General features: G+C 74.2%; 51 protein-coding genes (1 of these 51 running past the window's edge). 20 read left to right on the top strand and 31 right to left on the bottom strand.

Annotated elements, in window-relative coordinates; all coding sequences use genetic code 11:
* Positions 1-746: the 3' portion of a CobW family GTP-binding protein gene (locus ACZ402_RS16375; protein ID WP_375824059.1), read on the top strand. It extends 469 nt beyond the left edge of the window; 746 of the gene's 1,215 nt are visible here — the last part of the coding sequence; the start codon falls outside the window, past its left edge; the stop codon is at positions 744-746.
* A gap of 359 nt (positions 747-1,105) precedes the next feature.
* On the opposite strand, the gene ACZ402_RS16370 is transcribed toward ACZ402_RS16375, so the two are convergent.
* Positions 1,106-5,599, bottom strand: coding sequence for a PQQ-dependent sugar dehydrogenase (locus ACZ402_RS16370; RefSeq protein WP_375824062.1), 4,494 nt, complete (start codon positions 5,597-5,599; stop codon positions 1,106-1,108).
* A 393-nt stretch (positions 5,600-5,992) separates the two neighbouring features.
* Between ACZ402_RS16370 and ACZ402_RS16365 the strand changes: the two genes are divergently transcribed.
* Both ACZ402_RS16365 and ACZ402_RS16360 read left to right on the top strand, forming a co-directional pair.
* The gene (locus ACZ402_RS16365) at positions 5,993-6,679 is read left to right on the top strand and encodes a helix-turn-helix transcriptional regulator (RefSeq protein WP_375824063.1); all 687 of its coding nucleotides are present in this window, start codon (positions 5,993-5,995) and stop codon (positions 6,677-6,679) included.
* 95 nt (positions 6,680-6,774) lie between these two features.
* Positions 6,775-7,470 (top strand): SDR family NAD(P)-dependent oxidoreductase, encoded by a 696-nt coding sequence (locus ACZ402_RS16360; protein WP_375824065.1) that lies wholly within the window; start codon positions 6,775-6,777, stop codon positions 7,468-7,470.
* 6 nt (positions 7,471-7,476) lie between these two features.
* Here the strand turns inward: ACZ402_RS16360 and ACZ402_RS16355 are convergent, their stop codons facing one another.
* On the bottom strand, positions 7,477-8,070 hold the full coding sequence (locus tag ACZ402_RS16355; RefSeq protein WP_375824066.1) for a TetR/AcrR family transcriptional regulator: 594 nt from the start codon (positions 8,068-8,070) through the stop codon (positions 7,477-7,479).
* An 80-nt stretch (positions 8,071-8,150) separates the two neighbouring features.
* Here ACZ402_RS16355 and ACZ402_RS16350 point away from each other — a divergent pair, with 80 nt between their 5' ends.
* On the top strand, positions 8,151-8,591 hold the full coding sequence (locus ACZ402_RS16350) for an anthrone oxygenase family protein (RefSeq protein ID WP_375824067.1): 441 nt from the start codon (positions 8,151-8,153) through the stop codon (positions 8,589-8,591).
* Between the two features lie 230 nt (positions 8,592-8,821).
* On the opposite strand, the gene ACZ402_RS16345 is transcribed toward ACZ402_RS16350, so the two are convergent.
* From ACZ402_RS16345 to ACZ402_RS16310, 8 genes are all read right to left on the bottom strand, one after another.
* Positions 8,822-9,442 carry a DUF1775 domain-containing protein gene (locus ACZ402_RS16345; protein WP_375824068.1) on the bottom strand — a complete coding sequence of 207 codons (621 nt, stop codon included), beginning with the start codon at positions 9,440-9,442 and terminating at the stop codon, positions 8,822-8,824.
* Positions 9,439-11,154, bottom strand: a complete 1,716-nt coding sequence (locus tag ACZ402_RS16340; RefSeq protein WP_375824069.1) for a copper resistance CopC/CopD family protein — start codon at positions 11,152-11,154, stop codon at positions 9,439-9,441. Before ACZ402_RS16340 ends, ACZ402_RS16345 begins: the two co-directional genes overlap by 4 nt.
* A gap of 3 nt (positions 11,155-11,157) precedes the next feature.
* Positions 11,158-11,895 carry a YcnI family copper-binding membrane protein gene (locus ACZ402_RS16335; protein ID WP_375824071.1) on the bottom strand — a complete coding sequence of 246 codons (738 nt, stop codon included), beginning with the start codon at positions 11,893-11,895 and terminating at the stop codon, positions 11,158-11,160.
* Between the two features lie 166 nt (positions 11,896-12,061).
* On the bottom strand, positions 12,062-12,598 hold the full coding sequence (locus ACZ402_RS16330) for a hypothetical protein (RefSeq protein ID WP_375824073.1): 537 nt from the start codon (positions 12,596-12,598) through the stop codon (positions 12,062-12,064).
* 88 nt (positions 12,599-12,686) lie between these two features.
* A complete protein-coding gene (locus ACZ402_RS16325) occupies positions 12,687-13,385 on the bottom strand; it encodes a copper resistance CopC family protein (RefSeq protein ID WP_375824074.1) in 699 nt (232 codons plus the stop codon).
* An 89-nt stretch (positions 13,386-13,474) separates the two neighbouring features.
* Positions 13,475-14,167 (bottom strand): hypothetical protein, encoded by a 693-nt coding sequence (locus ACZ402_RS16320; protein ID WP_375824075.1) that lies wholly within the window; start codon positions 14,165-14,167, stop codon positions 13,475-13,477.
* Between the two features lie 10 nt (positions 14,168-14,177).
* Entirely contained in the window at positions 14,178-14,873 is a 696-nt protein-coding gene (locus tag ACZ402_RS16315; protein WP_375824076.1) for a Pr6Pr family membrane protein, read from the bottom strand.
* Between the two features lie 206 nt (positions 14,874-15,079).
* On the bottom strand, positions 15,080-15,283 hold the full coding sequence (locus ACZ402_RS16310; protein WP_087472681.1) for a cold-shock protein: 204 nt from the start codon (positions 15,281-15,283) through the stop codon (positions 15,080-15,082).
* Positions 15,284-15,869: 586 nt separating this feature from the next.
* Here ACZ402_RS16310 and ACZ402_RS16305 point away from each other — a divergent pair.
* From ACZ402_RS16305 to ACZ402_RS16295, 3 genes are all read left to right on the top strand, one after another.
* Positions 15,870-17,144, top strand: a complete 1,275-nt coding sequence (locus ACZ402_RS16305) for an amidohydrolase (RefSeq protein ID WP_375824077.1) — start codon at positions 15,870-15,872, stop codon at positions 17,142-17,144.
* Positions 17,145-17,223: 79 nt separating this feature from the next.
* On the top strand, positions 17,224-18,738 hold the full coding sequence (gene gadC / locus ACZ402_RS16300; protein WP_375824078.1) for a glutamine/gamma-aminobutyrate antiporter GadC: 1,515 nt from the start codon (positions 17,224-17,226) through the stop codon (positions 18,736-18,738).
* A gap of 50 nt (positions 18,739-18,788) precedes the next feature.
* Positions 18,789-19,211 carry a hypothetical protein gene (locus ACZ402_RS16295; RefSeq protein ID WP_076403937.1) on the top strand — a complete coding sequence of 141 codons (423 nt, stop codon included), beginning with the start codon at positions 18,789-18,791 and terminating at the stop codon, positions 19,209-19,211.
* A 7-nt stretch (positions 19,212-19,218) separates the two neighbouring features.
* On the opposite strand, the gene ACZ402_RS16290 is transcribed toward ACZ402_RS16295, so the two are convergent.
* Genes ACZ402_RS16290 through ACZ402_RS16275 form a run of 4 tightly spaced genes read right to left on the bottom strand, consistent with a single transcriptional unit; the run spans position 19,219 to position 26,830 of the window.
* The gene (locus ACZ402_RS16290; protein WP_375824079.1) at positions 19,219-20,412 is read right to left on the bottom strand and encodes an alpha/beta hydrolase; all 1,194 of its coding nucleotides are present in this window, start codon (positions 20,410-20,412) and stop codon (positions 19,219-19,221) included.
* A 2-nt stretch (positions 20,413-20,414) separates the two neighbouring features.
* A complete protein-coding gene (gene lysX, locus ACZ402_RS16285; protein ID WP_375824080.1) occupies positions 20,415-23,756 on the bottom strand; it encodes a bifunctional lysylphosphatidylglycerol synthetase/lysine--tRNA ligase LysX in 3,342 nt (1,113 codons plus the stop codon).
* On the bottom strand, positions 23,753-25,396 hold the full coding sequence (locus tag ACZ402_RS16280; protein WP_375824081.1) for a glutamate/gamma-aminobutyrate antiporter GadC: 1,644 nt from the start codon (positions 25,394-25,396) through the stop codon (positions 23,753-23,755). The genes lysX and ACZ402_RS16280 overlap by 4 nt, the downstream gene beginning before the upstream one ends.
* 27 nt (positions 25,397-25,423) lie before the next feature.
* Complete coding sequence (locus tag ACZ402_RS16275; protein WP_085386818.1) at positions 25,424-26,830, bottom strand: glutamate decarboxylase; 1,407 nt, start codon at positions 26,828-26,830, stop codon at positions 25,424-25,426.
* Positions 26,831-27,006: 176 nt separating this feature from the next.
* On the opposite strand from ACZ402_RS16275, the gene ACZ402_RS16270 reads away from it, so the two are divergent.
* Together ACZ402_RS16270 and ACZ402_RS16265 are read left to right on the top strand one after the other, a co-directional pair.
* A complete protein-coding gene (locus ACZ402_RS16270) occupies positions 27,007-27,669 on the top strand; it encodes a TetR/AcrR family transcriptional regulator (RefSeq protein ID WP_375824082.1) in 663 nt (220 codons plus the stop codon).
* 125 nt (positions 27,670-27,794) lie between these two features.
* Positions 27,795-28,559, top strand: a complete 765-nt coding sequence (locus ACZ402_RS16265) for a glucose 1-dehydrogenase (protein ID WP_375824083.1) — start codon at positions 27,795-27,797, stop codon at positions 28,557-28,559.
* A gap of 99 nt (positions 28,560-28,658) precedes the next feature.
* Here ACZ402_RS16265 and ACZ402_RS16260 read toward each other — a convergent pair whose 3' ends face one another.
* Complete coding sequence (locus tag ACZ402_RS16260) at positions 28,659-29,042, bottom strand: TraR/DksA family transcriptional regulator (RefSeq protein ID WP_375824084.1); 384 nt, start codon at positions 29,040-29,042, stop codon at positions 28,659-28,661.
* A 177-nt stretch (positions 29,043-29,219) separates the two neighbouring features.
* Between ACZ402_RS16260 and ACZ402_RS16255 the strand changes: the two genes are divergently transcribed.
* The 6 genes from ACZ402_RS16255 (at position 29,220) to ACZ402_RS16230 (ending at position 33,847) form a co-directional block, all read left to right on the top strand.
* Positions 29,220-30,149, top strand: coding sequence for a quinone oxidoreductase family protein (locus tag ACZ402_RS16255; RefSeq protein ID WP_375824085.1), 930 nt, complete (start codon positions 29,220-29,222; stop codon positions 30,147-30,149).
* A 127-nt stretch (positions 30,150-30,276) separates the two neighbouring features.
* A complete protein-coding gene (locus ACZ402_RS16250; RefSeq protein WP_076403943.1) occupies positions 30,277-30,741 on the top strand; it encodes a hypothetical protein in 465 nt (154 codons plus the stop codon).
* A 154-nt stretch (positions 30,742-30,895) separates the two neighbouring features.
* Positions 30,896-31,375, top strand: coding sequence for an SRPBCC family protein (locus tag ACZ402_RS16245; protein ID WP_076403944.1), 480 nt, complete (start codon positions 30,896-30,898; stop codon positions 31,373-31,375).
* A 123-nt stretch (positions 31,376-31,498) separates the two neighbouring features.
* A complete protein-coding gene (locus ACZ402_RS16240; RefSeq protein ID WP_375824086.1) occupies positions 31,499-32,743 on the top strand; it encodes a sensor histidine kinase in 1,245 nt (414 codons plus the stop codon).
* Positions 32,740-33,405, top strand: a complete 666-nt coding sequence (locus ACZ402_RS16235) for a response regulator (protein ID WP_375824087.1) — start codon at positions 32,740-32,742, stop codon at positions 33,403-33,405. Before ACZ402_RS16240 ends, ACZ402_RS16235 begins: the two co-directional genes overlap by 4 nt.
* A gap of 133 nt (positions 33,406-33,538) precedes the next feature.
* Entirely contained in the window at positions 33,539-33,847 is a 309-nt protein-coding gene (locus ACZ402_RS16230; RefSeq protein WP_375824088.1) for an SHOCT domain-containing protein, read from the top strand.
* Between the two features lie 83 nt (positions 33,848-33,930).
* Here the strand turns inward: ACZ402_RS16230 and ACZ402_RS16225 are convergent, their stop codons facing one another.
* The 11 genes from ACZ402_RS16225 to ACZ402_RS16175 all read right to left on the bottom strand — a co-directional run bounded on the left by ACZ402_RS16225 (position 33,931) and on the right by ACZ402_RS16175 (position 46,977).
* Positions 33,931-35,409, bottom strand: a complete 1,479-nt coding sequence (locus tag ACZ402_RS16225) for a dicarboxylate/amino acid:cation symporter (RefSeq protein WP_375824134.1) — start codon at positions 35,407-35,409, stop codon at positions 33,931-33,933.
* Positions 35,410-35,687: 278 nt separating this feature from the next.
* Positions 35,688-35,840 carry a putative leader peptide gene (locus ACZ402_RS16220; RefSeq protein ID WP_375824089.1) on the bottom strand — a complete coding sequence of 51 codons (153 nt, stop codon included), beginning with the start codon at positions 35,838-35,840 and terminating at the stop codon, positions 35,688-35,690.
* A 133-nt stretch (positions 35,841-35,973) separates the two neighbouring features.
* Entirely contained in the window at positions 35,974-37,965 is a 1,992-nt protein-coding gene (locus ACZ402_RS16215; protein ID WP_375824090.1) for a penicillin-binding transpeptidase domain-containing protein, read from the bottom strand.
* A 141-nt stretch (positions 37,966-38,106) separates the two neighbouring features.
* Positions 38,107-38,802 (bottom strand): hypothetical protein, encoded by a 696-nt coding sequence (locus tag ACZ402_RS16210; RefSeq protein WP_375824091.1) that lies wholly within the window; start codon positions 38,800-38,802, stop codon positions 38,107-38,109.
* The gene (locus tag ACZ402_RS16205) at positions 38,799-40,298 is read right to left on the bottom strand and encodes a WXG100 family type VII secretion target (protein WP_375824092.1); all 1,500 of its coding nucleotides are present in this window, start codon (positions 40,296-40,298) and stop codon (positions 38,799-38,801) included. Before ACZ402_RS16205 ends, ACZ402_RS16210 begins: the two co-directional genes overlap by 4 nt.
* Positions 40,299-40,474: 176 nt before the next feature.
* Positions 40,475-40,765: a DUF1905 domain-containing protein gene (locus tag ACZ402_RS16200; RefSeq protein ID WP_375824093.1), complete on the bottom strand. Its 291-nt coding sequence runs from the start codon at positions 40,763-40,765 to the stop codon at positions 40,475-40,477.
* 83 nt (positions 40,766-40,848) lie between these two features.
* Entirely contained in the window at positions 40,849-42,075 is a 1,227-nt protein-coding gene (locus ACZ402_RS16195) for a MalY/PatB family protein (RefSeq protein ID WP_375824094.1), read from the bottom strand.
* A gap of 95 nt (positions 42,076-42,170) precedes the next feature.
* Positions 42,171-43,004, bottom strand: a complete 834-nt coding sequence (locus ACZ402_RS16190; RefSeq protein ID WP_375824095.1) for a hypothetical protein — start codon at positions 43,002-43,004, stop codon at positions 42,171-42,173.
* On the bottom strand, positions 43,001-44,842 hold the full coding sequence (locus ACZ402_RS16185) for a bifunctional lysylphosphatidylglycerol flippase/synthetase MprF (RefSeq protein ID WP_375824096.1): 1,842 nt from the start codon (positions 44,840-44,842) through the stop codon (positions 43,001-43,003). Before ACZ402_RS16185 ends, ACZ402_RS16190 begins: the two co-directional genes overlap by 4 nt.
* A gap of 128 nt (positions 44,843-44,970) precedes the next feature.
* Entirely contained in the window at positions 44,971-45,705 is a 735-nt protein-coding gene (locus ACZ402_RS16180; RefSeq protein WP_375824098.1) for a DedA family protein, read from the bottom strand.
* A 108-nt stretch (positions 45,706-45,813) separates the two neighbouring features.
* Positions 45,814-46,977 carry a serine hydrolase domain-containing protein gene (locus tag ACZ402_RS16175; RefSeq protein ID WP_375824099.1) on the bottom strand — a complete coding sequence of 388 codons (1,164 nt, stop codon included), beginning with the start codon at positions 46,975-46,977 and terminating at the stop codon, positions 45,814-45,816.
* Between the two features lie 99 nt (positions 46,978-47,076).
* On the opposite strand from ACZ402_RS16175, the gene ACZ402_RS16170 reads away from it, so the two are divergent.
* The gene (locus ACZ402_RS16170; RefSeq protein ID WP_375824101.1) at positions 47,077-48,093 is read left to right on the top strand and encodes an LLM class flavin-dependent oxidoreductase; all 1,017 of its coding nucleotides are present in this window, start codon (positions 47,077-47,079) and stop codon (positions 48,091-48,093) included.
* Here the strand turns inward: ACZ402_RS16170 and ACZ402_RS16165 are convergent.
* The 4 genes from ACZ402_RS16165 to ACZ402_RS16150 form a co-directional block, all read right to left on the bottom strand.
* Positions 48,087-49,727, bottom strand: coding sequence for a polyamine aminopropyltransferase (locus ACZ402_RS16165; RefSeq protein ID WP_375824102.1), 1,641 nt, complete (start codon positions 49,725-49,727; stop codon positions 48,087-48,089). The two genes, ACZ402_RS16170 and ACZ402_RS16165, sit on opposite strands and share 7 nt — an antisense overlap.
* Before the next feature lie 2 nt (positions 49,728-49,729).
* Entirely contained in the window at positions 49,730-49,963 is a 234-nt protein-coding gene (locus tag ACZ402_RS16160) for a DUF350 domain-containing protein (RefSeq protein ID WP_047231757.1), read from the bottom strand.
* 109 nt (positions 49,964-50,072) lie between these two features.
* Positions 50,073-50,828: a DUF4178 domain-containing protein gene (locus tag ACZ402_RS16155; RefSeq protein WP_375824104.1), complete on the bottom strand. Its 756-nt coding sequence runs from the start codon at positions 50,826-50,828 to the stop codon at positions 50,073-50,075.
* Positions 50,825-51,166 (bottom strand): S-adenosylmethionine decarboxylase family protein, encoded by a 342-nt coding sequence (locus ACZ402_RS16150; RefSeq protein ID WP_375824105.1) that lies wholly within the window; start codon positions 51,164-51,166, stop codon positions 50,825-50,827. The genes ACZ402_RS16155 and ACZ402_RS16150 overlap by 4 nt, the downstream gene beginning before the upstream one ends.
* 259 nt (positions 51,167-51,425) lie before the next feature.
* On the opposite strand from ACZ402_RS16150, the gene ACZ402_RS16145 reads away from it, so the two are divergent.
* The 4 genes from ACZ402_RS16145 (at position 51,426) to ACZ402_RS16130 (ending at position 53,173) form a co-directional block, all read left to right on the top strand.
* On the top strand, positions 51,426-51,773 hold the full coding sequence (locus ACZ402_RS16145) for a VOC family protein (RefSeq protein WP_375824107.1): 348 nt from the start codon (positions 51,426-51,428) through the stop codon (positions 51,771-51,773).
* Positions 51,774-51,897: 124 nt separating this feature from the next.
* Positions 51,898-52,248 carry an STAS domain-containing protein gene (locus ACZ402_RS16140; protein WP_375824108.1) on the top strand — a complete coding sequence of 117 codons (351 nt, stop codon included), beginning with the start codon at positions 51,898-51,900 and terminating at the stop codon, positions 52,246-52,248.
* 167 nt (positions 52,249-52,415) lie between these two features.
* Complete coding sequence (locus ACZ402_RS16135; protein WP_053369168.1) at positions 52,416-52,685, top strand: GlsB/YeaQ/YmgE family stress response membrane protein; 270 nt, start codon at positions 52,416-52,418, stop codon at positions 52,683-52,685.
* Between the two features lie 26 nt (positions 52,686-52,711).
* Positions 52,712-53,173 carry an ATP-binding protein gene (locus ACZ402_RS16130; RefSeq protein WP_375824110.1) on the top strand — a complete coding sequence of 154 codons (462 nt, stop codon included), beginning with the start codon at positions 52,712-52,714 and terminating at the stop codon, positions 53,171-53,173.
* Positions 53,174-53,264: 91 nt separating this feature from the next.
* Here ACZ402_RS16130 and ACZ402_RS16125 read toward each other — a convergent pair whose 3' ends face one another.
* On the bottom strand, positions 53,265-56,825 hold the full coding sequence (locus tag ACZ402_RS16125; protein ID WP_375824112.1) for a LamG-like jellyroll fold domain-containing protein: 3,561 nt from the start codon (positions 56,823-56,825) through the stop codon (positions 53,265-53,267).
* Positions 56,826-57,165 lie beyond the last annotated feature (340 nt).

Here is a 57,165-nt window from a genome sequence, read left to right as displayed (position 1 = left end):
AGCACGACCTGCTCGACGACGACCTCGTCTCCGAGCGCGGCGTCGGGCTGACGGAGGACGACCAGCGGGCGGTCGGCGAGGTGCTGGCCGCCCAGCTCGAGCACGCCGACCTCGTGGTGACGACCGGTGACGTCGCGGCCGCGACCACCGGGTCCGGGCTCGTCGACCGCCTCCGCGGCGTCGGCACCCGGCGGGTCGACGGGCTGCACGCGCTCGTGGCCGACGGCCTCGCCCGGCACACGCACGACCCCGCCGCCGGCGAGCGCCGCGCCCACCCCTTCGGCGTGCGGGGTCCGCTCCCCCGGCGCGACGAGCCGTCCGGCGACCGGAGCTGGACGATCGAGCTGTGGTCGGCCCGGCCGTTCGACCCCGAGCGACTGCTGCGCCGCATCGAGGACCTCGGCACCGGCCGCGTCCGGTCCCGCGGGGTGTTCCACGTGGCCAACCGGCCCGACTCGCTGTGCGCGTGGGACGGCGCAGGCGGCCAGCTCTGCATCGGCACCCTCGGCACGTGGGACGACGCGACGACGGCCGAGGGGCGGCGGGTCGAGCCGCACACGCGCGTCGTGATCGTCGGGGCGACGGCCGCGGGCGACGCGGACGACGACGGCGGTCGCCGCCGGCTCCTCGACGCCTTCCGCGACGTGCTGGCGACGCCCGACGAGCTCGCCGACGGCGGCCTGCGCTGGCTCGGCCGCACCGACGTCCTCGCGCCCTGGCTCGGCGCCCGCAGCGAGGCCGCGTGACCTTCAGCAGCTCGCGGTGATCGCTCGTGGCGTCACGCGGTGCGCGAGCGCTCGCGGCACCGGCACCGGGGCCGGGGCCGGGGTGGAACCCGTCAGACGACGGTCCACCGCCGGGTACCGGGGGTGGAACGCGTCGGACGACGCTCCACCCCCGTCCGTGAGCGGCACGGAGATCGACGTCGGGTCAGGTGCCGCACGGGCGAAAGGGAGGTTCTTGGTCGGGGGTGGTGTGTCCGCTGCCGGGCGGGCACACCACCCCAGGACGGTGGGGCGGCATCGGCCGCCGCCCCACGTGGCGCCCCGGTGACGCCGGGCGAGACGGTGTCGGACACCCGTCTCGCCCGGCGCTCGGGTTCAGATCAGCTGCACGAACGCGCGTCGTACGCGGCCGTGACCGTGTCCGTCGCTCCGTCCGGGTCGGTGACCGTGACGGTCACCTCACCAGCCTCGATCTCCGTGGCACGAGCGTTGAACGACTGGTAGGCGTTCTTGCCCGCGGCCACGTCCGCGAAGGTCTTGCTGCCGAACGGCGTCTCGATCGCGACGTCCAGCGCGGAGTCGTCCGCGTTGAGCGCACGGACCGCGAGGTAGACCTTGCCGGCCAGGCAGCGCGGCTCGACCGTCACGTCGACCTCGGGGGTGTCCGCACCGGCGGGGATGCCGGTGAGGTACTCGAAGCCCTCGACGGAGAACACGTCGTTCGCCGGCGAGCCGTCGTACTCCATGACGAAGTACGCCACGTCCGCGTCGAGACCGGCCCGCAGGATGTCCTGCAGCGGCATGTCGCCCTCACCGAGGTTGGTGAACGTCGGACGGCCACCCGCGTTGAGGTTGGTCGCGTCCTTGATGTGCAGGAGCTCGATGCGGTCCGCGTACTCGTCGATGAGCGCCGGCACGTCCACGCCGGCGTTCGCCGCCCAGGCCGTGTCCAGCTCGAAGGCGACGTACTCGGGGTTCGTCTCCGCCACGAGGATCTCCCACGCGGAGGTCAGCTCACCGTTGTACTCGTACTTGGTGTTGAACTCCTGGTCGTGGTTGTGACCGAACAGCTTGCCGGTGCCGTTGGCGACCGAACGCTCGCCGAGACGGTCCATGGCGTCGGCCGTGGCCAGCACGTTCTCCAGGCCCCCACCGATGCCGGGGGACGGGAAGCCGCCCGAGCCCACGTACTCCTGGCCCAGCGTCTTGACGTACGCGAGGGTCGCGTCGAAGGTGCCCTCGTTCACGTTGTAGTGCGAGGACGGGACACGGAGACCGGCCGCGTCGAACTGGGCACGAGCCTGCTCGGCCGTGAGGCCGGAGTAGTTCGACCCGAACGGCTCGACGTTCTGGAAGCCGATCTCGCCCAGGCGGTCGTAGACGCCCTCCCAGCCGATCTGGCGGCTCCACGAGCTGAGCGAGAACAGCTGCATCGAGACCTTCTCCACCGGGATGGTGACCGGCTCGGTCGGCTCGTCCGGGCCACCGGCCGGCAGGCCGGTCAGGTACTCGAACCCGGTCGTGGCGAAGTCCTCGCCCTGCGGTGCCTGGTCGTACTCCATGACGTAGTACACGACACCGGCCTCGGCCGCGGCGGACAGGATGCCCTGCAGCGGCACGTCCCCGTCACCGAGGTTCGTGAACTTGATGCTCCCGCCGAGTCCGGTCGCGTCCTTGATGTGCAGGAGCTCGATCCGGTCGCCGTACTGCTCGAGCAGCGCCGCGACGTCGACCCCGGCGTGCTCCGCCCAGGCCACGTCCACCTCGAAGGTCACGAACTCCGGGTTCGTCTCCGCCACGAGGATCTCCCAGGCGGACATCTCGACACCGTCGTGCATGTACTTCGTGGTGAACTCGCGGTCGTGGTTGTGGCCGAAGAACTTCTCGAACCCGGCGTCCACGGCCCGCTCACCGAGGCGGTTCATCGCCTCGGCCGTCGCCAGCGTGTTCTCGTACGTGCCGATCCCCGGCGAGGGGAAGCCACCCGAGCCCACGTACTGCTGCCCGACCTCGCCCACGTACTCGAGCGTGGTGTCGAAGTCCGCCTCGCCCACGTTGTAGTGCGACGACGGTGCCTTCAGGCCCGCCGCGTCAGCCTGGGCACGGAACTCCTCGCCCGTCAGGCCGGCGTAGTTGCCGCCGTACGGCTCGACGTTCTTGAGCCCGATCTCACCCAGACGGTCGAGCACGGCCTCCTGGCCGTCGGCCTGGACCCACGGGATCAGCGAGTAGAGCTGGATGGACACCTGGTCGGCCGGGACCACGACGGACTTCCCGAAGAACACGTTGTCGACGTCGACGCCGCCCGTGCTCGTCACGACGACCTTGCCCGAGCCCTCCGGCACGCTCGTGAGCGTCCGGGTGACGTCGGTCCAGCCCTCGCTGGCGAAGCGGAACTCGGCGAGCGACTCGTCGGTCGTGCCGTCGGCGCCCTCCCAGCCCAGCGTGACGGTGCCCTGACCGCGACCGAGGACGGTCACGCGGTTGATGGCGTCGCCCGACGGGGCGTGCTCGAAGGCCACGGGCTCGTAGGCGAACGAGTCACCCGCGTCGAGGGACGTGACGTAGCCACCGGCGTCGGCGGTCTCGTCGAGGACGACCTCGACACCCTCGGCCTCGTCGTACCACTCGGCCTGCTGCTCCTCGGGCTTGAAGATGCGCGTGAGCTCACCGGTCGTCGCAGGAACCTCACCCTGCGCCTTGTCCTTGTAGGTGACGACGAGCGTGCCGAAGATCTTCTCGCCCTCGCCGTGCTCCACGGCATCCGCGTTCGTCTGGATCGTGATGCCGCAGCCGTCCGCGGTCGCAGCGGCCGACCCGGTGACCTCCGGGTGGGCGTGGGTGTTGTGGCCCAGACCGAACGTGAACTTCACGTCGGTGCACACGACCTCGTCGCCGTCCTCGGCGTCGTGGACGGAGACGCCCAGCTCGAGCTTGTCGCCCCAGTTGAAGATCGCACCGTCCGCGACGTCGACGCTGATCTCGGGCGCCGTGTTGCCGACCGTGATCTGCTTCGTCGAGAGCGTGAACAGGCCCTCCGGGTCGGTGACCCGCAGGATGACGTCGAACTGCCCGAGCTCGGTGTACTCGTGCGTGACCCTCACACCGGTGGCGTCGGTCTGACCGTCACCGTCGAAGTCCCACTCGTAGGTGAGCTCCGCACCCTCGGGGTCGCTCGACCGCGAGGCGTCGAACGTGACCTCGAGCGGAGCCTCGCTGCTCGAGATCGCGCTCGCGGTGAAGGACGCCTGCGGGTGCTGGTTGCCCTCGCTGTAGGACACGCGGTACAGGCCCGCGTCCGGGTTCTGGCGGAAGAAGCCGTCACCGTACTCGAGGACGTACAGGTTGCCGTCGGGACCGAACTCGAAGTCCATGACGTTGTCCCAGATGGGCTGCGCGGCGCTCGTGAGGTGCGCGTTCGGCAGGAACTCCTCCACGGCGGTCACCACACCGTCGCTGGTCAGCTCGTCGAGCGTGAACGCGGCGACGTAGTCCTGGGAGAACTCCGCCATGAACGGCTTGCCGTCCCAGTACGCCGGGAACTTGCCGGGCGCGTCCGGGTAGTCGGCGGAACGGTAGACCGGGCCGCCCATGGGCGCCTGGCCACCGCCACCCCACTCGACCAGCGGGTCGAGCAGCTCCGGCTGGTCACCCGGGCGGTCGCCGTAGTAGACCTGCGGCGCGACGGCCGGCGGGAGGACGTCGAGGCCGGTGTTGAACGTCGAGTTGTTCTCGGCGCCGGCCTCGCAGTCGAAGAAGTCTCCCGGCGTCTGGGTCGCGTAGTCGTACTCGTTGTAGTTGGCGTTGGGACCGTGGCAGTAGGGCCAGCCACCGTTCATCGGCTCGGTCGTGAGGTTCCACTCCACGTACCCCATCGGGCCGCGGTTGGGGTCGGCGTTCGCGGCGTCGGGGCCGTAGTCGCCCCACACGAGCGCGCCCGACTCGGCGTCGTAGTCGATGCGGAACGGGTTCCGCAGACCCATGACGTACTGCTCCTCGCGGACGAGGTCACGAACGTCGTCGTACTGCGGGTCGTCGAAGAGGTTCCCCTCGGGGATCGTGTACGTGCTCCCCGGACCGACCTCCGTGCCGGCGGCAAGGTCCTCGATCGGGTTGATCCGCAGGATCGCACCGCGCAGGTCGTTCGTGTTGCCCGCGCCGCGGCGGTCGTCGAAGCCGGGGTTCATCCCCGGGGTGTTGTTGTTCGGCGCGTACCCGGCCGCACCCGGCGCGCTCGCCGGCGTGTTGTCACCGGTGGAGAGGAAGAGGTTCCCCTCCTCGTCCCACGCCATGTCCGCACCGACGTGGCAGCACTGCCCGCGCTGCGCGTCGACCTTGATGATCTCGCGCTCGGTGGACAGGTCGATCGCGGCGGTCGCCGGGTCCCAGGTGAACCGCGACAGCACGTTGTAACCCAGCCACTGGTCCCAGTAGGAGTCGTCCGCGCCGGCCGGCAGCGAGTTCGGCGCGCTGCCGTTCGGCGTCGTCTCCGGGTAGTCGACCCCGGAGGGCGACGTGCCCGACATCACCCGGGGCGCGTACACCATGTAGACGAAGTGGTTCTCCTCGAAGTTCGGGTCCAGGGAGATCCCCTGCAGACCGTCCTCCGAGTTCTTGTAGACGTCGAGCTGCGCGATCTGGCTCGTCAGACCCGACATGGGGTCGGTGAGACGCACGACGCCGTCACGGGCCGTGTGCAGGACGCGCGAGTCGGGGAGCACGGCCAGGTCGATCGGCTCGCCGGTGTCCTTGCTGAGCAGGATCTTCTCGTAGTTGTTCCAGTCGAGGGCCGCCTCCGCGGCCGCGGGTGCCTCGGCACCCTCCTCGTGCCCCGGGTGGGCGGACGCCCCTCCGATCGTCAGCGGTACCAGCACCGCAGCAGTCGCCGCCGCGGCGGCGTATCGAGACCACCATCGGTGGCTTAGGGAAGCTCTGTGCACAACGTCCTCCTTGAGGCGTTCGGGGAACCAGGCAGCCGCCGCGCCGGGGAGCAAGGCGCGGGGTCTCCACCCCCCACTCCGCTGTGGTTCCCGCCCAGCAGGCGGGACGAGCACTCGACGCTGAGGCTGCGCGTGCGACGGACCGGGGGTCCCCGGTGCCGACCGACAAAACCCGACCGTATCTTCGACTTTGACTTTTGTCGATACCCAGCCGGAAGTCACGTGTTCAACAACCAAGTTGCGTTAGCACTCCATGCAAAAAGAGGAGGTCGGGATCGTCGCCAGGACGCCCGCGCGGACCATCCTCGGCAGGCCTACCTTCGTCCCATGGATGCCCGGACCCAGGTGCGCGAGTTCCTCGTCGCGCGACGCGAGAGGATCAGCCCGCAGGAGGTGGGGATCGCCGTCGGCCCGGGCCGCAAGGTCCGCGGCCTGCGCCGCAGCGAGGTGGCGGCGCTCGCCGGCGTGAGCGTCGAGCACTACACGCGGATCGAGCGCGGCGCCATCGCGCGCGTCTCGCCGCAGGTGCTCGACGCGATCGCCCGCGCGCTGCGGCTCGGCGAGGCCGAGCGCGCGCACCTGTCGAACCTCGCGGAGATCGTCGCGCACGCCGGAGGGACGGACCGGCGCACGAGCACCCGGCGGACGGAGGCCGCGCGCGACCCGCACAGCGCCGACCTGCACGAGACGGTCGAGGAGCCGCTCTCCCACAGCGCCGAGTTCGAGACCCGGTGGCGGGCGGGCGAGGTCCATCGGCACGGCACCGGGACCAAGACGTTCCGCCATCCCGTCGTCGGGGAGCTGGCCGTCGCCTACGAGGCCCTCGCCCTGGAGTCCGCGCCTGGCCTCACGCTCACGCTCTACACCGCCGAGCCCGGGACGGTCTCGGCGCGTCGGATGGCGCGGCTCGCAGAGCTCACCGGGGTGGGCCGGCCGACCACGTCGGGGGTCACCGAGACACCGTCGACCGCGATGCGGTCCGTCGCCGTCTCACCGGACGGTCGGGGGCCCTGACAGGGTCTCCCAGCCCTCCTCTCCACCTGTCTACCGTCCGGTACGCGCTCGACGGCCAGGACGCCGCGCGCGGTGTCGACAGCGAGGGAGACAGGATGACGACCGTGGCGGTCGTCGGGACGAGCGCGGAACGCGGCGCGGCGATCGCGCGGCGGTTCGGGGCCGCGGGTCACGACGTCGCGTTCGTCTCCCGCTCCCTGGACCGCCTCGGGCCGGTCGTCTGCGCGCTGCGCGGCGAGGGGGTCCGGGCGCGGGTCTACGCCGCGGACGCGCACGACGCCGACGCGCTGGTCCTCGCGCTCGACCGCACCGCGCAGGACCTGTCGGCGATCGAGGTCCTCGTCTACGACCCACCGTCCGCGCCCGGTGCGCGCCAGCACGTCCTCGAGACGTCGCCCGAGGAGATCCAGGACGCGGTCGAGCGGGCCGTGGTCGGCCTCGCCACCGCGGTCGAGTACGTGGTCGGCGGGCAGCGCGTCCTCGGCCGGGGATCCGTCCTCGGCATCACCGACGACGCGCTCGCCCGCGGCCCGTTCGCGGCCGGGGCATCGGTCGCGGCCGCCGCCGTGACCGCGTACCTGGGCATGCTCCGGGACGCGCTCGCACCGGACGGGATCCAGGTCGCCCGGCTCGTCTCCGCCGGCGCCGACGAGCACGGCGGCCCGAGCCTCGACCCGGCGGGGTGCGCGGAGCTCCTCTGGCACCTGCACACCCACCCGGCGCAGTGGACCGCGTCCGTGGCGGCCGCGTCCGACCCTCCTCGTCGGGTGCCGGGCGGACGGGCGTCGTGACGCGGGTCAGCCGACGACGCGGCGCACCAGCTCGTCGACGCGCCGCTCGTAGTTGTCGGCGGAGAACCTGCCCGCGCGCTGCAGCGTCGCGACGCCGTGCACCGCACCCCACACGACCTCGGCGGCCGTGCCCAGGTCCGACGGCGGCCGGTCGAGCGCGAGGAGCGCGCCGACGATGGCGTCGAACCCCTCGCGCATCGCGCGCGGCGTCTCCTCCGAGGCGAACGGGGCCGCGATCGGCAGGTGGAACATCGCCTCGTACGTCGCCGGGTGGTGCGCGGCGAAGTCGAGGTAGGCGACGACCAGCGCGCGGACCCGGTCCTCGCCGCTCACGTCCGCGCCGGGCGCCGGGCGGGTCGCGGACAGCGTGGCGGCGAGCTCCTCGAAGCCGACGAGCGCCACCGCGGTGACGATCTGGGACCGGCCCTCCGGGAAGTGCCCGTAGAGGACGGGCTGGCTGTAGCCGATCGCGTCGGCGAGCCGGCGGGTGGTGACCGCCTCCCATCCCTGCTCCTCGGCGAGGGCGCGCGCGGCCGCGACGATCTGCGCCTCCCGCTCCTCGAGGAGCCGTGCCTTGCGGGCTGCTGCCGGTGTGCTCATGCCGGCAAGTCTAGCGTCGCTAGATTGCCTGTGCTAGTTTTCCTAGCGTTGCTAGATCCTACCGACCGAAGGAGCCGGACATGCAGTGGTTGCCGATCGTCGCAGTGGTGGTCGTGGGGCTGATGGTGGGGGTCGAGGTGTCGGTCGCGTTCGTCATCAACCCGATCGTCGACCGGCTGCCGGGGAACGCGGGCCTGCTCGCCCGGGCCGACGGCGGCCGGATGCTCGGGCGGGCGATGCCGTTCTGGTACTTCGGGTCGCTCCTGCTCACCGCGGCCACCGCCCTCGTGCTGCCGGCCGGCGCATGGGCGGCCTGGACCGCCGCCGCGGTCCTGGCGCTGAGCATCGTCCTGACCGTCACCGTGCTGGTGCCCATCAACAACCGCGGGAAGACGTGGACCCCCGAGACCGCGCCCGCCGACTGGCGCGAGCAGATGGGTCGCTGGGACCGGTACCACCTGGTCCGCATCGCGCTGCTCGTCGCCGCGTTCGCGCTGCTGACCGTCGCGGTCGCCGCCTGACGTCGCGCCGGGGCCCGCACACAGAGGAACCGGTGGCGATCCGCCGCGAGAGCTCCCCCCAGCGAAGCTCTCGTCGCGGACCGCCACCGGTCCAGGTGTCGCCGCGTGACCCGTCGCGGCGACGTCCCCCACCAGTGCAAGAGGCGGCGGGCGCATGTTCGGGACGTTCACGAACAGTGATCTGGATCACACTACGACGGCCGCGGTCCCGACGCCCGCGCAGCGACCTCTCAGGTGGCCCGCAGCCGACGCCGGGCCGACCAGCCGCCTGCCACCCCGACCCCGACGGCTCCCACCACGACGGCCGCGACGAGGGGCGCCGTCGGCGTCGGCGAAGCTCCGGCGGCGACGGGCGCGGGGGCGAGCGACGCCGCGGTCGCGACGAACGTCGGCGCGGGTCGGGCGCCGGACGGGTCGGTGTCCGTCCACGCGTACGACTCCCCCGACGGGCACTCCTGCACGGCGGGGAACACGAACGCCTGCCCGACCTCCCCCGTGACCCGGACGTCGAGCGTGTAGGCCGCACGCTCGCCGTCGGGCACGGGCTCCCCGGACCATGCCACCGCGTCGTCGGTCACCTCCGAGGTCCATCCGTCCGGCTGGCCCGCGGCGAGCGCCTCGACGCCCTCGGGGAGCGTGACGCGCAACGCGTCGGTGGGCTCGCCGTCGCACCCGTGGTCGAACGTGAACGTGAGCGTCGACGTGCCGTCGCCGTGGGGTTCCACGGTCTCGATGAGCACGTGCGCACCCGCCGGGCCGGCGGTCAGCACGGCGAGCGTGCCGGCGCCGACCGCGGCGAGGACGACGCGTGACCCGCGCCGCCCGGGGCGTGACCGCTGGGGACCGGTCATGAGGACACCTCCACGGGGATCTCGACGATCGGGTTCTCGTACTTGGACGTCCGGACGCTCACGTGCACGGTCCAGTCGCCCGCCATCGGCAGGTCGAGCGTCGCCTCGTACGCGCCCGTCCCGGTCTGCGTGAGGGGCCGGGTGAACGGGCCGAGCGCGGGGTCGGCGAGCGTCGTCGACAGCTCGGGCACAGCGGCGGGCTCCAAGGGCTTCCCGTCGGCGTCGAGCAGCTCGATCTCGAGCGCGTTGACGCCGACCCGGCCGGGAGTGATCCGCGCGCGCAGCGTCCCGTCGCCGAGCTCCTCGACCACCTCGACTGCCGGGGTCGTCGCTTCCTCGGCCGACGGACCGGTCGTCGCGACCGGGCTGCGCGAGACGAGCACGCCCGTCACCGCGAGCACGAGCGCGAGCAGCAGGGCCTCGACGGCGACCGTCCGACCGAGCCGACGGCGCGCGGTCACGCCGGCCGCACCGGCACCGCGCCCGCCCGGACCGTCGTCGCCCGCGACCGCCGGGACGAGCCGGTACCGGTTCCAGGCCGCGATGCCGACGAGGCACAGCGCCACGCCGACCTTGACGAGCAGGGTCTGGCCGTACGTCGTCGACACGAGCGCGTCGAAGGTCCCGAGGATGCGCCACCCGAGGACCGTCCCGGTGACGGCGAGCGCGAGGACGACCCACGCGCCGAGCGCGGAGAACCGCGCGACCGTGACGCCCGCGCGACGCGCGTCGACGTGCGCGGACGGCGCGAGCACGAGCGCGAGGCCGACGACCCCGCCGAGCCACACGGCTCCGGACACGACGTGGAGCGCGTCCGCCGTGACGACCAGCCAGGGCGGGCCGAACGTGCGGGTGTGTCCCACGAGCACGAGCGACCCCAGCGCGAGCGCCGCCCCGCCGAGCACGACCCCGGCGGGCCACGCCGCCCGGGTCTCCCGCGCCGCGCGCGGCGCGAGCAGGGTCGCGACGACGAGCCCGGCGAGGCCGAGCGCGCCCGCGACCGTGGAGTCGGTCGCGAGGCCCGCCGCCCACGTCGCGGGGTCGACGAGGGCGTCCAGCCCGCCGCCGGCCTGCCAGGCCGGGGTGAGCGGGATCCCGAGCACGACGCCGGCGCCCGCGGCGACGAGCGCCCACCGTCGGACGCGCTGCAGGCGGCGGCGCAGGACCGGCGCGGCCCCGGGCGACACGTGCAGCACGAGGAGCTCGAACCCGACGAGACCCGCGACGAGGAACGTCCCCGCGTAGACCGCGGCCTGGTCGAGCGCGCGCACGGCGACGAGCGCCGCCGTCGGCTCGGCCACCCGGGCCTCGACCGACGTCGCGCTCGGCGCCCCCACGGAGAACGTGAAGGCCCCGGCGACGGGGTGCGTGTCGAGGGACACGACGCGCCAGCTCACGACGTACGTGCCGTCGTCGAGCGTCGTGGCCGGGGTGACGACGAGCGCGTCGTCGACCGCGGCGACGTCCACGTCGACGGGCGAGCCGTCGGCGGCGAGGACCGTCGTCCCGCCGGTCACGACCTGGACGGGCTCGTTGAAGGTGATGGTCAGCGCGTCGGGCGGCGCGTCGAGGACGGTGCCGTCCCGCGGGTCCGTGCCCACGAGGACGGCGTGGGCCGCGGCCGGGCCGCTCGCGAGGATCGCGAGCAGGACCGCGGCCGCGGCACCGACGACGACGGCCACCACCCGGCGCAGCACCGAGGGGCGGCCCACGGCTCAGGCCCTCGGACGCGAGCGCACGAACCCGAGCGCCCCGAGCACCAGGCCCGCCGCAGCGAGCACGAGCGCCGTCCAGGTGAGCGCCGGGGCCGGCCCGTCGGACGCACCCGCGGACGCGGAGTCGCCCGACGCCTCCGCGTCGGCGGCGTCGTCCGCCGACCCGTCCGCGACGGTCTCGGCCGGGGCGTCGTGCCCGTCGCCCTCGGCGGCCGTCAGCTCGACCAGCGGTGCGGGCGCCTCGAGGTCGTGCCCGTCCTCGCCCTCGGCCGCGACCTGCACCCAGGCGGTCTCGCCCTCGGCGCACTCCTGGACGGTCGGGAAGACGAGCGTGTCGCCCGCCGCGTCGGGGAGCTTGAGCGAGAGCACGAGGGCGTCACGGTAGCCGTCGGGCAGCGGGGTCTTCGCGGTGTACACGACCTCGGCGACGCGCTCGGTGTACTGGCCGCCGTGCCCGTCGTCGACCGGCTCGTCGAGGGTCGCCATGACCTTCTCGACGTCCCAGCCGGGGTTGACCGTGGGCGTCACGGTGACGACCTGCTCAGGAACCTGGATGGAGACCTTCGTGGTCGGCGAGGCGCCGCAGCCGTGCGGGACGCCGAACGTGAGCAGCGCGTACGCGCCCGCGTCGGTCGTGTCGGGGGTGACCGTGACGTGGGCGGCCGCGGCGCCCGCGCCGACGACGACGATCCCGGTGGTGAGGGCGGCGGCGCCGACGGCGCGCAGGGTCTTTCGCATGATGGTGCCTTTCGGGGAGAGGAAGACGGTGGGCTCCGGCGCGCGACGGCACGTCACGGGCACGCCCCGGCGCGGCCGGGCGAAGCCGGCCGGGTGGGCGTACAGGACGCGCGGGCGCGCGGGAGCGGGACGCCGCGGAGGGGTCCGCGGAGGCGTCCGGGAGAGGTCAGGCGACGGCGGGCGGACCGCGCCCGGGCGCGGCACCGCGCGCGAGGAGGTCGCGGACCGTCGGCAGCGCGCCGACGGCGGGCGGCACCACGCGGACCACGACGGCCCACGGGCGGCCGGGGACCCGGCGTCCGGCGAGCCACGTCCACAGGCGCCACAGCACGGCGTCGCCGTAGCGCAGGACGAGCGCGACGACGAGCGTCGCGACGGCGTGGGCGCCGAGCATCGTCAGGGGCGAGGCGGCGTGCGCGTGCGCGGACGCGTCGGCCGGGGACAGCGCGGCGCAGCGGTCGAAGACGACGTGCAGCACGAGCTGGCCCGCGCCGAGCAGGCCGAGCAGCCGCGGCAGCCCCACCTGGCGGCGCGTGAGGGGTCGCACGGCGACGGCGGTGAGGACGGCGAGCACGCCGAGCGGGACGGCTCCGGGGTCGGTGCCGCCGGCGAGGGCGTGCGCGACGACGGACAGCCCGACGACCGCGGCGGCGAGCAGCAGCACCCGCACGCCGCGGAGCACCCCTGCTCCGGGCGACGTCACGGACGCACCCTAGCGGCAGGAGGGGTGCGCGCGGCAGGGTCGGCCGCCGTCCTCCCCGGGCCGGGGAGGACGGCGTGCACCGGCACGGTCAGTCCTCGGGGTCGTGCGGCGCGTCGTCGCTCGTCGCCTCGTCGGTCACGGTGCCGCGGCGGCGCAGGACGATCACGACGACGACCGCGGCGGCGACCACGAGCGCGCCGAGCCCCACGAGCACGGGGACGACCGACGAGCCGCCGTCCTCCGCGTCCGTGGCGACAGGCGTCGCGGGCTCCGGCGACGTCTCCTCGGCCGCGTCGGTCGTGGCCTCCTCGGACGCGGGCTCCTCCGGCGTCGCCTCGTCCGTGGCGGGCTCCTCGGAGACCGGCGCCTCGGGCTGGGCCGCGACGGTGAAGGCGAACGTGCCCTCGATGGGGTGGCCGTCGGACGAGACGACGCGCCACGCCACGGTGTACGTGTCGCCGCCGAGCGCGACGGCGGGGTCGAGCGCGAGCGTCGCGGCGCTCCCCTCGATCGTCGGCGCGCCCTGCGTCACGACCGTCCCGGCGGAGTCGGAGACCACGACCTGCGGCTCGACGGGGAGCGGCTCGGTGTTGAAGGTCAGCGTGATCGCGGTCGGGGGCGTCGCGAGCTCGGCGCCGTCGGCCGGGTCCGAGCTGAGGATGCGGTCGTGCGCGGACGCTGGGGCGGCGGTGAGGGCCGCGTGCCCGGCGGTGAGGCCCAGGGCCAGCGCGGCGGCGGCGAGGAGGGCGAGGAGGGCCGACACGGGTCGGCGCAGGGAGAGGGTCATGAGGGTTCTTCCGTCCGAGGCGCGGCGGTCGCCGCACGGTGGTGCCCCGCGGCCCGGTCGTCACCGGGTCGGCCTCGTCGGGGGCCGCGTCAGGACGCGGCGAGGGGGCGCAGCAGTGCTCCCGACGGGCCGGCCGGCCGGGGCGGACCCCGGGTCGGGGCACGGCGCGAGCGCCACGTCGACGGGACGCGGACCGCGCGGGCCGGCGGCACGCCGGGGCGCGCGGCCGGTGCCACGGGCGCGGGGGCGGGGAGGGAGGCGCGCGGCGTCACCCACGCGAGGAACCGCTCGAGCGCACGCTCCCCGCGCGCGAGGACGAGCGCGAGCACGACCGTCGCGACCGCGTGCGCCACGACCATCCACAGGCCCGCGGCGCCCGACGTCGCGAGGTGCTCCGGGTGCGCGAGGCTCGCCCCGCCGCCGGTCAGGAGCGCACCGGCCGGCGCCGCGCACACGACGTCGCCGACCGGGGCGACGTGCCCGCCGTGGCCGGACGTGGCCCCCGCGGGGACGCACGAGCCGACGGGCGCGAGCACGACGAGCGCCTGGTGCAGCGCGACCTGGGCCCCGCCGAGGAGCACGACGAGCCGGGCGGGCGTGAACCGCAGCCGCGCGGCCGCCGTCGTGCCGGCGAGCGTGAACGCGGCGAGCGCGGCGAGGACCAGCGGGTCCGGGAGGACTCCCCCGCCGACGCGGTGCGCGAGCGCCGTCAGCGCGAGCACGAGGGTCGCCACGAGCGCGGCGCGTGCGACGCGCAGCGGACCGACGACCGGGGAGGACACGACGGCCACCCTAGCGCGACGCGGACGCGTCGTCCGGGCTGCCCGTCGCCCCCGCCGGCTCCGGGGTCCCCGGCGCGGGCGAGCGGTCCGCGTACCGGCCGATCGCCGGCCCGGCGGGCAGGAGCCGGTCGATCCCGACGATGACGAGGCCGAGCACGAAGAAGCCCGCCCCGTAGAGCACGACGTTGACGAGCAGCCCGGTCCACCCGAGCGCGTCGAGGTCGACGAACCCGTACGGGTACTCGCTGCCGGGGCTGACGAACCCGCGGATCGTCGTGAACGCGAAGTACGCGAGCGGGTACACGAGCCAGCGGGCCGCGTCGAGGCCGCGCAGACGCCGGTGCGCGTCGAGCAGGAGGAAGTCGGCGAACACCGCGAGCGGCAGGAGCTCGTGCTCGATCTGGCCGTCGGTCAGCCCGAGGAACACGGCCGGGGCGCCGGGGTCCTCGGGCGCGAGCACGAGGTTCGCGACGAGCCCGGTGATCGCGGCGAAGAGCGTCACCCCACCCTTGAGCCACCCCGGCGGCTGCCGACGACGCAGGAGGGACGCGACGCCCGCCCACGTGAACACGACGGCGATGAGGAAGCCGGTCTGGTTCGTGAAGTAGACGAGGCCCTCGATGTCGCCGTCGCGCCAGATGGCGCGCGTCCCGACGAGGGCGAGGACGACGAGGAACAGCCGGAACAGTCCGACGACGACGTGCATGCGAGCTCCTTCGCGCGCGGTGCGGTGGTGCGTTCAGGAGCCTAGTGCGCCCCGCCCACCCCGGTGCACCCGGCGGGCGCCCTCGACCGGGGTCGCGCGAGGCCGGCCGTGCGGTGGGTCCGGGAACGCCGAGGGGGCCGCGCGGTGGCGCGGCCCCCTCGGGACGTCGTCGCCCGCCCGGCGCTGCACGCCGGGCGGGAGCGAGGTCAGAGTGCCTGGATGTTCGTCGCCTGCGGGCCCTTGGGGCCCTGGGTGACGTCGAACGAGACGCTCTGGTTCTCCTCGAGCGAGCGGTAGCCGCTCGAGTTGATCTCGCTGTAGTGGGCGAACACGTCGGCGGTGCCGTCGGAGGGAGCGATGAAGCCGAAGCCCTTCTCAGCGTTGAACCACTTCACGGTGCCTGTAGCCATGATGTCTTCTCTCGTTGATGCGACCGGCCCACGAGCGCGGGTCCGGTTGTCGCGCCCCGCAGGGCGCCGACGGTCGTGGAGGCGGGTCCCGCGAGGGCCTGCCGGGCGTTCACGCCGGGCGACGAGGTGCCGCTTCGCGTGGTGGAGGTCGGCGACGACGCCCACGGGCCGCGTGTAGCGGTCGTGGACGTGGAAGCCGTCGGGGACTCGGGTGACCAGGCCGGCGTACTCGCCGTCCGCCGTCGCGACCCACAGGTCGTCGTCGGCGCGGCGCAGCACGAGGTCTGGTCCGGACGTGTCCGTGACCGCAGGGGCGGTCTCGGGGTGTTCAAGGATGGAGGAAAAGATGTTCTCTGCTCTCGCTCCGCGCTCTGTGGGCGGAGATCGTCGACGGCAGCTTCTGCTGCCTGGCGCGCACGGCCTTGCTCCGATGCTGAGGACCGAAGAGCGTCGCGGAACGGGTCCGGCGACATGAGCGCGACCTCCAGGGTACACGAGAGCGGTCCGCCGCCCGGAGCGGCGGCCGGAGCGGTGGCCCGGAGAGCAGGGGGCGGCGACGACTCTTGCCCCGGGCGATGATGAGGGCATGACGACTCCCCCCACCCCCGCCCGCACCGCTCCTCGCACCGCTCGCCGCAGCGTCGCCGTCGTGAACGGCTACGTCGTCCCGGTCGCCTCCGACCCGATCGAGAACGGGACCGTCCTCATCGAGGACGGTGTCATCACCGCGGTCGGCGCGGACGTCGTCGTGCCCGACGGCGTCCCCACCCTCGACGCGCGCGGCCGCTGGGTGCTGCCCGGCTTCGTCGAGGCGCACGCCCACATGGGCGTCATGGAGGAGGCCGAGGGCTGGGCGGGCAACGACACCAACGAGATGACCGACCCGAACGGCGCCGCCCTGCGCGCGATCGACGCGATCAACGTCGAGGACGAGGGCTTCCGCGACGCGCTCGTGGGCGGCGTGACGAGCGCCGTCGTGAAGCCGGGCTCGGGCAACCCGATCGGCGGCCAGACGGTCGCGATCAAGACGTGGGGCGGCCGCACCGTCGACGAGCAGGTGATCCGCGAGGCGGTCTCCGTGAAGTCGGCGCTCGGCGAGAACCCCAAGCGCGTGTACGGGGACCAGAAGAAGACGCCGTCCACGCGCCTCGGCGTCGCGAAGGTCATCCGCGCGGCGTTCGTCGACGCGCAGAACTACGCCGCGAAGCGCGACGCGGCCGAGGCGAAGGGCGAGCCGTTCGACCGCGACCTCGCCAAGGAGACCCTGGCGCGCGTCCTCGCGGGCGAGCTCTACTGGGACCAGCACACGCACCGCGCCGACGACATCGCGACCGCGCTGCGCCTCGCGGACGAGTTCGGCTACCGGCTCGTGGTGAACCACGGCACCGACGGCGCGGCCGTCGCGGACGTCCTCGCCGAGCGCGACGTGCCGGTGATCTTCGGCCCGCTGTTCACCTCGCGCTCGAAGATCGAGCTGCGCAGCCGCGACATCGCGAACCTCGGGGCGCTCGCCCGCGCGGGCGTGCGCGTCGCGATCACGACCGACCACCCCGTCGTGCCGATCAACTTCCTCGTTCACCAGGCGTCGCTCGCGGTGAAGGAGGGCCTCGACCGCGACACCGCGCTGCGCGCACTCACCGTGAACCCCGCGGCCTTCCTCGGTCTCGACGACCGCGTCGGCGCGCTCGCGCCGGGCCTCGACGGGGACGTCGTCGTGTGGTCGGGCGACCCGCTCGACGTGACGTCACGCGCGGAGCACGTGCTGATCACCGGCACCGAGGTCTACACGTGGGACGCGGCGGCGGCCGACGGGCGCGGCGCGGGCCGCGTCGTCGAGCGCGGCGAGCGCTTCCGGGCCTGACACCGGCCCCGCTCGCCGGTCGCGCGCGGCGTCGCTAGCGTTCCCCCCGAGGGCCGTCGCGCCCGCCGAGGGGGACGCCATGGCCCGGACCGCCACCTCGCAGCACCCCGCCCGGCCCGCCGCGGCGACCATCACGGCCACGTCGCTGGTCATGCTCAACGTCGCCGCGGTGGTCAGCCTGCGTGGTCTGCCCGCCGAGGCGGAGTACGGGCTCTCCTCCGCGTTCTACTACCTGCTCGCCGCCGTCTGCTTCCTCGCACCCGTCGCCGTCGTCGCGGCCGAGCTCGCGTCCACGTGGCCCGAGGAGGGCGGCATGTTCCGCTGGGTCGGCGAGGCGTTCGGGAGCAGGTGGGGCTTCCTCGCGATCGCGATGGTGTTCGTCGAGGGCTGCATCTGGTTCCCGACCGTCCTCACGTTCGCCGCCGTCACGCTCGCCTACACCGGGCCCGACGCGCGGTTCGACGAACGGGTCGCCGACGACCGGCTCTTCGTCCTCGCGATCGTGCTCGTCGTGTTCTGGGCCGCGACGCTCATCGCCCTGCGCGGCGCGTCCGCGTTCGCCCGCACCGCGCGCTGGGGCGGGATCGTCGGGACGCTCGTCCCCGCCGCGCTGCTCGTCGGGCTCGGCTGTGCCTACCTCCTTAGCGGCGAGCCGTCCCGGACCACGCTCTCCTGGGGCGCGTTCGTCCCGGACCTCACGCGTCTCGACAACATCGTGCTCGCCGCCGGGATCTTCCTCTTCTACGCGGGCATCGAGGTCAACGCGGTCCACGTCCGCTCGATCCGGCGGCCGGAGCGCACCTACCCGCTCGCGATCCTCGTCGCCGCGCTCGTGGCCGTCGTCGTGCTGACCCTCGGCACGCTGACGATCGCGGTCGTCGTGCCGCAGCAGGACATCAGCCTCACGACGAGCCTGCTCCAGGCGTTCGACCACCTGCTCGCGTGGGCGGGGATCGGCTGGGCCGGGCCGGTCGTCGCGGCGATGCTCGCCGTCGGCGTCCTCGCCGGCGTCACGACGTGGGTCGCCGGGCCCGCCACGGGCCTGCACGCCGTCGCGCGAGCAGGGTTCCTCCCGCGGTGGTTCCACCGGACGAACGACCGCGGCATGGCGACGAACATCCTCCTCGTCCAGGCGCTGGTCGTGACCGTGCTGTCGGTGCTGTTCGTCGTCATGCCCTCCGTGCAGTCCGCGTACCAGCTGCTCAGCCAGCTCACGGTGATCCTCTACCTCGTGGCGTACCTCCTGATGTTCGCCGCGGTCGTCGTGCTGCGCCGCACGCAGCCCGACCGGCCGCGCCCCTACCGGGTGCCGGGGGGCCGCGTCGGGGTCTGGGCGGTCGGCGGGCTCGGGTTCGTCGCGTCGCTGCTCGCGCTCGTCACGAGCTTCGCCCCGCCCGGCCAGGTCGCGGTCGGCAGCCCGACGACGTACGTCGTGCTGCTCGTCGCGCTCGCCCTCGTCTTCGTGGCCCTCCCGCTGCTCCTGTACCGCGCCCGCACACCGGCCTGGCGGGACGACTCGTCGACGTTCGCGCCCTTCACCTGGCAGTCCGCGGACGCCGAACCCGACCGAGGCGATCCCGGCCCGCCGGGATGACGGGCGAGGTTCCCGTGGCGCGAACCCGCGCGGCGGCGGACCATCGGAACATGCCTACCCGACCCGCTCCCCGCCCTCGCAGCGCCGCGACCGGCCCGGTCGTCGGTCTCGTCGTCCTCGTCGGGGCGCTCGCCGCCTGCTCCGGCCCCGGCCCGGGCGACAAGGACGTCGAGTACGACTCGCTCGACGCGCTCCACCGCGCCGCCACGTCCGCCGGCCTCACGTGCCTGTCGTTCACGACCGAGAGCACGGACAGCGAGGACGTCGAGCTGGGCGCGTGCGACGACACGACGCTCCTCGCCGTGTTCGCCGACGGGATCGCCGAGGACGAGTTCCTCGCGCTCCTGCCGCGTCAGCCCACCGAGGAGGGCGAGGCCGCGCTCGCCGGGCCGAACTGGGTCGTGCTCGGCGACACCGGCGACCTGCTCGAGACCCAGGCGGGCATCGGCGGGCAGTTCCTCACCGACGAGTGACGCGGCGTCAGCCGCCGCCCGCCATCTGCCGCTGCGCGAACACGAGCCCGTACGGGAGCGCGGTCGCGGCCATGGCCCACGTGTGCGTCTGACCGGGCTCCTCGCGGAGCTCGACGGTCTGCCCCTGGTCCTCGAGGTCCTGCGCCATCCGCCGCACCGTCGTGAGCGCCTCCCGCGGCGCGTCCTGCCCGGAGTCGAGGAAGACGGGCATCGGGTGCGTGAACGTCATCGTGGGCAGGTACGTCGTCGGGGTGTTCGCGTCGATCTCCGCCTGCGTCGAGAGCATCGTCCGTTCCGGCCCGGGGCCGGGGTTCCCGTAGGGCTCGATCGCGAGGATCGCCCCGAACAGGTCGAGGTTCCGCAGACCCACGTTGAGCGCGCAGAACCCGCCGGACGACATGCCGCCGAGGACGCGGTGCTCGCGGTCCGCGACCGTCGGGTACGTCGCGTCGACGGTGTCGACGACGGTCGTCGTCAGGTACGTCTCGACCTGCTCGCCACCCGTCGTCGAGTCGAGGCACTCGGTGTCGAGCCCGCCCGGCCCCGTGCCGTTCACCGTGGGGGCGACGACGATCATCGGGTCGACGAGCCCGCGCCGGATGAGCACGTCCATCGTGCGCGGCACCCGCCCGGCGGCGAACCAGCTGCTCGGGTCGTCGGGCGACCCGTGGATGAGGTACACGACCGGGTAGCGGGTCGAGCCCTCGGGGTCGAACCCCGGCGGGAGGTACACCCAGGCGTCCTCGTCCGCGATCTGCTCGGCGGCCGTCCCCGGGATCGCGAGCGTCCGCACCTGGCCCCGGTGCGCGCCGCCCGGCGCGTCGGCCGACAGGTCGGCCAGACCCAGCGCGACGAGCTGCACCCGGGCGGCCCCCCACGTCGGGACGTAGCCGGAGTAGGCGTTGGCGCCGACCGCCAGGCCCAGCACGAGGGACAGCGCGCCGAGCGCCGCGAGGGACGCCGTCGCGACGCGTGAGCGCCACGGCCGGCGCGGGTCCTCGCCCCGGGCCCGCCGCTCGCGCCGCGCCCGGGCGCCGCGCCGCGCGCGGACCACGGCCCACGCCACCGCTCCCGCCCCGAGCACCGTCAGCACGACGGCGACCGGGTAGCTCGTCAGGTACGTCTCGGCGGGCTGCAGCTCGCGCAGCACGGCCGCGGGCAGGGCCGGGTCGGTGTCGGGGACGGGGAGGCCGGTCGCCACGGTCAGGACCGGCGCTGCGGCTTCACGAACGGGAAGGCGAGCGTCTCGCGGATCGACGCCCCGATGATGGTCATGTAGATGCGGTCGACACCGAGGCCGAGCCCGCCGGTGGGCGGCATCGCGAACTCGAGCGCCGAGAGGAAGTCCTCGTCGATCTCCATGGCCTCCGGGTCGCCCGCCGCCGCCAGGAGCGACTGCTGCGTGAACCGCTCGCGCTGGTCGATCGGGTCGATGAGCTCCGAGTACGCGGTGCCGAGCTCGGCGCCGAACGCGACGAGGTCCCAGCGCTCCGCGAGGCGCGGGTCGCGGCGGTGCACGCGGGTGAGCGGCGACGTCTCGACCGGGAAGTCGGTGTAGAACGTCGGCTCGACCGTCTGGCCCTCGACGAGGCGGTCGTACATCTCGTTGACCACCGCGCCGTGCGTCTCGTCCTCGCCGACCTCGATGCCGAGCCGGGCGCACAGGGCGTGCAGCTCCGCGTCGGGGGTGTCCGGGGTGACCTCGGCGCCGACGGCGCGCGAGACGGCGTCGTGCACGGTGACGACGGGCCACTCCCCGTCGAGCCGGACCTCGCTGCCGTCGGGCCGGCGCGACACGGCGTCGCCGTGCACCGCGACCGCGGCCGCGACGACGAGCTCGCGCGTGAGGTGCCGCATCGTCGTGTAGTCGCCGAACGCCTGGTACGCCTCGAGCGACGTGAACTCGGGGTTGTGCGTCGCGTCGGCGCCCTCGTTGCGGAAGTTGCGGCCCAGCTCGAAGACGCGCTCGATGCCGCCGATCGCGAGCTGCTTGAGGAACAGCTCCGGGGCGATGCGCAGGTACAGGTCCATGTCGTACGCGTTGATGTGCGTGCGGAACGGCCGCGCGTTCGCGCCCCCGTGCACGCGCTGCAGGATCGGCGTCTCGACCTCGATGAAGCCGCGCTCGACGAGCGACGAGCGCAGCGAGTGCACGGCGGCGGAGCGACCGCGGAGCGTCACGGACGACCGCGTGTCGAGCGCGAGGTCGACGTGGCGCAGGCGCATGCGCGTCTCCGGGTCGGCGAGCCCGCGGAACTTGTCCGGCGGCGCCTTGAGCGACTTCGACGCCATGACCCACGACCCCGCGTGCACGGACAGCTCCCCCGTCCGGCTGCGCGCGACGGTCCCCGTGACGCTCACCTGGTCCGCGAGGTCGACGACGCGGCGCCAGAGCGCGAGGTCGGCGGCGCCGTCGGCGGTGAGCATCACCTGGCGCTCGTGGTTCTCCTCGCGCAGGACGGCGAAGACGACGCCCCCGAGGTCCCGGAGCCGCACGACGCGCCCCGAGACGGACACCTCGTGCCCGAGCAGCAGGTCGTCGACGTCGGCGAGCCGGTGCGTGCGCGGCACGGCCACGGGGTACGCGGGCATGCCGGCCGCCGCGAGCACGTCGAGCTTGGCGCGGCGGGCGCGCTCCTGGTCGGTGAGCCGCCGGGTCGGCACGTCGAGCGCGAGCAGCGCGTCCTCCTGCTCGCGCACGGCGGCGCCGAGCGCGGCGTCGGCCGTCGCGACCTGCTGGCTCCCGGTGCCGCCGCGCGCGCCGGGCCACTGCGGCACGAAGCCCTCGGCCTGCCCCGCCGCGAGCGACACGGACGTGAGCTGGGCGGGGGCGGCGTAGCAGAGGTAGCGCGTGCGCCAGCGCGGCTCGTACTTCTGGTTCGAGCGGTACAGCTGGTCGAGCTGCCACCAGCGCGACGCCGTGAGGACGAGGCGGCGCAGGAAGCGCTGGAAGGGGCTCGCCGCGACCGACTCGCCCTGCTCGATCAGGCCGCGGAACATCGCGAAGTTGAGCGAGACCCGGTCGATCGCCATGCCCGCGCCCTCGCTCGCGAGCGTCGAGATCATGAGCTCCGTGACGCCCGGCACCGCGTCGGGCGACCGGCGCATGTAGTCGAGCGAGACCCCCTTGCGGCCCCACGGGACGAACGTGAGCAGGCCGCGCGGCGCGCCGTCGCGGTCGTGCGCGGTGACGACGAGCACGCGCGGGTCGCGCGGGCTGCCGAGGCGCTCCAGGGCCATCGAGAAGCCGCGCTCGTCCTCGCCGTGCCGCCACGCGTCGGCGGCCTGCGCGAGCGCCGCGAGCTCGTCCGCCGGGATCTCGCGCTGCCGCCGCAGGCGCACGGTGTACCCCTCGCGCTGGGGCCGCGCGACGGCGTGCCGCACGGGCCGCATCGACGGCGACGCGAGGTCGAAGGACCGCGTCTCGACGATCGCCTCGTCACCCATCGTGAGGACGGCGAGCCCGGCGTCGCGGTAGGCCCGCGCGCCCTTCTCGCTCGCCGAGAGCACGCCGGGCGCCCACCCGTGGCGCCGCGCGTACGCGAGCGTGCGCTCGATCGCGTCGGGCCACGACGCCGGGTCCCCGAGCGGGTCGCCCGCGGCGAGCAGCACGCCGCTCACCACGCGGTACGACACGGCGGCGCGGCCGTCGGTCGAGAAGATCGCGTAGCGGTCGTCGCGCGTCGCGAAGTACTCGAGCGAGTCGTCGCTCGGGTGCTCCAGGAGCAGACGGCGCACGGCGAGCTCCTCGTCCGGGGTGCGTGCGGCGTCGCGCGGGCCGGTCCGCAGGAACACGAGCACCGCGAGCAGCAGCGCGGCGCCCGCGAGCAGGCCGCCGACGAGCGCGAGCCAGCCCGGCGCGCCGCCGTCGATGGCGAACGGCTCCTCGTGCGGCGACAGCCCGACCGAGACGCTCAGGGCCCACCCGAGCCGCGCCGACTGGTCGTCGAGGCTCGACGGCACGACCTGGAGCAGCGCCCACACGACGCCGGTCGCGACGGCGAGGCCGAGCACGAGGACGAGCGCCGCCGTCCACCACGCACCCCGGGCAATACGGGCCGGGAACGCGTGGCGCGCGGCGACGAGCACCACGACGAGCACGAGCCCGACGAGCCCGCCCGCGTACGCCGTCCAGTGCACGTCGTCGAGCACGCCGGCCGCCGGGTCGATCCGGTCGAGCACGATCGCGAGCAGCATGACGAGCGCGGACGGGAGCTGCCAGACGAGGACCACGAACCACAGCGCGGCGCGGCGCCGGCGCAGGAAGCCGCTCGCGACGAGCCCGACCACGACCGCGGAGAAGAGCGACGGGTACGACGGCACGTTCGTGACCGACAGGACCTCGGCGACCGGGCGCTCGGCGTGGTGCGCGACGGGACGGAGGATCAGCGCGACGAGGAGCCACACCGCGTAGACCTCGAGGATCCGGCCGCCCCAGCGTGCGACCGCCTCGGCCCAGGGCGACGCGACGGCGGGCGGCGCTGGAGCGCGCCGTCCGCCGTCCGGGGTGGGCGTCTCGCGCCCGACGGTGCTGGTACCCGTCACGTGGTCTCCTCCGGGTCGCGCGGTGTGCGGGCGGGCGCCGGCGCGGGCTGCGTCGGCGGGTTGACGAGGACGTCGTCGGCGGTCTGCCGCTCCGCCGCGGTACGACGATCCCACGTGGGGCGCCGCAGCGCGTAGAAGAGGAGCGGCGGGCCGCCGAGCACGACGACGACCCCGGCGACCACGATCGGGTAGGCGGTCTCGGAGAGGCCGCTGAAGCCGGACGGCCGGACGAACGCGAGCACGAACGCGGCCGCGCACGCGACGAACCCCAGCCCCGCGACGAACCGCATCGCGGGCGTGCGGTAGGTCCGCACCACGTCGGGCTTGGTGCGCCGCAGCCGGATCGCCGCGGCGAACATGAGCATGTACATGACGAGGTAGAGCGCCGCTGCCATGTCGACCAGCGCGATGAACGCCGTGTTGCCGTTCGGCACGAGGACGAACAGCAGCGCGAGCAGCGTGACGATCCCGCCCTGCACCGCGAGGATCCCGACCTGGACCCCGGCCTTGTTGCGACGCTGGAGCGCGGGCGGGAGCAGGCCGGTCCGGGCCGCGGCGAGCAGGCCGCGCGACGGCCCGGCGATCCACGTGACGACCGACGCGAACGCCCCGAGGGCGATGAGGAGCGAGATGACCGGGGTGCCCCAGCTCATGCCCCAGTGGTCGAAGAACGCCTTGAACGCGAGGTTGATCCCGTCGGTCACGCCGAGCGCGGACTTCGGGACGGCCACGGAGATCGCGAGCGTCGGGAGGATGAAGACACCGAGGATCAGCACGGTCGCGATGGCGATCGAGCGCGGGAAGCCCCGACCGGGGTTGCGCAGGTCGTTCGCATGCACCGCGTTGACCTCCATGCCCGCGTACGCGAGCACGTTCGAGACGATGAGAACGATGGACGCGATCCCGGTCCACGGCGGGATGACGGCGGACGCCTCGAGCGTCGTCTCCGAGCGCTCGCCGGTGCCGAGCCAGACCGCGCCGAGCACGATGAGCAGGACGGCGGGCAGGATCGTGCCGAAGACGCCGCTCCACGAGCCGACCTTGGCGAACAGGTTGCCGCCGGCGAGCGTGATGAGCGTCGACCCCCAGTACAGGACGAGGATCACGACGGCCGTGTAGAGGCCGTTCTGCGTGAGGCCCGGGTCGCCCACGACGAACGACAGGCTCGCCGCGATGAACGCGATCTGCGTGGGGTACCAGACGACGTTCTGGATCCACTGGAGCCAGATCGCGACGAACCCGGCCCGCTCGCCGAACGCCTCGCGCACCCACGTGAAGACGCCGCCCTTCCAGCCGGTCGCGAGCTCGGCCGCGACGAGCGCCGTCGGGACGAGGAAGAGGATCGCCGGGACGATGAAGAGCGTCACCGAGCCGAGCCCGTACGACGCCATCGCCGGCAGCGAGCGCAGCGACGCGACCACCACCACGGTGAGCATCGCGAGCTGCACGACCGACATGTACGTCGTCGCGCCCGCGGCGGGCGCCCCGATGGCGGGCCCCGCGTGGCCCGGCGGCTGCCGGGAGCCGGGCGACCCGTACGGGTGCGGCCGGACGTGCGCCGCCGTCGGCGCGTGCGTGCCGTCGGCCCGGACGTGCGGTCCCGAGCCTCCGGGCGGATCCTGTGCTGCCCCCTGTGCCATGGTCCGTCCTTCCCGCGGTCGTCCGGGTCAGTGGTGGAAGTTGGAGCGCTGGCCCTCGGTCGGCATCGGGCCGGTGAGGGCGTCGAGGAGCTCGACCTCGTCGCGCAGGTCCGCGAGGAACGCGGACGCCAGGTCGTGGCTGAAGCCGTTGCGCACGACGACGCGCTGGACGGTGAGGTCCGTGAGGTCGTCGGGCATGGGGTACGCGGGCACGAGCCAGCCCTTGGTGCGCAGCCGCTCCGACAGGTGGTAGAGGTCCCAGTTCTTCGTGTGGCCCTCGCGCAGGCGCCACGCGAACACGGGGATGTCCGAGCCGTCGTTCCACAGCTCGAACGCGGGCATCTTCGCGATCTCGCCCGACAGGTAGAGGGCGACGTCGCGCGACGTGCGCTGCACGGCCTCGTAGCCGGTGCGCCCGAGCCGCAGGAAGAGGTAGTACTGGAGGAGCACCTGCGCGCCGGGGCGCGAGAAGTTGAGGGCGAACGTCGGCATGTCCCCGCCGAGGTAGCTCACGCGGAACACGAGGTCCTCCGGCAGCGACTCCGTGTCGCGCCAGACGACCCACCCGAGGCCCGGGTAGACCAGGCCGTACTTGTGGCCGGAGGTGTTGATCGACGCGACGCGGGGGACGCGGAAGTCCCACTCGAGGTCGGGCTGGAGGAACGGGGCGATCATCGCGCCCGACGCGCCGTCGACGTGGATGGGCACGTCCAGGCCGGTGGACTCCTGGATCCGGTCGAGGGCCGCGGCGATCTCGGCGACCGGCTCGTACATGCCGGTGTAGGTCACGCCCATGATGGCGACGACGCCGATCGTGTTCTCGTCCACGTACGTCTCGAGGTCGTGGCCGTCGAGGACCTTGTGGTCCTCGGAGATCGGGACGTAGCGCGCCTCGACCTCGAAGTAGTTGCAGAACTTCTCCCAGCACACCTGGACCGCGCTCGAGAGCACGAGGTTCGGGCGGTCGGTCGGCTTGCCGGCGGCGCGGCGCGCGTGCTGCCAGCGCCGCTTGAGGGCGAGACCGCCGAGCATGCACGCCTCGGACGAGCCGATGGTCGACGTCCCGATGGTGTGCTCCGGGTCGGGCGCGTGCCACAGGTCGGCGAGCATCGTCCAGCACCGCGTCTCGACGGCCGCCGTCTGCGGGTACTCGTCCTTGTCGATCATGTTCTTGTCGGCGGCCTCGAGGTACAGCCGCGCGGCGTGCTCGTCCATCCACGTGCCGACGAACGTCGCGAGGTTGAGCCGCGCGTTCCCGTCGAGCATCGCCTCGTCGTGGACGATCTGGTACGCCGTCTCCTGGAGGGACTCGTCCTCAGGGAACCGGAACTTGGGCAGCGCCGTCGCCTCCCCCGGTCTGGCGAAGATCGGGTTGAGCTCGACGACGTCGGGTTCTCCGGTGTGCCTCTCGGCCCGGCGCGTGTTCGTGACCATGTCCGCCCCCTCGGGTTGGTGTGGCCGCGGACCTGCGGCCGCTCTCTCGACGGTACGACCGCGATCCCGGGACCGCCTCTGGGCAGGTGAGATAGGCAACACCTGTTGCTTAAGTGATTGCCTCGGCGTAACGTCGAGGACGACGCAGCGCACGGCACGACGCGGAGGAGGTGGCCGTGGACAAGCGCACCGCCCGCACCGCCGCGGCCCTGCGGACCGCGATCCTCGCGCTCGCGGCGGAGCAGGACGTCACCCGGCTCACGGTGTCCGCCGTCGCGGCCCGGGCGGGGATCAACCGCGTGACGTTCTACGACCACGCGTCGAGCCCGTCCGAGCTCCTCGCGCGCGTGCTCGGCGCCGAGCTCGACGCGATCCGCGACCGGTTCTTCGCCGACGTCCGGGCCGCCGAGACGGCCGACGACGTCGCCGCCCGCTCCCGCGAGGTCGTCGACCACTGGAGCCGTGCGCTCGTCGTGCACGTCGAGGCCCACCTCCCCGTCTACGAGCGCGCGCTGGAGGGCGGCCTCAGCGCGCCGCTGTTCCGGCTGCTCGCGAGCCACGTCACCGGCACGCTCGTCGAGCACCTGCACGCCCACCCCGGCCTCCTGCCGTCGGCCCCGGCCGGCACCTCGGCGGGACTCCCGGCCGAGCCGTCGGCCGGAGCCACGACCACCGCGACGGCCGACGTCGCGGCGCGCGCGTTCGCGACGTACGTCGGCTTCGGCACGGTCGGCGCGCTCGAGGTGTGGCTCGCCGCGCCCCCTCCCCGTGACCCCGGGCTCTTCCCGCGGGTCGCCCGAGACGCCCTGCCCGCCTGGTGGACCACGCCGTCGCCCTGACGAGCCGTCCCCTCCGCCGGTCGACCGCGGTCCCCGGCGGGCAGGTGCGCACCACCCGCGCGACGACGCCCCCGCTCACGAGGCGGGCCGACGCCGCCGTGCCCGGCAAGGAAAGGAGCCCCACCATGGGCAGCACTCCCGGAAGCGTGCAGAACAAGGTCGCGATCGTCACCGGCGGCACCGGCGGCATGGGCGTCACGAACGCGCGTGCGCTCGTCGCCGAGGGCGCGAAGGTCGTGGTCGCGGACCTCGACGACGCGAAGGGCGAGGCGCTCGCGCGCGAGCTCGGCCCCGACGCCCGCTACGTGCACCTCGACGTGACGAGCGAGGACGAGTGGGCGGCCGCCGTCGCGGCCACGCTCGACGCGTTCGGGCGCGTCGACGTGCTCGTCAACAACGCGGGCATCGCCAACGGCGGTCCGATCACGGAGTTCGACGTCGCCGCGTGGCGCCGGATCATCGACATCAACCTCACCGGCACGTTCCTCGGGATCCGCGCGGTGTCGCCGATCATGGCGAAGGCCGGCGCGGGGTCGATCATCAACATCTCGTCGGTCGAGGGCATGCGCGGGAGCGCGGGCCTGCACGGCTACGTCGCGTCGAAGTTCGGCGTCCGCGGGCTGACGAAGTCCGTCGCGCTCGACCTCGGCCCGTACGGCGTGCGCGTCAACTCGGTGCACCCCGGGTTCATCTCGACGCCCATGACCGCGTCGCTCAACCCGGACGACCTCCTCATCCCGCTCGGCCGCCCCGCGGCGCCCGAGGAGGTCTCGCGCATGATCGTCTTCCTCGCGAGCGACGAGGCGTCGTACTCGACGGGCTCGGAGTTCGTCGTGGACGGCGGCCTCATCGCCGGCGTCCCGTCCAAGAAGGGCCACGGCCAGCTCTGACCCGGCCGCGATCGGCCCGGCCGCGGCAGGCCCGGTCGCGGCAGGCCCGGTCGCGGCAGGCCCGGTCGCGGCGGCCCCGGTCGCGGCGGGCCCGGTCGCTCAGCGCGCCGCGGCCGCGCACGCGACGCAGGTCCGCGCCGTCGGGCGCGCCTCCAGGCGCCCGGCGGCGATCTGCTGCCCGCACCCCGCGCAGACGCCGTAGGTCCCTGCGTCCAGGCGGGCGAGGGCGGCGTCGACCTCCTCGACCCGCGCGGCCGCGTCGCGCGCGAGCGCGTCCACCTGGGCGCGCTCGAACGCGATCGTCGCGCCGTCGGGGTCGTGCTCGTCGTCCGCGTTGGAGTCGCGCGACGCCTCGACGATGCCCGCGACGTCGGCGCGCAGCGCCCGCAGGCGCTCCGACGCCTCCGCGCGCACGGCGAGCAGCCGCTCGCGCGCGGGCCGGGGGTCGAGCGGGTGGTCGGAGCTCTCGAACGGTGTCGTCATCACCCTCCCCAACGCTCGGGACGGGGTGAAACCGTCCCGGACGGGTACTCCTGCCCACGTCCGCCGCATGACAGCGGCGGTCCGCGATGGAAGAGTGGAACCGCCCGGCCACCCCGGGGCCACCGCGCGGACTCGCCCTCGCGGTGGGCGACCGACGGCGAGACCACGGGGGTCGGCATGAGCACGGTCGTCGTCTTCGAGGAGTTCGGCGGGCCCGAGGGCCTGCGGGTCGACGACGAGGAGGTCGGCGCTCCCGGCCCCGGCCAGGTGCGCGTCACGAACCGCGTCGTCGGCGTCAACCCCGCGGACCTCAAGCGGCTCGCCGGCGCGTTCGGTGGCCGCGTCCCCGGCGTGCTGGGGTTCGAGGCGGCCGGGGTGGTCGACGCCGTCGGGCCCGACGTTCCGGACCTCGCCCCCGGCGACGAGGTCGTGTGGCACGGCACGGGGGCGCAGCGCGAGCTCTCGCTCGTCCGCGCCGACCACGTGCGGCGCAAGCCGTCGTCCGTCCCCTTCGACCAGGCCGCGGTCCTGCCCGTCGCGGCCGCGACCGCGTTCTCCGCGCTCGTGCAGGCCGACACGGGCGAGGGCGACGTCGTGCTCGTGCACGGCGCGAGCGGGGGCGTCGGGTCCGCGGCGGTGCAGATCGCGACCGCGCTCGGTGCCCGCGTCGTCGGGACGGCCTCGCCCGCGAACCACGACTACGTGCGCGACCTCGGTGCGACGCCCGTCGCGTACGGCCCGGGGCTCGTCGACGCGGTCCGCGCGCTGCCCGACGGGCTCGACGAGGTGAGCGTCATCGTCGACCTCGTCGGCACGGAGGAGACCGTGGCCGCGACCGTCGCGCTGCTGGGCGAGCACCTCTCCCCCGCCGACGCCGACGACCCGCCGAGCGCCGTGACCGTCGTCGGGACGGACACCTCGCGCGCCGCCGGGATCGCCGACAAGGTCGACGCGAAGGGCGCCCTCGACGAGGTGCTCGCGCTCGCCGAGGACGGACGGCTCCGGGCGGAGATCTCGGCCCGGTTCCCGCTCGCCGAGGCCGCGGAGGCGCTGCGCCTCGTCGCCGAGGGGCACGTGCGCGGGAAGGTCGTCCTCGACGTCGTATGACGCGACGCGCTCCTTTGTGACGCTGAGCACAAGCTCGCCGCACGAGCCGCGAGATTCCGCGGCTCCCGCCCCGGCGCCCGCTCAATCTTCTTGCGCCCCGCGTGCGCCAGAGTGTGGAATCGTTAGCATGCGTAAGCTTCTTGCCGCCACCGCGGCGCTCTCCTGTGCCCTCCTGCTGGCGTCCTGCGCCTCGCCGACCGACCCGGCGAGCGACGACGCGGCGACCACCCCCGCGACCGAGACCACGACCGAGGCGGCCCCCGAGGTCACGCCGACCGTCGTCGCCGTCACCACGACGTGCAGCACCTTCTACGGCGGCGAGTACTCCGCCGAGCGCCTCGTCACCGAGACGACGCCGCTGCTCGCCACGCCGGACGACGAGGACGCCGCCGCCGCGATCTACACGACGCGCGAGCGCATCGCCGCGGTGCAGAACTTCGCCGACCCGGAGCTCCAGGAGAACCTCAACGGGATCAAGGCACCCTTCGAGGCCGCCGTCCAGGGCGAGACCATCAGCACGTCGAATCTCCAGGCATCGCTCGACGCGTTCCGCGCCCAGTGCGTCGAGGCCGGGTACGCGTTCGCGTCCTGACGCCACGCGCCGCGGTCCGGACGGCCCGTCCCTCGTCGAGGGGCGGGCCGTCCTCGCGTCCGGGGCCTGCTCGCGCCTGGGGGCACGCCGGTGCCGGGCTCGTCGCGACCTGAGGCGGGCGGCGAAGCGCCGCCCGGCGTGGGAGCATCCGACCATGCCCGTCGTCGAGTCCTCGCTCGTGGTCCCCGTCGACCCCGCGACGGCGTTCGCCGTCTCGCAGACGACGGGCGCCGTCCGCCTGCGCTGGGACCCCTTCATCCGCCACCAGCACTTCCTCGACGGCGCGACCGCGCCCGCGAAGGGCGTGCAGACCTTCACCCGGCACCGCAGCGGGCTGTCCATGGTGAGCGAGTACGTCTCGTACAACCCGCCGACCAACGTCGGCATGCGCATGGTCCGCGGGTCGTGGTTCTTCGAGAACCTCGCGGGCGGCTGGCGCTTCGCGCCCGACCCGGGCGGCGGCACGCGCGCGACGTGGCGGTACAGCTTCCGGTGCCGACCGCGCTGGCTCGCCCCGGTCGCCGAGCGCGTCGGGTCGTGGGTGCTCCAGCGCGACGTCGACCGGCGCATCGCCGGCTTCGCGCGGGGGTGCGCCGACCCGGTCGTGCTCGACGCGGTGCACGACGGCGCCTGACGCCCGCGCCTCCGTCCGCCGCCGCGCGGCACCCCGGGGCCACGCGGCCCGGCACCCCGGGACGACGTCGCCCGGTACCCCGGTCGGACGCGGCCCGGCCGCGCGCGGCGTAGCGTGCGACGCATGGGCCCGCTCGACCGCCGCCGCCCCCGGGCGTTCCTCGCCGTGGTGCTCGCGGTGGTCACGGTCGCCGGTTCGGTGGGCGCGACGCACGGCCAGCCCGGTGCCCGGCCGCTCGACGCCGCGGCGCTCGCGCTCCTCCTCGTGCCCCCGCTCGCCCTCGTGCTCCTCGTGCGGTGGCCGGTCGTCGCCGTCGTCGTGTCCGTGGGTGCCGCGGGCACGTTCCTCGTCGCCGGGTACGCGTGGGGCCCGGTGCTCGCCGGTCCCGTGGGCGTGCTCGTGGGGGTGCTGCTCAGCGGACCCGCGGTGCGCGCGCGCCGGGTCGCGTGGGGCGGGGCGGTGCTCCTGGCGGGCGCGGTCGTCACGGCGGCGGCGCTCCGCCCGGACGCGCCGCCCCCGGCGACGCTGCTCGGTGGGACCGCGTGGACCGTCGTCGTGCTGCTCGTCGCCGGGACGGTCCGCGACCGGTCCGCGCGGCTCGCCGCGGCTCGCGAGACCGAGCGCCTGGCGCGCGCCGAGCGGGAGCGGACCGCCGTCGCCGACGAGCGCCTGCGGATCGCGCGCGAGGTCCACGACGTGCTCGCGCACTCGCTGTCCGCCATCACCGTCCAGGCGGGCGTCGGCCTGCACCTGCTCGACCGCGACCCCGAGCAGGCCCGCGGTGCGCTGACCGCGATCCGCGCCGCGAGCACCGAGGCGCTCGACGAGGTGCGCGCGGTGCTGGGCATCGTGCGCGGCGACGCGCACGACGACGTCGCGCCCCTCGCCCCGACGTGGGACCTCGCGGCGCTCCCCCGGCTCGTGCGGCAGGCGGAGGGAGGCGGCCTCGCGTTCGCGCTCGACGTCGACCCGGCCGCGGCGGGACTGCCCGACCGGCTCGCGGGCGTCGTCTACCGCGTCGTGCAGGAGTCGCTGACCAACGTGCGGCGGCACGCGCACGGCGCCACGCGGGCGGACGTGCAGGTCGCGGTGCGTCCCGCACCGCACGGCGCGGTGACCGTGACCGTGACCGACGACGGCGCGGCCCCAGGCGCGGAGCCGGAGCCGGGCTACGGCCTGCGGGGCATGCGCGAGCGCGTCGAGAGCGTCGGCGGCTCGCTCGCCGCCGGCGCCGCGCCGTCCTCCTCTGGACGTGGCTTCCGGGTGCGGGCAGTCTTTCCCTGGCCGGGCTCCCCGCCCGGGCCGGGCGCCGCCGGACGGTCCGACGCGGCCGACGACGCACCGCCGCAGCGCGAGGAGGCACCGTGATCGACGTCGTGCTGGCCGACGACCAGGCTCTCGTGCGTGGCGGCTTCCGCGCGCTCATCGACTCCGAGGACGACATGCGCGTCGTCGCGGAGGCCGCGACCGGCGACGACGCCGTCCGCCTCGCGCTCGAGCACCTGCCCGACGTCGTGCTCATGGACATCCGGATGCCCGGTCTGGACGGCCTCGAGGCGACCCGGCGGATCGTCGCCGACCGCGCCGCGTCGCACGTGCACGTCGTGGTGGTCACCACGTTCGAGCTCGACGAGTACGTGACGGACGCGATCCGCGGCGGCGCGAGCGGCTTCCTCGTCAAGGACACCGAGCCCGTCGACCTCGTCCGGGCGGTGCGGGTCGCGGCGCGCGGCGACGCCCTGCTCTCGCCCACGGTGACCCGGCGCCTGCTGTCCCGGGTCGCGGACGCGACGCGCGCCGTCGGGCCGGTCCCCGGTCTCACGGAGCTCACGCCGCGTGAGCGCGAGGTGCTCGTCGAGGTCGCGGGCGGGCTCTCGAACGACGAGATCGCGGGCACGCTCTACCTGTCGGAGTCGACGGTGAAGACGCACGTGTCGCGCGTCATGGCCAAGGTGGGCGCGCGCGACCGCGCGCAGCTCGTCGTCGCGGCCTACGAGTCCGGGCTCGTGCGCCCGGGCTGGGCGGGCTGACCGGCACCACGGGACGAGCGAGGTCGGCACGCACGGGTGACGACGCGCCGTCGGGCACCCGGAAGCCTGGACGTGCGGCCGGATCGCGGCCGCACCCGCCGCCCGGCGGGGCGCACCGACACCGGAGGTCGTCATGCTCACCGCACTCACCGGGGCCGTGGTCCCCACGCAGGCCGTCGCGTCCGTGACGCACGCCGGCTGGGGACCCGGACCGTGGTGGTTCGTCTTCCCCCTGCTGTGGTTCCTGCTGTTCGCGTCCGTGATCTTCCTCGTCGCGCGCCGTGCACGCCGCGGCTGGGCCCCGGGCGGCCCGAACGGCTGGCGCACGGCTGGCCCGGACCCCGTCGCGATCCTCGGCGAGCGGTACGCGCGCGGCGAGATCGACGAGCAGGAGTACCGCTCGCGCCTCGCGGTCCTGCGCGAGGGTCGCCCCCAGCCCTGACGCCGAAAACGACGTTGCTGCCGTTATCCCGCGGATAACGGCAGCAACGTCGTGCTCGACGGCGAGGAATCGCCTGGTCGGCGTCAGGCGGAGGCGCCCACGGGCTCCTTCTCGCCCGACGGCGTTGCCTCCGCGGTCTCGGACGTCGCCGAGGTCGCGGTGGTGGTCGGCTCGGACGACGCGTCGTCGTCCTCGTCCACGAAGAGGTCCTCCGCGCTGGCGGACTCGTACTGCTCGAGGTCGAGGATGCCCTCGCGCTTGGCGACGATCGTCGGGACGAGCGCCTGGCCCGCGACGTTCACCGCGGTGCGGCCCATGTCGAGGATCGGGTCGATCGCCAGCAGCAGGCCGACGCCCGCGAGCGGCAGACCCACGGTCGAGAGCGTGAGCGTCAGCATGACGATCGCGCCGGTGAGGCCCGCGGTGGCGGCGGAACCGACGACGGACACGAACGCGATGAGCAGGTAGTCGGTGATCGACAGGTCGATGCCGAAGATCTGCGCGACGAAGATCGCCGAGATGGCCGGGTAGATCGAGGCGCAACCGTCCATCTTGGTCGTCGCGGCCAGCGGCACGGCGAACGACGCGTACTCGCTCGGGACGCCGAGGTTGCGCTCGGTGACGCGCTGCGTCACGGGCAGCGTGCCGATCGAGGAGCGCGAGACGAACGCGAGCTGGATCGCGGGCCACGCGCCCTTGAAGTAGCTCGAGATCTTCAGGCCGTTGGTGCGCAGGAGGATCGGGTAGACGACGAACAGCACGACCGCGAGGCCGACGTAGATCGCGACGGCGAACCACGCGAGCGAGGCGAGCGACGACCACCCGTAGGCGGCGATCGCGTAGCCGATGAGGCCGGCGGTGCCGATCGGCGCGAGGCGGATGATCCACCACAGCACCTTCTGCACGATCGCGAGCGCGGAGCGGTTGAACGCGAGGAACGGGTCCGCCTTCTTGCCCGACTTGAGCGCCGCGATGCCGATGACCAGCGCGACGACGAGGATCTGCAGGACGTTGAAGCTCACCGACGTCTCGGCGGCACCCGTGAGCGCGCCGTCGTCGCCCGTCGACAGGCGGGTCGACGCCCCGAGGCCCAGGACGTTGCCCGGGATGAGGCCGGTGAGGAAGTCGAGCCACGTGCCGGTGCGCCCGGCCTCGTAGGCGTCGTCGACGGACACCGAGGCGTTCTGGCCCGGGTTGAACAGCAGGCCCAGGCCGATGCCGACGGCCACGGAGATCGCCGCGGTGATGGCGAACCACAGGAGCGTCTGGCCGGCGAGGCGCGCGGCGTTGGTGACGGTGCGCAGGTTCGCGATCGACGCGACGATCGCGGTGAAGATGAGCGGCGGCACGACGGCCTTGAGCAGCGTGACGAACGACGAGCCGACGGTGTCGAGCGTCGTGGTCAGGCCGTTGGGGACCTCGCCGGCCGCGTCCTGCGGGCCCATGGCGAGGGCGAGGGCACCGAGGCCGACGCCGACCGCGAGGCCCAGCAGGATCTGGACGCTGAACGAGGGGAACCGGCGCTTCTTCGTCGCGGGTGCGGCGGCCGGGGCCTGGCTCACCTGCTGCGAGCCGGCCTTCGAGGAGGCCGGTGAGGGGGTCGAGGACACGGGGGACCTTTCGGGTGTCGCGAGCGCACGAGCGCCCGCTCTCGGGAGAGGGGCTCGGGACGTCGTCGCGGGGCGCCGGCAGCAGCGCGGCCCGGGCAGGGCGTCACGCCGGACGGCGTGAGGTCCTGACGTCGCGGGGCGCGCCACGCACGTCAGCGGCTCGGGTCGCGAGGCGACCCGGGGTCCTGACGGGTGTGCGGAGGCGGAGAGGCGTCAGCGGCGACGGGGGGTCAGCGACACAGCGCGCTGGCGACTCGACGGAGGTCGACGTCGCGGCGCTGGGTGAGCTGCCAGGCAGGCACGCTGACGAACACGAAGGTTCTCCCGGAACGGTGGGTTCTCGCTGGAAAGCGGGCAGTCGGACGCCCGCGGCAACCGATCATACCCGCTGGTGCACAACGACCCGACCGGGGGCGCTATTCCCCGCCCCCCGCGAGATAGCGATCCCCCGCCGAGATAGCGACGCTCGGCACCGTTTTTCCAGGGTTCGGGGCCGGGCGTCGCTATCTCGCGAGGTCAGGCGTTGGGGGCGTCGAGGAAGGCGTGCAGGAGCGGGCCCGCGGTGACGGCGCCGCCGTCGCCGGTCTCGACGAACACGGCGACCGCGAGGTCGCCCTGGGTGGCGATCATCCAGGCGTGGGACTGGCTGCCGTCGCCGTACTGGGCGGTGCCCGTCTTGGCGCCGGGCTCCCCCGGGAGGTCCTGGAGGATCGACGCCGACCCCTCGGTGACGACGGCGCGCATGAGGTCGCGCAGCGTCGCCGCCTCCTCCTCGGTGAGGGTGCTCGCGGGCTGCTCGTCGGCGACGGTCTGCACGTCCGGGTGGACCAGGACGGGCGACACCGTGTGCCCGGCGGCGACGCTCGCCGCGACGGTCGCCATCGCCAGCGGCGAGGCCTGGACCTTGCCCTGCCCGATCATCGACGCGGCGTGCTCGGTGCCCTGCGAGTCGGTCGGGACGTCACCGAAGAACGCGGGCGCGCCCAGCTCAGACTCGACGCCCAGCCCGAGCGACGCGGCGGCGTCGTGCAGCGCCTGCTGCGTCACCGTGTCCCGCTGCCCGATCATCGCCGTGTTGCACGAGTTGGCGAACGCGGTGCGCAGCGGCACGTCGCCGAGGGCCGCCGTCGGGTAGCCCGGGACGTTCTGGAACTCGCGGCCGTCCACGGAGATCGTGGGCGGGCACGCGACGGTCGTGTCGGGCGTGAGCCCCGCGCGCAGCATCGCGAGCGTCGTCGCGACCTTGAAGGTCGAGCCCGGCGCGTACTGGCCGGTGGTCGCGGTCGAGAGCCCCTCGCCCGCCGTCGAGCTCGCCGCGGCCAGCACCGCCCCCGTCGAGGGCTGGATCGCGACGATCGCGCTCGGCCCCTGCCCCGCCAGCACCGCCTCGGCGGCGACCTGCATGTCCGGCCGGATGGTCGTGCTGAGGGGGACGCCGTCCACCGGGTCCACCGAGAAGACCTCGGTCACCTCGCCGTCGGCGTCGCCCTCGCCCGGCACGACCTCGATCGACAGGCCCGGGACACCCCGGAGCTGCTCGTCGTACTGACGCTGGAGGCCGGAGAGCCCGACCTGGTCACCGGCGGCGATCGCGCCCTCGGACTCCTCGACGATCTCCGCCGTCGCGTCCCCCACGCGCCCGAGGATGGGGCGCGCGAACTCGCGCGTCGGCGCGAGCGGGAGCTCGTCGTCGAGCACGCGGACGCCGTCGACCCCGCGCGCGGCGTCGACGTCCACGCCCGCGGTGTCCTCGGTGCGGACGGTGATCGCCTCGACGAACGCCTTCTCCCCCGCGCCCGCGACGCGCTGCGCGTACTCCTCCGGGTCGAGCCCGACGACCGCGGCGAGCTCGCGCGCGGCGCGGTCCCAGGCGCCCGAGGCGACGAGGGTCTTGTCGACGCCGATCCGGTAGACCGGCCGGTCCTGGACGATCGGGACGTCGTCCGCGCCGAGGATGCCTGCACGCACGGCGGGCACGCGGTTCACCGCGAGCCGGTCCCCCTGGCCGAGCTCGGGGACGAGCACGTCCGGCTCCCACACGACGTCCCAGGCCCCGGGCCCGTCCTCGCCGTCGGCCGCCTCCGCGAACGACAGCTCCGCCGTCGTCGTGTACTCCCAGGCCTGCTCCCCGGCGACCTCCCAGCGGTAGGCAAGCGTCGCCGTCGCGCGGTCGCCCGCGTCGTCGCCCTCCTCCACGACGTCCACCGTGGAGACCTCGACCGTGCGCTCGTACGGCGCGAGCGGCTCGAGCACGGCCTCGAGGTGGGCCTGGACGTCCTTCGCGGCGCCGTTGCGGAACTCCAGGGCGCTGACGTCGCCCGCCTCGATCGCCTGCGCGAGCGCGTCCGCCGCGTCCTGCGCCTCCGGCCGGTCGGGCGTGCACGCGGCGAGCGGCAGGGCCAGGACGGGCGCGAGCGCCGCGGCGCTCGCCCAGCGCACGGCCCGGTGCCGGAGGCGCGGACGGACCTGCGTGGTCGTCCGGCCGTGGTCGTGCGCGACGCTGCTCACTCGCTGCTCCCCTGCTCCGTGCCGTTCGGGACGGGAGGGACGCTACCTCACCCCCCGGACGTCCCGGACCTCCGGGGCGAACCGGCCCGGTTCGTCCCCGGCTTCTTCACGCCGGGCGCGCGGGCGAGGCCGGCCGAGCCGTCAGTCGGGCGTGACCGGGCTGATCGCGTACCAGAGGCGGATGCTCTCGTCCCCGCCCGGCCCGGGCTCGTGGCTGATCTGCACGGACGTGACGACGTCGCCGTTGGACCCGTTGATGCCGGTGCGCTCGCGCGTCCCGCCCGCGCGCGACGCGTCGAGCGACGCGGGCAGCTCCTCGAGCCAGCGGTCCACCTGCGACCGGGGGAGGCCGAGCACCTCGGCGTCGGCGACGAGCTGGTCGTGGACCGCCTGGCCGCCGGACAGGGTGCGGAACACGTTGATCGTGCTCACGTACCCGCGCCGCGGCTGGATCGTCAGCTCCTCGGCCGTCGTGGACCACGTGCCGTCGGCGAGGGTCAGCTCGACCTGTGCCGCGCCGTCGGGCACCCGCACGACGGCCTGCGACTCGCCCAGCCCCACGGACTCCGCGGTGATCGGCCTGCTCACGTCCCAGCGCATGGGCTCGCCCCTCTCGATGTCCTCGATCGTCGCCGTCCCGGCCTCGCCGCCCGACGCCGTCCTACCGGTCGCCGTGCTCGTCCCGCCCGGGCTCGTGGTCGCGTCGTCCGGGCCGTCGAACGTCACGGTGCATCCCGTCACGACGAGCGATCCGGCGAGCGACCCGGTGAGCAGGACCGGGAGGACCGCGGCCCGCGCCGCCGCCCCTCGCCGCCCGCCTGCGTCGCTCCGGCTCACTGGTCCACGTCCACGTCCCACTCGGTCAGTCTGTCAAGGATGCGGCCGATGCGTGCGGGGTTCGTGAGCCGGTAGTCGTCGATCCGGTCGGACACGTCCGTGCCGATGATCTGCGCGGCCTGGTCCGGGTGCTGGGTGACGAGCTGCTGGTACGCGGGCAGCGTGTCGTTCGAGATGTACTCCCAGCGGGTCGCCTGGTCGGCGATGTTGCCGCCCGGGAGCGGGGTCTCGACCGTCACGGTCCCCTGCACGGGGTTGTCGAAGGAGATGCCCGTGAACGGGATGCCGATGTTCTCGGGGCCGGGCGTCTCGACGCTCACCGTGAACGGGTCGTACTGCGCGTACGTGCCCGCGCCGGGGATCGACGGCTCGCCGACGAGCGTCATGAGGTACGTGAACGCCTCGCCCGTGACGGGGTGGCCGCGCATGGTCTGCCAGTCGTCGGCGATGATCTGGTTCTGCTCGCGCCACAGCAGCGCGGTGTTGCCGTCCGCGAGCGCCTGCGCGTCGCCCGCGCGCCCGGCCTCGATGTCCGACCACGCCTGGTACGCGGCGTCGTCGATGACGCCGGCCTCGAGCAGCCGCTCCATCTCCTCCATGCCGCCGTTCAGGTACGCCTCGTGCATGACGGCCTGGTCGACGAAGATCTCGCGCTGCATCGACAGGAACTGGTTCTCGTAGAACCCGAGCTCGGCGTCGGTCATGGTCGCGATCGCCTCGAGCGCCGCGCGGTCGACGCCGGGCGGGAGGGCCCGCGCACCGGTCGCGACGTCCTGCGCGAGCTGCCGCATCATGTCGAGGTCGAAGAACCCGGCGGCGAAGGACGGCCCGATCATCGCGGCCATGCCGGCCCACTGCATCCACGGGTGGTCGAGGTAGAGCTCGCCGTAGTACGTGTAGACGCCCTCGATGATCTCGCGGTTGGCCGACGCCCCGGCGGACGGGTCCCAGTCGGCGAAGTCGAAGCCCGCCTCGCCGGCGGCGACGCGCGTCCAGTGCGCGACGGCGAGGTCGGAGAACCCTGGGGAGTCGGGGTCGACGCCGAGCCGCACCATCTGGGCGTAGAGCGCGGCGACCTGGGCGTCCGTCGCGTTCGCGAGCCAGTCCGCGCGCTCGCTCGCGTCCATCGCGGCGTACTCGGCGGGGGTGGGCGTGGGGACGCTCTGCCGGGGGCCGCCGGGTCCCGACGGCGGACCGCCACCCGGGCCGCCGAGGGTGCCACCACCGTCGCTGCTGGCGGACTCCTGCTGGTCGGCGTCGGCGGCGAGCTGGTCGGCCGCGGCGTCGAGGAGGGTCGCGGTCGTGGCGAGCGAGGGGCCGAGGCTCGACGCCCAGTCGTCGCGGAACTCCGCGGCGTCGGGGCCCTCCCACCGGGTCGCGGCGTCGACGACGGACGTCACCTGCGCCCGGTGGGTCCGCAGCGCGTCCGCGCCCCCGCGCAGGGTCGACGCGAGCGCGCGCAGCGCCCGGACGTCCGCGCCCCACATGCCGCTCATGCCGTCCCCTCCCCGCACCTGCGCGTGTCCCCTCACGCGCACGTGTCGACAGCCTCGTCTCGACGGTCGCACGCCGACGGTACGCGGCGCGGGCGTCCGTCGCGATGGGGAGTGCTGCCCATCCCGCACGACGCGACGGGCGTCGTCGCGCGGGACGGGCCGCAAGACCCGCGGCCTCAGCTCAGGCGGCGTTCGAGGCGCACGGTCACGGTGTCGCCCACGTCCTTGCCGAGGCGCTTGCGCACGGCGGCGTTGAGCGACAGCATCAGCCCGCCGGCGCCGGTCGGCATCAGCCCGACGTTCCGCAGCGGCACGTCGTCGACGGTCGCGTCGACGCGCACCGACCGCAGGGAACCGAAGAGCTCGCGCGCCTCCGGCACCTCGACGCAGGGCCAGGTGTCGCCCTTGACGTCGACGCCGACGGGTGCGGTGAACGTGCGGTCGAGGGGGACGGGGTCGAACGGCACGGGTGCCTCCAGGTGGGTCGGGGTGCTGGTCGAGGTGCTGACCGGGCGCGACGCGCGAAGTCGTCGGTCGCGGCGTCGGCCGCTCAGCGCCGCCCGAGGGAGGCGCCCATGCGCTCCACGGCCTCGGAGAGCACGTCGACGCCCGTCGCGAGGTTGAGGCGCACGTGGCCCTCGCCGCCGGGGCCGAACCGGCGGCCGTCCTCCAGCGCGACGCGCGCCTGGTCGAGGAACCAACCGCGCGGGTCCTGTGCGGGCGCCAGGACGCCGTCGGGAGAGGGAACGCCGTCGATCCCTCGACAGTCGAGCCACGCGAGGTAGGTCGCCTCGCCGGGGCGGTAGCCGACGTCCGGCAGGTGCTCCGCGAGGAGGTCGGCGAGGAGCCACGCGTTGCGCTCGACGCCCGCGAGGACCGCGTCGAGCCACGCTTCCCCGTGGTCGAGCGCGGCGACGTGCGCGAGCACCGACACGTGCTGCACGCCGTGGCTCGCCTCCTCGGGGATCCTGCGCAGGTCGGCGGCGGCGTCGGCCCCGGCGACGGCCGCCGCGGCCTTGATACCCGGCAGGTTCCAGGCCTTGGACGCGGAGACGATCGCGACGGCCCGCTCGGAGCCCGGGACGGCGAGGAGCGGGGTGTGGGTCGTCGCCGGGCGGCCGTCGAGGCCCGGGCGCGTGAGCGGCGCGTGGATCTCGTCCGCGACGACGCGCACCCCGTACCGGGCGGCGAGCGCGAGCCCCGCCTCCAGCTCCGCGGGGGTGTGGGTCGTCCCGGTGGGGTTCTGCGGGTTGCACACGAGCCAGACGGCGCGGCGCCCGCTCCCGGGGCCGCTCCCGTTCGCGGCGGCGCCCGTCGCGTCGGCGAACGCGCGCTCGAGCGCGCCGAGGTCGAGCCGCCCGTCGGTGCCGAGCGGGGCGTCGACGACCCGCCGTCCCTCGTTCGCGGTGAACCCGTAGAACGGCGGGTAGACGGGCGGGTTCACGACGACCGCGTCGCCCGGAGCCGTGAGCACGCGCAGCACCTCGACGATCGCGAGCATGACGTCGGGCAGCGTGCGCGACGTCGACGCGTCGAACGACCAGCCCCACCGGCGCGCGGCGAACCGCGCGTACGCCTCGCCGTAGGCGGTGCCGACGTCGTACCCGGTGTCGCCCGCGCGCAGGGCCGCGGTGACGGCGTCGACCACGGCCTCGCACGGCGCGACGTCCATCTCCGCGACGAACAGCGGCAGCACGTCGGGGTCGAACGCGCGCCACTTCACCGACGTCCGACGGCGCAGCTCGTCGAGCGTGAGGACGTCCAGGGGTGTGCGCATCGTTCTCCTCCCTCGGTGCCGAACCCGGGACATCTCCTCAGGAAGCCGTGCGCGTGGGGAGCGACCCCGGGTTCGACGGGTCGATCCGGCCCACCCTAGGTCGTGTCCGGGGCCGCGGGGGTGGGGGCCGACTCCTCTGCGGCGGCGTTCGCCGGGCTCGTCGCGAGGACGACGCAGCCGCCCACCGCGGCGAGCGTCGCGACCACCGTGGGCACGGCCCAGCCCGACCGCACGACGTCGCCCAGCACCGCGAGCCCGACGATCCCGGGCACGAGCACCTCGAGGACGGACACGGTCGCGGCGACCGTGCCCACCGCGCCGCGCTCGAGCGCGCGCAGGTACGCGAGCGCGCCCGCGACGCCGCCCAGCACGATCGCGACGGCGAGCGGCTGGAAGACGGTGTCGAGCAGGTCGCCGGACGCGTGCGCGCCGCGCGCGGCGACCGCCGCCACCGAGTACCCGAGGCCGCCGAGCACGGCGAGGAGCACGGGGTGCCCGCGCCGGTACGCCGCGGCCGTGCCCACCGCGACGGCGGCCCCGGCGACGTTCACCCACGTCGCGAAGCCCGCCGGCGGGTGCGTCGCGGGCTGCTCCCCCGCGGCGAGCGCCAGCACGACGAGACCCAGGACGACGACGCCCATCGCCACGAGGTCCGTGCGGCGCAGCGTCGCGCCGAGCACGAGCCGCGCGAGCAGCACGACGACGACGAGCGACGCCGCGACGACGGCCTGCACGACGAACAGCGGCAGGTGGTCGAGGGCGAGCAGCGAGAGGAGCCACGCGACGCCGTCGATCACCAGCCCGCCGATGACGAGCGGCTGCGCGACGGCCGCGAGGCCGTGGGCGCGCCGCGTCGCGACGGCCTGCATGATCGTGCTCACCGCGTACAGGACGCTGGCGGCGACGGCGGCGAGGAGCGACAGGATCACGAGGTCTCGTCCCCCGCCGCGGCGGCGGGTCGGGACGGCGCGACGCCCGGAGCGGGCTCCGTCGGCGCGGTGCCCACCCCGCGCAGGAACCGGCCGATCACGGGGATCTCCGTGACCCCCTCCGCGCCGGCCATGACGAGCGCCTGCGCGGCGGCCTGCTCCGCCGAGTCGAGGACGACGTAGCGGCGGGTCCAGCCGGGGTCGAACTTGTCGTTGAACGTCGCGAGCGTCTCCACCTGCGTGCCCTCGGAGAACTTCTTGACGACGGGCCGCACGAGCTGGTCGAGCCGCGAGTCGCGCTCGCCCTCCATGAGCTCGCGCAGGACGGCGAAGTTGAGGCCCAGCCCGCGCTGGCCGCGCGCGACGAGCTCCGCGACCGTCGCGACGATCGTCGCGTCGACGAGACCGTTCGGCAGGTCGGGGACGTCGAGGCGGCGGCGCATGACGTCGAGCGACCAGCCGTCGATGTCGCTCGCGGGCACCCACTGGCAGAACGCGTCCACGCGCCCCTCGGCGGACCGGGTGACGGACAGCATGAGGCCGGTGTCGTGCGGGTCGAACAGGCGCGAGAGCGTCATGGAGAACCCCCGCTCGTCCTCGCCGCGCCGGGACTCGTCGCTCATCGCGACGACCTGGTCGCGCAGCGCGGGGTCGAGGGTCGTGGGGTCGTGGAACGTCGTCGTGTACCCGGCGCGCGCGACGCGGTTCACGGCCTGGCGCAGCGACTTGTGGGCCTTGCCCTCGAGCGTGAACGACGGGCAGTCGACGGTGGCCTCGTCGCCGAGGTAGGCCGGGAGCAGGCCCGACGCCTCGTAGACGGGCAGCCACGGCTCGCCCGCCGCCACGACCGCGACCTTCCAGCCGTTGCGCGCGACGTGGTCGAGGAACTCGGCCCAGACGAGCTCGCGCTCGGCGGACGGGCAGACCGGGTCGGGAGAGACGAGGCAGACGCCGTTGCGGACCGAGTGGGCGACGACGCCGTGGCCGACGAAGAACCAGTCCTTGTCGTCGCGCAGGGCGAAGTAGTCGAGCGTGCCGCCCCCGTGCGCGGCCACGACGGCGCGCGCCTTCTCCCGCTCGGCGAGGTGCTCCGCGGGCGTCGCAGGCCTGGGCGACCGCGGGGAGAGCAGCCACCAGAGCACGAGCACCACGAGCACGAGGTTCAGCACCGTCGCGACGACGGCGATCCCGCGGGCCGCGCTCTCGAGCTCGGCGTCGCCCGCGTCGCGCGCCGCGAGCACCACGGCGACCGCGACCACGACGAGGACGAGCGCGACCCCGATCGCGACGAGGAGCAGCACGGCCCGGCGCACCGCGCGCTGCGTGGGCAGGACGGGGAACGCGCGCCACTGCGTGAGGAGCCACCCGACCGCGAGCAGCACGACGGCCGCGGGCAGCGCGTGCCGGTGGTGCACCAGGTGCGCGACCGCCGTCAGGCCCAGGACCGCGCACGTGACGACCCACGAGAGGCGGTGGCCGTTGCGCAGCCCGCGCGCCGTGAGGAGCAGCACGAGTGCGGCGAGCAGGATGCTCGACGCACGGCTGCTCGCCTCGACGCCCGGCAGGAAGTCCTGGAAGACGGTCAGCCGCTCCCAGAGCCGCCGCGCGACGAGGCCCGCGAGCGAGAGCACCGCCAGGACCACGACGACGGTCGCGGCGACCCGGCGCACGCGGACGCGGTGCCGCTGGGCCGCGAGCGGGGAGTGCCGCCCCGTCGCGACGAGCGCCCCGTCGGCCCCGGCGGCGGGCGCGGCTCGCGACGCGCCGGACGACGCGCTCGGTGACGGGCTCGGTGACGGGCTCGGCGACGCGCTCGGTCGGGGGGTCTCGTCGGGCACGCTCCGATCATCCGCCAGGCCCGTCCCGACCGCGCGGGCGGGCGGCCACGGGGCGCGGCCGCGACACGAGCGCGGGGACACCCGGCGTCGGGACGCTCCGGGTCCGGACCGTCAGGCGTCGGGAGCGGTCAGGCGTCGTCCCGGGCGGGAGACGAGGACCGCCCGCCGCGCGCGTGGGCGGGGCGCTCGTCGTCGTTCACCCAGCGCCAGACGCGCGTCACGACGAACCACACGACCGCGGCCGCGACGACCGCGATGACGACCTTCTGGAGCACGCCCGCGTACTCCTCCACGACGTGCCACTGCTCGCCGAGCGCGTACCCGGCGTAGACGAAGATCGTGTTCCACACAAGGCTGCCCGCGGCGGTGAGCGCGGTGAACTTCCACAGCGGCATGCGCTCGACCCCGGCCGGGATCGAGATGAGGCTGCGGAAGATCGGGATGAAGCGGCCGAAGAAGACGGTCGCGCCGCCGTGCTTGAGGAAGAACTGCTCGGTGCGGTCGACGTCCGCGACCTTGACGAGCGGCAGCCGCTCCGCGATCCAGCGCGTGCGCTCGCGCCCGACGAGCGCCCCGACCAGGTACAGCGCCAGTGCCCCGACGATCGACCCGGCCGTCGTCCACAGGATCGCCTCGACGAGGCCGAAGCTGCCCTGGCTCGCGGTGAAGCCCGCGAGCGGGAGGATGATCTCGCTCGGCAGGGGCGGGAACAGGTTCTCGAGCGCGATCGCGATCGCAGCACCGACCGGGCCCAGCGTCTCCATGAGGTTCACGGCCCAGCCCGCGACGCCGTCGAGCGCGGGCTCCGCCGTCGACGCGGCGGGCAGGGCGGCCGAGAGGGCGGTCGAGAGTCCGGAGGGCATGGTTCCCGAGCCTAGGCGAGCGACCCGACCCCGCTGGGCCGATGCGGGCCGGACCGTGTGGAGGTCTCGTGCGGAGGCGCGCGGAGTCTCGTGGCGTGCGGGGCCACCTCAGTCGCGCACCAGCGCGTCGATCCTCCGGACCGGGTCCCAGGCGCCCGCCTCGCCGTTGGAGACGACGACGACCGTCACGCCCGGCCTCCCGGCCGGCGGGAGACCGACCGGGACGGGTCCGCCCGCGTCCGGGTAGTGGCGCAGCATCGCGCTCGACCCGGTGTTGATCCCCTCCTTGTACGCGGAGCGCACGGAGCCGTCGGCGAGCAGCTCGAACTCGAGCCCGAACCCGTAGTGCACGCTCGCCGCGCGCTCGACGCCCTCGGCGTCCTTGTCGTCCGTCTCGTCCGTGTCGCCGTCGTCGTGCTTGACCTGCGGCGTGAGGAACGCGCGCGTGAGGTCGGGCGGCAGGAGCTCGCCGCCCCGGACCGCGGACCAGAACCGGGCGAGGTCGCGCGCGGTGACGTGCGCGCCGCCGTCGGGCGAGCCGACGGGCGGGTAGGAGTAGATGTTCTGCCGCCAGCCGGTGACGGGCCCCTCGTCGTCCGGACCCTCGCGGACGGGCTCCCAGCCCTCCGCGACGTCGGGCTCGGCCTCGTCCATGCGGAAGAACCCGGAGCGGTCCATGCCCGCCCGCGCGAAGACGTGCTCGCGGACGTGCTCGCGGTAGGTCGTCCCCGTGACCTTCTCCAGCGCGAGGCCCGCGAGGACGAACCCGACGTTGCAGTACCGGCAGCCCTCGCCCGGGGCGAAGTTCGGCTCCTTGTGGACGAACCCGGGCAGGAAGTCGGCCGTGCGCGTCACCGAGTAGCTCGGCCGGTCGACCCACAGCGCCTCGTACGACTCGCCCGCCTCCTCGTCGGCGTCGTCCGCGATGCCCGACGTGTGGGTGAGCAGGTGCCGTACCGTCACCTCGCGCGGGATCGTCGTGCCCTCGAGGTCCACGTGGTCGTGGATGCGGTCGTCGAGCCCGAGCCGCCCCTCCCCGACCTGCTGGAGCACCGCGACGGCGGTGAACAGCTTGGTCACGGACGCGACGTCGAACCGCGTGCTCGTGCGGACGGGCACGCCCCACCGGCGCGACGCGACGCCGTACGCGCGCTCGAACAGCGGGTCGCCGTCACGCTCGATCCGCACGACGCCGGAGAAGGCGTCGGCGTCGGCCGCCGCGCGCAGGTGGGTGTCGAGGGCAGCCAGGGCGTCGTCGTCGAGCGCGGTCATGCCACGACGGTAGGCGGACGACTCCCGGCGCGGCCAGGGCTTTGCGGGTGCCGGTGGCGGGCGCCGCCCCTGGGAGCGCTGTCAGAGTACGGTCGCGGTATGGCGACCTCGACGACCCCCGCGCTCGGCGTGATCCTGCCGCGCGAGCTGCCCGCCGACCAGATCGTGCCGTTCGCGCGCCGCGCCGAGGAGGTGGGCCTCGACGAGGTGTGGGTCGTCGAGGACCTCACGTTCCACGGCGGGATCGCGCAGGCCGCGACCGTCCTCGCCGCGACGCAGCGCCTCACCGTCGGCATCGGGATCCTGCCCGCCGCGACGCGCGCGCCGTCGACCGCCGCGATGGAGGCAGCGACGCTCGCCGCCCTGCACCCGGGCCGCCTGCACCTGGGCATGGGGCACGGCATGCCCGCGTGGATGCGGCAGATCGGCGTCTGGCCCGCGAGCCCGCTCGCGATGCTCGAGGAGACGACGTCGGCCGTCCGCGCGCTGCTGCACGGCGAGCGCGTCACGGCCTCGGGCCGGTACGTCACGGTCGACGACGTCGCGCTGCACGCCCCGCCCGCCTCGCCGCCGCCCGTGCTCGCCGGGGTGCGCGGCCCGCGCTCGCTCGAGGTGTCCGGCCGCGTCGCCGACGGGACGATCCTCGACATGCCCGTGACCCCGGAGTACCTGGCCGTCGCGCGCGGCGCGATCGACGCGGGGCGCGCGAGCGCGGGCGACGCCGCCCCGCCCGAGCACCGCGTCGTCGCCTTCTCCCTCGGCGCGGTGCACGACGACGTCGCGACCGCCCGCGCGATCGTCCGGCCGCACCTCGCCGTCCTGGGCGAGGCCGACTGGTCGGCGCAGATCGACCCGCTGCCGTTCGCCGACGACTTCCGCGCCCTGCGCGACGCGAGCGACTCCCCCGAGGCCTTCGCCGCCGCGATGCCGGACGCGTGGGTCGACGCGCTCGCCGTCGTCGGTCCGCCCGACGTCTTCCGCGCCCGGCTCACCGAGCTGGGCGCGGGCGGGGTGTCGAGCGTCGTGCTCGTCGCGACGAGCCCCGACCCCTCCCGCCCGGACGACCCGTTCGCGGCGCTCGACGCGCTGGAGGCGGTGGCGCACGCGGCTCAGTAGCGCCAGGCGCGCATGTCCTCCTGGTACGTGCGCTGCACGGTCGGGGACAGCAGGGTCGACGACGGCAGGTCGCGCGGCGGGTTGTCGGCGGGCAGGCGCGTGGTCGCGGCGAGCGACGCCGCGTCGTGGAACCGCAGCCCCTCCGGGAGGGGTGTGCGCGCGAAGAGCCCGGGGACGTCGTCGGGCTCCCCGATATCCCCGGCCCCAGGTGCCGCCGGCCCGGGGAGGGAGAGCGCGAAGCCCCACTCGCCGAACGACGGCACGTTGACCGTGAGCGGCACGACGGCCCGGTCGGGCGCTGCGGCGCGGACGGTCGCCACGACCTGCCAGAACGCGTCCGGCGTGAAGTAGGTGGACGTCGCCTGGGTCGCGAACGCGCCGCCGGGCCGCAGGTGCGCGGCGACCATGCCGTAGAACTCCTGCGAGTACAGCTTGGCGACGCGCTCGGTGGACGGGTCCACGAGGTCGACGAGCACGACGTCGAACGTCTGCGGGGTGTCCTCGACCCAGCGGAAGGCGTCGGCGTTGACGACCGTCACGCGCGGGTCGTCGAGCGCGTGCTCGTTGAGGTCGGTGAGGAGCCGGTTCTCGCGCGCGAGGTCGGTGACCGCGGGGTCGAGGTCGACGAGCGTGACCTCCTGCACCGAGTCGTACCGCAGCACCTCGCGCGCGAGGAGGCCGTCGCCGCCGCCGAGGATCGCGACGGACGCGGGCGCGGCCACGGACGTCATCGCCGCGTGCGCGAGGGTCTCGTGGTACCGGGCCTCGTCGACGGAGGAGAACTGGAGCTGGTTGTCCAGGTAGAGCCGGGTGTCGCCGCGGTACTCGGTGACGACGACCTGCTGGTACGCGCTGCGCTCCTGGGCCACGACCGGGTCCTGGTACATCCCGGCGCTGATGCGCGTCTCGAGCCACGTGGACGCGGCGAACCCGGCGAGGAGGACGACGAGCGTCACGCCGGCGAGCGCGGTCCAGCGCGGCGGGTGGCCCATGCGCGCGAGCATGAAGGCCGCGACGGCGACGTTGAGCACGGCGACGGCGAACGCGGTGCGGACGAGTCCGAGGTACGGCAGCAGGAGGAACGGGAACAGCAGCGACGCCGCGAGCGCCCCGAAGTAGTCGAGCGCGAGCACCTTCGACAGCAGGGAGACGGACCCCTCGCGCCCCCGCTCCTTGAGCACCGCGACCAGCAACGGGATCTCGACGCCGATCGCCGTGCCGATCGCGAGCGACAGGATCACGAACACGACCCACGCGAGCTCGGTCGACGCGTACGCCCAGAACAGCGCGAGCACCGACGTGCCGCCGAGGAGCGAGAGCACGAGTTCGTTGCGGACGAAGCTCAGCCCCGCGGTGCGCTGGAGCCGGGGCGCGAGGAGCGAGCCGAGGCCCATGCCGAACAGCGTGAGCCCGGTCGCGACGGAGAACGCGACGACGGAGTCGCCGAACAGGTACGACGCCGCCGTCCCGAGGATGAGCTCGTAGACGAGGCCCCCGACGGCGACGAGCAGCGCGGCGGCGAACACCGTCGGGCGGTCCATGCGGTGCGCGCGCCCGGCGCGGCCGGCCGCGGGGGCGACGCCGTCCTCGGGGGCCGCGGGCGCGTCGGGCGGGAGCTCTTGCTGGTCGAGCACGGTCAGGAGCTGATCGTCCCCGCGATGATGAGGCCGATCGCGACGGCGAGGCCCGCGATCATCACGCCGAACGCGACGTTGTGCTCGTCGACGAGCTCGCGGTGCAGGTTGAGCCGGAACACCTTGTTGGCGACCACGAGCGTGACGAGCAGCAGGACGATGCCGAGCGCCGAGTACAGGATGGTCGAGAAGAAGGACCAGAGGAACGCCAGCGGGGCGGCGGCGGTTGCGATCACGGTGTCTCCCGGAGTCAGGTCGTGGGGCGGTCGGGTGCGTCGGGCAGGAACGGCGGTCGGCGGCCGGGCACGGCGTCCCGCCCGCAGGGGCGTCCGACGGTCGGGCGGGTCACTTGCCGAGACCCCCGCCACCGCCGCCGTACACGGAGCGGCGCACGCACGTGCCGCTCTGCTCGGTGGTGGTCACCTCGCCGGACGGTGCGACGGTCTCGACGGTGCGCGGCGTGCACGCCCCCTCGCCCGTGGCGGCGCGAGCCGTGCACGACGCGACGAGCCCGACGAGCACGACGGCGGCGACCGCGAAGGCCACGAACCGCCCCCCGGGGAGCGTGCGCGGCGCGACGCGACGCCCGAAGAGGCGACGCTGCTCCGCGGCGTCGAGGCGCCGGCCGCGGTAGACGGCGGTCACGGGGCCGAGCGGGCCGGTCGTGCGCTCGATCGAGACGATCGTCCCGTGGGCCGAGAGGTCGACGTACTCCACCTGCTGCCCGACGACGAACGGCTCGGCGAACTGCCCCTCGACGTGCTCGACCCGGCCCGTGCCGCGCTCGCGCACGACGAGCGAGTACTGGCGCCCGTCCAGGCGCAGGCCGAGCGTGCGCCCGGTGTGCAGCGCGGAGAGGTCGACGACCGGCGGCCACGCCTCGGTCGGGTGCAGCAGCGTGACGTCGCGCGTGTCGTGGTCGTACTCGACCCAGACGTCCGCGCCGTCGTGGGCGAGGAGCTGCCACTCCTCCCACGTGAACGTGGTGCCGCCGTGCACGGTCGACAGCACGGCGACGGCGCGCGGCGTGGCGCGGTGTGGCGGCGCGCCGACGAGGTCCTCGCCGACCCGCATCGCGAGCCGCGGGCGGGTCCGGCTCACACGAGGCTCCGCACGGCGACGTCGGCCGCGCCCCATGCGTCGGCGAGCAGGGTGCGCACGTCGTCGGTGAACGTGGCCGACGCCGGGGGCCGGCAGGTCGTGAGCGTCACGTAGGCGGTGCCGTGCTCGGGCCACGTGTGCACGGCGAGGTGCGACTCGGCGAGGAGGATCACGACGCTCGTGCCCTGGGGCTCGAAGCGGTGGGACGCCTCGCCGAGCGGCGTCATCCCCGCGTGCCGCACGATCGCGTCGAGGCACCCGCGGACGGTCGGGTCGTCGTCGAGCAGCGCGGGGTCCGCGCCCGTCACGTCGAAGACGTGGACGAGGTTGCGCTGCACGCCCGCTCCCCCTTGTCGCGCTCCTCGGTCCGTGGCCCGCACGCGGGTGAGCGGCCCGCTGTCCGGTGGCCGCGCCGTCGGGCCGCGCACACCCTAGCCGACCGACGCAGCGGCGGGTGCGCTCAGTCCGGGCGCCGCGACCGGTCCCTACAGGAGTCAGGTCCGCACCCACGACGTGGAGGTCATCATGACCGCTCGGCTCAGCCCCTACCTGAACTTCGACGGCGACGCCCGCTAGGCCGTCGAGTTCTACGGCACCGTGTTCGGCGTCACGCCGGACATCAGCACCTACGACTCGATCGGTCCGGTGGACGATCCCGCGCAGGCGAAGAAGGTCATGCACTCCCAGCTCCCGATCGAGGGCGTCGGGACGCTCATGGCGTCCGACGTCCCGCCGGGGACGACGCTCACGGACCACGCGTCGGTCGCGCTGTTCGGCGAGCCGGCCGACCGCGACCGCCTGCGCGCCTGGTTCGCCGCGCTGTCCGACGGCGCACGGGAGGTCATGGCGATGGAGACGGCGCCGTGGGGCGACGAGTTCGGCATGCTCACCGACCGGTTCGGCGTCGGGTGGCTGGTGAACGTCGCCGGCGCCACGACGCCCTGATCGGGGCGCGCAGGTCCGGTTGCCCTCAGGCGTGCGGCGCGAGCTCGGAGGAGGTGCCCCAGGGAGCGAACGACACGGGTGGCACGTAGGGTCGTCCCGCTCACGAGACGGGAGACCTTCCACCATGACGGACGGAGCGACCGGCGGCGTCCAGATCGAGGACGACGCGCGGCACTGGGTGATGTGGGGAGAGATCGACTTCTCCGTCGCCCACGCGGTCAAGGAGCGCCTCGCCGCGACGATCGGCCACCGGCCGTGGACCATCGACCTCTCGCGGGTCACGTTCATGGACTCCGGCGGCCTCCATCTGGTGCTCATGGGGACGCGGACGGGGTACCGCCCCCGGCTCCTGCGCACGCCTGGGCACGTGCTCCAGCTGCTCGAGTTCAGCGGGGCGCTCGACCTCGTCGAGCTCGCCGAGACCGCTGCGGGCGCCCCGGACCCTGACCCTCCGCACGAGCGCTCGGCCGGCTGAGCCGCGCGCTCCCCCTCCCCGCCGCCCCTCGACGGGCTCTCCGCGGAGACGCGCCGCCCGACGCGTCGTCACGGGGGCCGGGCTGTCGGCGTGCGAGCTCCGGCAGCCCCTGCCATGCTGACGGACCTGGGGGCAAAACTCGCACAGCAGACAAAAAGGAGAAATCCATGGGTTGGCTCGCGTACATCGTCCTCGGCCTCGTCGCCGGTCTCATCGCGCGTGCGGTGCTGCCGGGAAAGCAGACGGGCTCGCTGATCATCACGATCCTGCTGGGCATCCTCGGGGCGCTGCTCGGTGGGTGGCTCGGCTCGGTCTTCTTCGGCACGGCGCTGGGTGACCTGGGCGACTTCCGGACCTGGCTCCTCGCGATCCTCGGCTCGCTGATCACGCTCGGGATCTACGGCGCGGTCACCAAGGGGAACCGACGCAACGCCTGACGGGCACCGACCGACCGGGGGGCTTCATGGACGACCTGCCGACCATCGCGGTCCCGACCGACGACGACGAGCTCACCGCCTCCCACCCGCCCGAGGGCTACCGCCCCGTCCGGGAGTGGGTGCTGAGCACGACCGAGGGGCTCTCGGCACTCCGTTCCGGAGTGGTCCAGGCTCTGGAGGCGGAGGGCGTGGTCACGACCGGGCGGCTGTCCGCCACCCCCGACACGCTCGTCCTCATCGCGTCGGAGCTCGCGACCAACGCACTGCGTCACGGGCTGCCGCCGACGATCGTGCGGCTCGCCCGCACCGACGACCGGTTCCTCCTCGAGGTCGCCGACCACGACGTCTCGCACGAGCCGGTCTACGCCGGGCGCCGCATCCCCGGTGCCGGGGGCGTCGGTCTCCACATGGCCCGCCAGCTCTCGCTGGACGTCGGGTGGTACCGCACCGAGACGGTCAAGACCGTGTGGGCGACGTTCGCCGCCTGACGGACGGCTCCACGCACGACACGACGCCAGGCCCGCCCCGTCCGGAGAACCGGACGAGGCGGGCCTGGCGTCTGCTGTCGGCGCCTGCCGGTCAGCCGCAGGTGGTCGCGTCGTACGGCGCGACGACCTCGGTGGAGACCTGCTCGCCGTCGACCGTGGCCGACGCCGTGACGGTCGCCTCGCCCGCCTCGACGGACGTGCCGCGCACCGCGAACGACTGGTACGCGTTCGCCCCCGGCGCCACGGCGCCGAAGGCCTTGGTCCCGAACGGCGTGTCGAGCGTGACGTCCACGGGGACGTCCTCGCCGTTCGTCGCGCGCACGGCCACGTAGGCCTTGCCCGCGAGGCAGCGCGTCTGCGCGGTGACCGTCACGTCGAGCTCCGGCTCCTCGCCGTCGTCGCCGGCGTAGACCTGGGCGACCTCGGCGTCGGACAGCGCCCGGTCGAAGACGCGCACGTCGTCGATCGTGCCCGGCCAGTAGTCGACGGGGTTGCCGCTCCACTGCCCGCGCCCGATCGTCAGCGGGCCGGACGGCGTGGTGCCGCCGCACACGTCGGACTGGCCGACGAGCTCGCCGTTGACGTAGAGCTTCAGCTTCTGGTCGGCCGCGTCGCGGACGCCCACGACGTGGTACCAGTCGCCCAGGACGGGCTGCACGACGTACTCGGCGCGCGGCTCGCCCTCGTAGGAGAAGGCCCACCGGCCGCCCCCGCCGTACTGGAGGTAGAACGCGCTCGAGCCGAGCGACGAGTCCTGGCCGACGATCGTCGACCACGCGCCGCCGGGCGTCTTGTCGAGCTGCGCCCACGCGGAGATCGTGTACGAGCCGGTCGTGTCGACGACGGGACCCTCGGTCGTGAACGACTGGTTCGTGCCGTTGAGCTTGATCGCGGACCCGGACTCGCCGTGCCCGGCGACCCAGGTGCCCGCGCCCGACGCCGGGTGGTCGCCCACGCCGTCGGCCGCCGTCGTGCCCTGGCCCTCGTCGAACGACCAGCGGCCCGTGCCGGTCAGGCCCGGGGTGCCGGGGTCGACGGGCGCGGAGCCCTGCTTCGCCGCCGCGACGACGCGCTCGTTGACCTCCTTGACGCGCGCGGCGTCCATCTTGAGCACGCGGCGGTCGTAGGTGTAGAAGCCGTTGAGCTCGTTCTCGACGTCGGAGATCTCGGTGTACACCGAGCCGGACAGGTAGCACTGCGCGGGCCGGACGAGCTTCTCCGTGTTCTGCACGTACGCGTCGGTCAGCGCCTCGCTGTTCGCGACGCCGCCGTACGGGTTGGCCGAGACGCCCGGCCACATGTGGCCCGGCACGCTCATCGAGAAGCCGCCGTGCTCGCCGTCGATCGCGGCGCGCGTGGCGTCCGGCTTCGGCAGGGCCGGGCCGGTGTACTGGTGCCAGTCGATGATGTCGCCCGTCTTGGAGTCACCCTTGGACGCGCAGCAGTTGTAGCCCGAGTGCGTGTTGAGGATGCGGCTCGGGTCGTACTCGTCGATCGTGTTGCCGATCCGCGCCGTGTCGGCGAGGTTCCACTCGCCCCAGCCCTCGTTGAACGTGACCCATCCGACGATCGACGGCACCGAGCGGTGCTGGTCGATGATGTCCTTCATCTCCTGCTCCCAGAAGACGCGGGACGCCGGGTTCGTGTCGCCGTTGTTGAACCAGCCGCTCGGGATGTCCTGCCAGATCATCAGGCCCAGCGTGTCGGCGTGGTAGTAGAACCGCGCGGGCTCGACCTTGATGTGCTTGCGCAGGGTGTTGAAGCCCAGGTCCTTGTGGGCCTGGATGTCGAACACGTACGCCTCGTCGGACGCGGGCGTGTAGATGCCGTCGGGCCAGTAGCCCTGGTCGAGCGTCGACATGAGGAAGGTGTTCTCGCCGTTCAGCAGGATGCGCTGGACGCCGTCCACCTCGGAGACCTCGATCGAGCGCATGCCCGCGTAGGAGGCCACCGTGTCTGTGGAGTCGCCGTCGGAGAGCGTGACCTCGACGTCGTAGAGGTACGGGTCCTCGGGCGACCACAGGTGCGCGTCCGGGATCTCGACCGCGAGCAGCTCGTTCGCGGCGCCGGTGACGGTGCCGACCTCGGCGCCCTCGGCGTCCCGCACGACGGCGGTCACCTCGGCGTCGTCGGACGCGGAGGCCGACTGCGTGGTCACCGCGAGCACGCCGGCCTCGACGTCGGGCGTCGTGACGACGGCGTCGATCGCCGCCGTCGGGACCGGCTCCATCCACACCGTCTGCCAGATGCCCGACGTCGGGGTGTAGAAGATGCCACCCGGGTTGAGCGTCTGCTTGCCGACGGCCTGGTTGCTGCCGTCCGTCGTGTCGACGGCGCGCACCACGAGCTCCTGCTCGGCGCCCTCGACGAGCGCGTCGGTGACGTCGAACGAGAACGACTCGTACCCGCCGCGGTGGGTGCCGACCTCGGTGCCGTTCACGTACGCGGTCGCGACGTAGTCGACCGCGCCGAAGTTCAGGCGCAGGCGGTTGTCGCTCCCGACCGCCCAGTCCTGCGGCACCTCGAACGTACGCCGGTAGAACATGTCGTCCTCGCGACGCTCGATGCCCGACAGCGCGGACTCGACCGCGTACGGGACGACGATCTCCTCGTCGAGGTCGCGGCCGCTCGGCACGGCGTCGTCGGACTCCGCCGCCTCGAACTGCCAGACGCCGTTGAGGTTCTGCCACGCGTCGCGCGTGAGCTGCGGGCGCGGGTACTCCGGCAGGGGGTTGGTGGGGTCGAAGTCGTCCGCCCACGGGGTCTGGATCCGGAACTCGGACCCGTTGGTGACCGGCAGGTTGAGCGAGCCGACCTTCTCGCCGCCGACAGTGAGGTCGCCCTCGCCGTCGTAGACCAGGCGGGCGGTCGACGCGCGGTCGACGGGCTCGGCGAGCGTGATGCCGAGGACGTCGCCCTGCGCCGCGACCTGCGCGACGGGCCACGCGAGCTGGTCCACCTGGACCTTGAGGTGGTCGACGAGGCTCTCGTCGACGCCGCCCGCGGCGCCCTGGAACGTCACGTTGAGGCTCGTGCCGTCGCTCTCGAGCGCGGCCTGCGCGGGGAAGACGACGAAGTCGTCGGGGTAGGTGAACGCGTCGGTCGGCACGATCTCACGTTCCTGCGACGGGCTCTGCCACCGCAACCGGAGGTGCGCGCCGCCGGTGTTCTGGAACATCTCCATGCGGAACGAGTACTCCTCGCCCGCCTGGAGCTGGACCGGGGCGGAGTTCTGCTCGACGTCCCAGTCGTCGACCCAGTGGTCGATGACGAGCTGGTCGTCGATCCACAGCCGGAAGCCGTTGTCGCCGATCGCGGAGAACGTGTACGCCTCGCTGTAGTCCGGCGTGATCTTGCCCGTCCAGCGCGCGGAGGTGCGCTCGCCGCGGCCCGTGAGCTCGGCGAACGTCGGGACCAGGTTGGGGAACTCGATCCGCTGGTCGGGGATCGTGGCCTTGAGGTCGGTGAGCGGCCAGCCGGGGCCGCCGGACAGGAAGTACTCGCCCTTGAGGCCGTTGTCGAGCGCGAGGTCCTGGGCCGCGACGTCGGTCGCGCCCGCCTCGTCCGTGGTCGTGGCCGCCGGCGTCGCGGTCGCCCCGACCGCCGTCGCCACGGCCAGGGGGACGGTCAGCGCGGCGGCCAGCGCCGCCACGACGATCCTCGCCGGTCTGCCCCGTGGTGGTGCTACCGCTGTCATGGACTGCATCCGTGCTTCCTCCTCGTCGAGTGAATCCAAGGACTGCTCCGACGCGGCGGCGTACCGGGCTCCCGTGTCCGGCGGTCGCCCTCCTTGGCGCACCGCGACGTCTCCCCAGAATCAAACAACTTCCACCAGAAAAAGACAACAGGTAACAGCACACGACATCGCGTGGCGGCGCCCACGGACCCGAGAAACGCCGAACCCGGGGTGGGGGGCCCCCCCCCCGCGCGGGGGGGGGGGGGGACCCCGGGGTGCGCCAGGTGGGGGGGGGGGCACCGGGGGGTTGAGGGCC

It is taken from the genome of Cellulosimicrobium sp. NPDC030954, from assembly GCF_055571305.1.
The sequence above is the reverse complement of the archived record's forward strand: the minus strand, read 5'-3'. Positions and strand labels throughout refer to the sequence as shown.

Bases quoted from the DNA above. Each gene is read 5' to 3' on its own strand.
- ACZ402_RS16365 (WP_375824063.1), top strand. From the start codon at position 5,993: ATGGATGCCCGGACCCAGGTGCGCGAGTTCCTCGTCGCGCGACGCGAG.
- ACZ402_RS16360 (WP_375824065.1), top strand. From the start codon at position 6,775: ATGACGACCGTGGCGGTCGTCGGGACGAGCGCGGAACGCGGCGCGGCG.
- ACZ402_RS16355 (WP_375824066.1), bottom strand. From the start codon at position 8,070: ATGAGCACACCGGCAGCAGCCCGCAAGGCACGGCTCCTCGAGGAGCGG.
- ACZ402_RS16350 (WP_375824067.1), top strand. From the start codon at position 8,151: ATGCAGTGGTTGCCGATCGTCGCAGTGGTGGTCGTGGGGCTGATGGTG.
- ACZ402_RS16345 (WP_375824068.1), bottom strand. From the start codon at position 9,442: ATGACCGGTCCCCAGCGGTCACGCCCCGGGCGGCGCGGGTCACGCGTC.
- ACZ402_RS16335 (WP_375824071.1), bottom strand. From the start codon at position 11,895: ATGCGAAAGACCCTGCGCGCCGTCGGCGCCGCCGCCCTCACCACCGGG.
- ACZ402_RS16325 (WP_375824074.1), bottom strand. From the start codon at position 13,385: ATGACCCTCTCCCTGCGCCGACCCGTGTCGGCCCTCCTCGCCCTCCTC.
- ACZ402_RS16315 (WP_375824076.1), bottom strand. From the start codon at position 14,873: ATGCACGTCGTCGTCGGACTGTTCCGGCTGTTCCTCGTCGTCCTCGCC.
- ACZ402_RS16310 (WP_087472681.1), bottom strand. From the start codon at position 15,283: ATGGCTACAGGCACCGTGAAGTGGTTCAACGCTGAGAAGGGCTTCGGC.
- ACZ402_RS16305 (WP_375824077.1), top strand. From the start codon at position 15,870: ATGACGACTCCCCCCACCCCCGCCCGCACCGCTCCTCGCACCGCTCGC.
- gadC (WP_375824078.1), top strand. From the start codon at position 17,224: ATGGCCCGGACCGCCACCTCGCAGCACCCCGCCCGGCCCGCCGCGGCG.
- ACZ402_RS16295 (WP_076403937.1), top strand. From the start codon at position 18,789: ATGCCTACCCGACCCGCTCCCCGCCCTCGCAGCGCCGCGACCGGCCCG.
- ACZ402_RS16280 (WP_375824081.1), bottom strand. From the start codon at position 25,396: ATGGCACAGGGGGCAGCACAGGATCCGCCCGGAGGCTCGGGACCGCAC.
- ACZ402_RS16275 (WP_085386818.1), bottom strand. From the start codon at position 26,830: ATGGTCACGAACACGCGCCGGGCCGAGAGGCACACCGGAGAACCCGAC.
- ACZ402_RS16265 (WP_375824083.1), top strand. From the start codon at position 27,795: ATGGGCAGCACTCCCGGAAGCGTGCAGAACAAGGTCGCGATCGTCACC.
- ACZ402_RS16260 (WP_375824084.1), bottom strand. From the start codon at position 29,042: ATGACGACACCGTTCGAGAGCTCCGACCACCCGCTCGACCCCCGGCCC.
- ACZ402_RS16255 (WP_375824085.1), top strand. From the start codon at position 29,220: ATGAGCACGGTCGTCGTCTTCGAGGAGTTCGGCGGGCCCGAGGGCCTG.
- ACZ402_RS16250 (WP_076403943.1), top strand. From the start codon at position 30,277: ATGCGTAAGCTTCTTGCCGCCACCGCGGCGCTCTCCTGTGCCCTCCTG.
- ACZ402_RS16245 (WP_076403944.1), top strand. From the start codon at position 30,896: ATGCCCGTCGTCGAGTCCTCGCTCGTGGTCCCCGTCGACCCCGCGACG.
- ACZ402_RS16240 (WP_375824086.1), top strand. From the start codon at position 31,499: ATGGGCCCGCTCGACCGCCGCCGCCCCCGGGCGTTCCTCGCCGTGGTG.
- ACZ402_RS16230 (WP_375824088.1), top strand. From the start codon at position 33,539: ATGCTCACCGCACTCACCGGGGCCGTGGTCCCCACGCAGGCCGTCGCG.
- ACZ402_RS16220 (WP_375824089.1), bottom strand. From the start codon at position 35,840: ATGATCGGTTGCCGCGGGCGTCCGACTGCCCGCTTTCCAGCGAGAACC.
- ACZ402_RS16205 (WP_375824092.1), bottom strand. From the start codon at position 40,298: ATGAGCGGCATGTGGGGCGCGGACGTCCGGGCGCTGCGCGCGCTCGCG.
- ACZ402_RS16195 (WP_375824094.1), bottom strand. From the start codon at position 42,075: ATGCGCACACCCCTGGACGTCCTCACGCTCGACGAGCTGCGCCGTCGG.
- ACZ402_RS16180 (WP_375824098.1), bottom strand. From the start codon at position 45,705: ATGCCCTCCGGACTCTCGACCGCCCTCTCGGCCGCCCTGCCCGCCGCG.
- ACZ402_RS16175 (WP_375824099.1), bottom strand. From the start codon at position 46,977: ATGACCGCGCTCGACGACGACGCCCTGGCTGCCCTCGACACCCACCTG.
- ACZ402_RS16170 (WP_375824101.1), top strand. From the start codon at position 47,077: ATGGCGACCTCGACGACCCCCGCGCTCGGCGTGATCCTGCCGCGCGAG.
- ACZ402_RS16140 (WP_375824108.1), top strand. From the start codon at position 51,898: ATGACGGACGGAGCGACCGGCGGCGTCCAGATCGAGGACGACGCGCGG.
- ACZ402_RS16135 (WP_053369168.1), top strand. From the start codon at position 52,416: ATGGGTTGGCTCGCGTACATCGTCCTCGGCCTCGTCGCCGGTCTCATC.
- ACZ402_RS16130 (WP_375824110.1), top strand. From the start codon at position 52,712: ATGGACGACCTGCCGACCATCGCGGTCCCGACCGACGACGACGAGCTC.